The organism is Pseudomonas sp. SH10-3B (assembly GCF_019891415.1).
Taxonomy (GTDB): Bacteria; Pseudomonadota; Gammaproteobacteria; order Pseudomonadales; family Pseudomonadaceae; genus Aquipseudomonas.
The window spans coordinates 1-57,671 of the sequence record NZ_JAFLXD010000027.1; the positions used below are offsets into that span (position 1 = coordinate 1).

Here is a 57,671-nt window from a genome sequence, read left to right on the forward strand (position 1 = left end):
GCTCGACAGCTCCCACATCGACCTGTATTGGGTTGAAGCCCGTGTGCTGCTCGACAAAGTCGGCACTCAACTCGATCACCCGGCGGTATTGCAGGTCGACGGTGATCATGTGGTAGCAGTTGTCGAGCAGGATCTTGGTCACCGGCCCGCCCAGATGCCGCTCCACATAATCGGCGTTCCAGCGACTGGTGATGTCGTCCTCGATGGAGTGCAGCACCAGGGCCGGCACCTTGACCTTGGGCATGCGTTTCCTGACCACGGCGTTCATGCGGTGCAACTCGCGCACGGTGATGCCTTCCATGGTCAACAGACCGGCTTCGCTGCTCTGCCCTTCCTTCATCTGCCGCTCGACGATTGCCCGCAAGCGTTCATTCTTGATGCCATAAGGCGGCTTCTCTTCGAAGCGACAGATGTGCACGCCAAACGGAATTTTCATCAGCAATGGCGTGAGGAACGCCAGTTTGTTGATGCTCCAGCCGTCGTACTTGAGGGTGGTGGAATACATCAGCAGCCCGGCGACTTGCCCGGGATGCTCGGCGGCCACGTACATCGACATCACCGCGCCCATGGACAAGCCACCGACAAACACCTGTTCGTGGCGTTGCCTGACCTGTACGAAGGTCTTGCGCACGCCTTCGTACCAGTCCAGCCAGCCGGTCGCCTGCAGGTCGCTGTTGTCGCCGCAGTGCCCGGCCAAAGTGGGCACGTACACCGTGCAGTTACCCGCCTTGGCCAGGCCCTTGGCGACCTGGCGCAATTCGGTCGGGGTGCCGGTCAGGCCGTGGATCAACAGGATCCCGACCGGACCTTCACCGAGAACGAATCCGGCGGTGCCTTCACCGAGGTCGATCTCAGCTGTGCTCACCGTTTAGTCGCCCGTACCAGCAGTTGCTCAAGCAGCTTCAGGCCCAGCTCGATTTCCGGGTAGCTGATTTCCAGGGACGGTGCCAGGGTGATCACGTTTTTATAGTAGCCGCCCACGTCGAGGATCAGGCCGAGTTTGCGCCCATCCACCACCATGTCGCCTTTCATGCCTTCTTCGACCATGTAGTCCAGGGTCGCCTTGTCCGGCGTGAAGCCATCCGGCCCGCAGATTTCGCAGCGCAGGGCCAGGCCCAGGCCGTCGACGTCGCCGATGATCGGGAAACGTTTCTGCAGGTCTTGCAGGCCTTCCAGGAAGAATTTGCCCTTGGCCATGACCATCGCGCCGTAGTCGACTTCGTTGGTCATCTTGAACATTTCCAGGCCCACCGCCGTGCCCAATGGGTTGGAGGCGAAGGTGGAGTGGGTCGAACCCGGTGGGAAGATCTTCGGGTTGATCAACTCTTCACGGGCCCAGATGCCACCCAGTGGGTTAAGGCCGTTGGTCAGCGCCTTGCCGAACACGATCACGTCCGGTTGCACGTCGAAGTGCTCGATGGACCACAGTTTGCCGGTGCGGTAGAAGCCCATCTGGATTTCGTCGGACACCATCAGGATGCCGTGCTGATCCAGCACATGCTTGAGTTCGCGGTAGAAGTTCATCGGCGGAATCACGTAGCCGCCGGTGCCCTGGATCGGCTCGACGTAGAACGCGGCGTATTCACTCTGGCCGACTTTCGGGTCCCACACACCGTTGTATTCGGTCTCGAACAGACGCGCGAATTGCTGCACGCAGTGGCTGCCGTACTCTTCCTTGGTCATGCCTTTGGGGCCACGGAAGTGGTACGGGAACGGGATGAACTGCGCGCGCTCGCCGAAGTGGCCATAGCGACGACGGTAGCGGTAGCTGGACGTGATCGACGACGCGCCGAGGGTACGGCCGTGGTAGCCGCCTTCGAAGGCGAACATCAGGCTTTTGCCGTTGGTGGCGTTACGCACCACTTTCAGGGAGTCTTCGATCGACTGCGAGCCGCCGACGTTGAAGTGCACACGACCGTCGAGGCCGAATTTTTTCTTGGCGTCGACGGCGATCATTTCCGACAGCTCGATCTTGCCTTTGTGCAGGTACTGGCTGGCGATTTGCGGCAGGGTGTCGATCTGCTGTTTCAGCGCGTTGTTCAGGCGCGGGTTGGCGTAGCCGAAGTTGACCGCCGAGTACCACATTTGCAGGTCGAGGTAGGCCTGGTCTTCGGTGTCCCACACGTAGGAGCCTTCGCAACGGCTGAAAATACGCGGCGGCTCGATGTAGTGGACGGTGTCGCCGTAGGAGCAGTACTTGGCTTCTTTATCCAGAAGGATCTGGTCTTCGGCAGTGGCGATACGGATATCAGACATGGTGGAAGAGTTCCTGATTGTCGGCAGCAGTAAAGGTGGTGGCGTTTGCGGCGATGCCTTGCGGCAGTCGGGCGAGCAATGCAGGCACTTCGGCGAAGGTGTCGAAGCGCGCGTGAGGAATGTTGTTGGCCTCGCAGTACAGGGCGAGGCTGCCTTTGGCGAAGACGAAGTCGGCGGTGGAGGCCACGCACATGTCGGACTTGCCGTCGCCGATCACCAGCACACGCTTGTTGCGCGGGGTGGATTTGCACTTGCAGTTGCCGGACGCCGCGCGGCAGGCATCGCTGGAATACGGGAAGTCGATGCGCCAGCTGTTCTGGTCGACCTGACGCAGGCGGTTGGCGAGGATCGGCAGCAAGGTCACGTAGTTGCGCGACAGAATCCGCGCGATGCCTTGCTCGATGCCGTCGCTGACCACTTCGATGGACGCGCCCAGGCCCATGACGTGATCGACGAAATCCGGGAAGTCCGGGTCGATCTCGACGCTGTCGAAATACGCCAGCAGTTCAGCCGGGGTCGCCTTGATCAGCGCCAGTTGGCGGCTCAGGCATTCGCGGGAACCGATATGCCCATCCAGCCATTCCTGTTCGATGGTTTCCCACTCGGGGCCGGCGAAGCGTTGGAGGACGTTGTCGATGACATCGGTGGGGGTAATGGTCCCGTCGAAGTCACACACGATATGCCAGTGGATCATCTGCGTTTACCTTGAGGAGCGCGCTGTGTGCGCTTGCACAAGGGGTAGAGCAGGGAGTGTGCCAACTGGCTGAAGCCCGGCGGGGCTGGGGGCGCGCGGGGATATGTGTCGCAGGAGCTACAATTTTTGTAGCTTGCTACAAACAAGATGAGTGCTTGCGTGAAGGACGCCCTTCGCGCGTTCATGCGCGCATGTCCAGAAAGGAAATCGCTCCATGCTCAAACTCACTTCTGCTGTATTCGCCGGTTTACTGGGGCTGTGGGGTTATGCCGACACCGCCCTGGCCGCGCCGATCACCGGAGAAGTCGGCGCTGGCCTCAGTTATCAGCCCCATGATCCGACCGGCAGCCGCTACGAAACCCGCCCCGTGCCCTACCTGGACCTGGACTGGGGCACTGTCAGCCTGAGCACCGATGACGGCCTGACCTGGAGCGCCCTCAACACCAACGGTTTGACGGCCGGCCCCTATATCAACTACCTGCAGGGGCGTACCTCCAACGGTGAGCTGCAGGGCCTGCGCAATGTGTCGGACATGGCTGAAGTGGGCGGTTTTATTCAATACGCGCCGGCCGACTTCTGGCGCGTGTATGCCCGGATGGGCCAGGCCGTCGGTGGCGGGCATTCCCAGAGCGGCGCGCTGGGCAAGGTCGGCGGCGAGCTGGGCTACCCACTGGGTGGCGGGGTTATCGGCAGCAGCGGCCTGGCGGCGAATTTTGCCGATGCGCGCCAGACCCAGACCTATTTCGGGGTCGACGCCAATGAATCCGCGGCCTCTGGTATTCGGCCGTATAACGCCAGCGGCGGCTTCCAGAACCTCACGCTGACCCAGAGTTTCGAGTTCCCCCTGGCCTCCAACTGGTCACTGCTGACCAGCGCCAGTTGGGTACACCTGGTGGGTTCGGCGGCCAACAGCAGCATCGTCAAGGAAACCGGCGACGTGAACCAGGGCCAGGTACAGACGGCGATCAGCTACAAGTTCGATTGATCACTTCGGACAACATGTGGGAGGGAGCAAGCCCCCTCCCACATGGGGCCGGATTTCAATTTTCCTCGCCCTCGGCCAGCAGCGCGATTCCGCCGATAATCACCGCAACGCCTACCCAGTGCAGCGGGCTGATATGTTCCCCCAGCCCCAGCCACGAACCGAGCAACACCACCACAAACACCAGCGAACTCAGCGGGAACGCCAGGGATAAACTGCTGCGCCGCAGGATCAGCATCCACACGAAAAACGCGCCGATATAACTGGCGATCGCCGCCAGGATCCCCGGGTTGCGCGCCACCTCGGACAACCACTGCCAATTGAAATCCATCTGCCCCAACTGGTCGCCGGCAACCTTGGTAAACAGCTGCCCGGCACTCTCGGTGCAGATCAGCAAGGCCCACAGCACCACGGTGCCAAGGCGCCCATGCAACCAACCGGTATTCATCGTTTGCGTACTCATGCCTGACTCCCTGCAATCGCTACCAGCATCACACCCAAGGTAATCACCAGGGTGCCCATCCAACGCCGGCGGCTGACGGTTTCGCCCAGTACCACCTTGCCGGCCAGCACCACGCCGCAATAGGCCAGCGCCGCTGCCGGAAACAACAGGCTCAACGGCGCACGAGACAGCGCTTCGAGCCACACGAAAAACTCGATCGCGTAGGCACCGATCCCCGCCCACAGCAGCGGCGCATTAAATACCTGGCCCCAGAACGCATTCAGGCGAAAGCCGCCGTCCAGCTCCGGCAAACGGTCCAGGCCGAGCTTGAAACACAGTTGGCCGATCACATCGAGCACGATGGAAAAGGCCACCAGCAACACCACGGTCAGGGTCACGGGAACAGCTCCTCAAACAGATCGATCAGGGCTTCATTGGTAGCGGCGTTGCGCTGCAAATCCTCCGGGCTCCAGCGCTCCGGTGGCGGCTGGTCGGACTTGGCTTCCCAACGCTTGAACGCATTGCTGAAGGCCGGCGTGGCGAACTCGCCGCACACGTCGATGCCGATAATCCGTTTACCCGCCGCCAACGCCCGCAAGGCTTGCAACAAGTGGGTCAGGCGCATGCCGCCCTGGTCCCAGTTGGTGGCGGCGTCTTCACTGGCCAGCACGTCTTTGTCAATGGTGATCCAGATCGCTTCGGTGGGCAGGCTAGCGATCATCTGTTCGAGAAATGCAGCCCAGTCCAACTCCGCCAGGTTGCGCCAGTGCAGGTGGTTTTCCTGCTGCTGGTGGCCGGCGCCATCGCCGACCCGACCCCAGACTTTCGACGGCGGGTGCTGCCAGGGAAACAACTGCAAGTGCCCACGCTTGAGGGCGCCGAGGTTGCCGCCGCGCAGTTGCGGATTATGCAGGTCATCGCTGCACGGGCCGAGGGTGACGATGCGCTTGATCGCCGGCATCTTCAGCGCGCGGTTGACCCACGAGCCACAGTGACGCTTGGGCGCAAAGCGCACCCAGTCGGGGTGATTGTCGAAGTGGATCAGGCTGATGGGTTCTTTCAGGTCGGCCAGAAACGCCGGGGTCAGGTGGTGATAATCGCCGGAGCCGACGAACAGGATCTCCGGGCGCGCGTCCGTAGGCCGGGGCCGCTGGGCCAGGCGTTCGGAAAAGCGCTTCCAGGTTTTTTCGCTGGACCACAGGCGCAGCTTCGGGCCCAGGTCCAGCAGGTCGATGCGCGTGGCACGGCCACTGGCCAACCGCCGGGCAATCGGTGCCTGACCGGTGAGGCTGTGGTCGAGGTCAAGAATATTCAAGGTGATATTTCCCCTATGGCTTTAGGGGGTCAATGCAAGGGGCGGGCCAGCGCTTACCTCAAGGTCAGTGAGAACCACATGTGGAAGGGGGCTTACTCCCTCCCACATGTGGATCAGTGTTCGACTTTAGTTTTTGGCTTCGCTGATGATCTGGCGAATCGCACCGACAAAGGCTTCGGCCGGCTGGCCACCGCTGACGGCGTACTGGTCGTTGAACACGATGGTCGGCACCGACGTCACCCCACGGGATATCCACAACTGCTCTTGCTCGCGGACTTCGGCGGCGTATTCATCGGAGGCGAGAATCTCGGCGGCGCGCTTTATATCCAGGCCGACACTTTCAGCGATGATCGCCAGGGTGGCGTGATCGGAAGGGTCCTGGCCATCGGTGAAGTAGGCTTTGAACAACGCTTCCTTGAGGTTGTACTGCAAGCCTTCGAGCCCGGCCCAATGCAACAGGCGGTGTGCGTCGAAGGTGTTGTAGATACGGCTTTGGCCGTCGGTGCGAAAGGCAAAGCCCAGCTCGGCGCCCATGTCGCGGATGCGTGCACGGTTGGCCTGGGATTCTTCAGCCGTGGAGCCGTATTTCTCGGTGATGTGTTCGACGATGTTCTGCCCGATGGCGGGCATGTTCGGGTTCAGTTCGAACGGCTGGAAATGGATCTCGGCCTGCACCTCGGTGCCGAGCTGGTCGAGGGCTTCGGTCAGGCCGCGCAGGCCGATGATGCACCAAGGGCAGGACACGTCGCTGACGAAATCGATTTTCAGGGGAGTACTCATGGTAGGCAACCTCGCAGGCTTCAATACGCCGTAAAGGTTGCACGATACACCAATGTCACAGCAGCTTCGAAGGCGCGACCGGATCGATCTGCGCCCAATGGGCGGCATCTTCGCGATGAGCCTGCAGGTACGGCAACACCGCCGTCAGCAGCGGCGCCTTGAACGCTTCCTGGAAACGATGGGCCATGCCGGGAATCAACTTCAATTGGCTGCCCTGGATATGCGCTGCCAGGTGCACGCCGTGCATCACCGGCAGCAACGGATCAGCGGTGCCGTGGACCACCAGCGTCGGTACACGCAGTTGGTTGAGCAGCGGCACACGGCTGGGTTCGGCGAGGATCGCCATGATCTGGCGCTTCACGCCGTCCGGGTTGAAGGCGCGGTCGTAGGACAGCGCCGCCTGGTGCAGCAAGGCCTGGCGATCGTCCTTGACGTTCGGACTGCCCAGCGCCGCGAGCAAGTCTGCCTGCTGCTCCAGCGCCACTTCACGATTCGGCGCGCTGCGGCGCGACAACAATTGCACCAGCGCCGCATTCGGGGCCGGCAAGCCTTCGGCGCCGGAGCTGGTCATGATCAGGGTCAGGCTTTCCACGCGCTGCGGCGCCATCGCCGCCAGGTGCTGGGCAATCATGCCGCCCATGCTCGCACCCAGTACGTGGAACTGCTGGATCTGCAAGGCATCCATCAAGCCCAGGGCGTCATCAGCCATGTCCGTCAGCGTGTACGGCGCCGATACCGGCAGGCCGAGCTTGTAGCGCAGCACTTCAAAGGTCAGGTTGGCGCTCGCCGGCGCCTGGCGCCAGGTGGACAGGCCCACATCGCGGTTGTCATAGCGGATCACCCGGAAACCCTGCTGGCACAGGGCGACGACGACTTCGTCGGGCCAGTGGATCAGTTGCCCGCCCAGGCCCATCACCAGCAGCAAGGCCGGGTCGGACGCACGGCCGATACTCTGGTAGGCGATACTCACCTGGGCCAGGTCGACCGTTTGGGTCGGGACATTGACATCACATCGAGAAGCCGCAAAAGACGGCAGGCCGAACAGTAGAGCGGCCAGTAAAAGCAACACGCGCATGAAAAACACCGAAACGCAGAACCCCAGTAGAGCGCGAGTCTGATGAAGTTTGTTCAAGCGCGCTGCCACAGTTCCATGACAGTTTGATGAAGAGTGCCCGGCGGTCATGGTCGACACGCGTTGCAACATGAGACAAACTCACGCGATCCCGCTTCGTCACAAATTGTCTTCATGGAGAGCCCGTGCTCGAAATCCGTCATCTCAAGACCCTGCACGCCTTGCGCGAAGCCGACAGCCTGGTGGAGGCCGCCGAGCGCCTGCACCTGACACAATCGGCCTTGTCCCATCAGTTCAAGGAGCTGGAAGAACGCCTGGGCATGCCGCTGTTCGTGCGCAAGACCAAACCCGTGCGCTTCACCAGCGCGGGTCTGCGCCTGCTGCAACTGGCCGACGCCACCCTGCCCCTGCTACGCGGCGCCGAGCGCGACATCGCGCGTTTGGCCGGTGGCACCGCCGGGCGCTTGCACATGGCGATCGAGTGCCACAGTTGTTTCCAGTGGCTGATGCCGACCATCGACCAATTCCGCGATGCCTGGCCGGAAGTCGAGCTGGACCTGGCCTCGGGCTTTGCGTTCGCGCCACTGCCGGCCCTGGCCCGTGGCGACCTGGATCTGGTGGTCACGTCCGACCCGCTGGAGCTACCGGGTATCACCTATGTGCCGCTGTTCACCTACGAAGCCATGCTCGCCGTGGCCAACCAGCACGCGCTGGCGAACAAGGCGTACATCGTGCCCGAAGACCTGCTGACCGAAACCCTGATCACCTACCCGGTGGAACGCGACCGCCTGGACATCTTCACCCGCTTCCTGGAACCGGCCGACGTGGAACCGGCCCAGGTGCGCACCTCGGAACTGACGGTGATGATGATGCAACTGGTGGCCAGCGGCCGTGGCGTGTGCGGCATGCCCCATTGGGCACTGCATGAATACAGCTCGCGCGGCTACGTGAAGGCCAAGCGTCTGGGCGAGAAAGGCTTGTTTGCGACGCTGTATGCGGGGATTCGTGCGGACATGCTGGATGCGCCGTATATGCGCGACTTTTTGCTGACGGCCAAGGACACGTCGTTTTCAACCCTGGATGGCGTCAGCGCGGTACGCTGAAACCACACCGTTCCAAATGTGGGAGGAGCAAGTCCTAATGCCGGACAGTTAAGGAGGAACACTGTAACTGTGGCGAGCGGGCTTGCCCGCTCCCACATTAGATCTCAGTGCGCCGTGAGTTCGCGCCACATGTAGATTTTGTCGAAGTAGTCCACGCCCACCCGCACCGCCAGCGGCTCCAGGCCGTACTGGATAAACCCGCAGCGTCGGTACAGCGCAAACGCTGCATCGTTGCCGGCGGTGACGGTCAGTTGGATCACTTTGAGCCGCGGATGTCGGCGCGCTTCATCCAGCGCAGCCTCGACCAATCGCCGGCCCAAGCCTTTGTGCTGGTAAGCCGCGTTCACGTACATGCCGAACAGGGTCACCTTGTGCCGCGCCTTCTCCCGAGGTTCGAAGGCCAGGCCGACGATGCCGGCCAGTTCCCCGTCGACGTAAGCGCCGAGCAAACGGTCCAGCGGGCTCTCCAGGCGCTTTTCCCACCAGCTCAACGGCATGGCTGCACGCTCGGACACACTGGAAGTGAACGCCTGGGGATAAGCGCCATACGCCTCCAGCATCAACGCTCGATAAGCCTCGGCGTCGTTGGCCCCCAGCGCACGGATGCTCATTCGCGTCAGGCCGGCGTGGTCAGTGACGCGCGGTAAAACGGCAGGATCAGGTCACGGGTCAGGGGCGCCAACACCAGGCCGCCATCACCGGCAGGGTCGATCCAGCGCACCTCCTCGATTTCAGCCGCCGGGCTGACCGGAACATCGATCTGCACCTGGAACAATTGCGCGTCCACAGTGAACCCCGGCTCGTTGGCGGCAGGGGCCGAGAAGTGACCGAGGTAGACCGCGTCGCCGGGCTTGATGCGCAGGTTCAGCTCTTCGTACAGCTCGCGGGCCAGGGCCTCGGCGGGCTGCTCACCGGCGTCGATCTTGCCACCGGGTTGCATAAAGGCCTGGGTGCCGCGCTTGCGCACCAGCAGGGTGTGGCCGTCGCTGCCGATCAACAGGGCAGCGGCGATACGGATAGTGCTAGGCATGAACTGAAAACCTTGAATTCAAACAATGAAAATTAATGAAGCACCGCGTCGGTCTCGTCCGGCTCCTTGATAAACACGCTGTACTTGGCGCCTTCCATCGCCTCGAACGCAATCAGCTTGTCCACCAACGGCAGGTTCAGCACCTTACCGGCATTGAGCAGCAACATGCCGTTATCGGCGTTGAGGTTACGCGCCAGGACCATGCCGTCTTCCAGTTCACGGGTGGAGAGCACCTTGACCGTGGGATCACCCAGGGTCACGTCACTGAGAAACGCAGCGCACGCCAGGATGAAGTCCTCGACCAGCTCCGGATCGTAGAGGCGCCCGGCATATTTGCGGATATACAACAGCGCTTCATCGCTGTTCAGATGCCGCTCAAGGATCAGGCCTTTCTGCAATTCGATGAAGTCCACCGCCAGTTTCAGCAGGCGTGAACCGAACGGAATCGCCTCGCCCTTGAGGTGGTCGGGGAAACCACTGCCGTCCCAGCGCTCCTGGTGATGACGAATAATCCGCGCCGCGTCCTTCATCGGCTCCAGGGTCATCAACAGCGATTCGCTCTGGGTCGGATAGCCGCGGTACCGCTCGCGGTCGGTGCTGTGCAGTTTGTCGGCCGGCTCGATCAACATACTGTCGCTCCAGCTCAGCTTGCCGATGTTGTACAACGCGGCGGCCATGGCCATGTCGCGGGCGCTGGCTTCGTCGATGGACTGGGCGGTGCAGTACACGCGCACCAGTTCGATCAGTGCACGGTTGGTCTGTTTGTTCTTGGGCAGGCGCAGGTTGGCCAACAACGAAAACACTTCGGTACCGGTCACGTAGCTGCGCTTGAGCTCCTCGTAGGCCAGGTCGAGCATGTCGGCGGTCTGTTGCAGCTCACTGGTCCGTGCTGCCACGCGTTTTTCCAGGGTGGCATTCAATAGCTTGAGCTGCTCGTTCTGCTGATGGGCCAGGCGTTCCAGGCGCTGAAGCTCCAGGGCCTGCTGCAGGATCAGCTTCAGTTCGTCATCGTTCCAGGGTTTGCCGATGTAGCGGTGGATCGCCCCTTCGTTGATCGCCTTGATGATCGTCGGCAGGTCGGCGTAGCCGGTGAGCAGGATGCGACTGGTGGCGGGATAAAGGCGATGAACCTCGGCCAGCAACTGCGCGCCGTCCATGCCGGGCATGCGCGCATCGCTCATCACCAGGTCGATGGGCTGAGCGGCCATGACCTCCAGGGCCTCGGCGCCGCTGCCCGCGAGCACGATATCGAAGGGTTGGCCGCGCAACAGGCGACGCAAGCTGTTGAGGATCGACTCTTCATCGTCGACCAGCAAAATAGTGGGTTTCGTCGCAAGTAGTTCATCCATGCCTGCTGCGCCTTCACATTGAACTGAATTGAGCTGATTTGAACCCGTGTGCCAAGCCGTCTTCCCTCGCTTAAGGCGCGGGGTTGATTTGACGCCAACTGGCCGCCGAATTCAAGGGACCTCGACTACACTGCCACAGCAGGTCTGCGCCCCGCTCCGCCATGGAATCAAGGAAGGAATGGTTATGCCGTCGAACCTTTTGCAGATGAGACGCGCACTATGAGCCCGAACTCAGAACGGGCCAACCGTCGTATCCTCATCGTCGATGACACCACGTCCATCCACCTGGACTTTCGCAAGATCCTGTGCGCCGACGCCGACGACGAGCCTTCCCTGGATACCCTTGAGCAAACCCTGTTCGGCACAACGACCGTTGCGCGCCAGGCGTTCATGCTGGATTCCGCCTACCAGGGTCAGGAAGCCTTGGACCTGGTGAATCGGGCCCTGGCAGCCAATACCCCCTACGCCATGGCGTTCATCGACATGCGCATGCCGCCTGGCTGGGACGGCCTGCACACCATCGAGCAGTTGTGGAACGTCGATCCCAACCTGCAGATCGCTCTGTGCACCGCCTATTCCGACTATTCGTTTGAAGCGATCGAAGCACGAATAAAGTACAACGACCAGTTGCTGATCCTGAAGAAGCCCTTCGACCACCTGGAAATCCGCCAGATGGCCAGCGCCCTGACCTGGAAATGGCAGCTCGCCCAGGATGCCGCCTTCAAGGTGATCGGGCTGGAACGCACCATTGAGGAACGCGTGCAGGAGTTGCTGAAAGTGTCGCACCTGTTGCAATACGACGCGCTCACGGAGTTGCCCAACAGCACGTTGCTGGGCGACCGCCTGACCCAGGCCATTGCCCTGGGCCGGCGCCATGACACGCAACTGGCGGTGATGTTTATCGGCCTCGACCGCTTCAAGCGCATCAACAACGCCCTGGGTTATCCGGTGGGGGATGAGGTGCTCCAGCAGGTCAGCCAAAGCCTGGTGGCAGCCGTACGGGAGTCGGACTCGGTGTTTCGCTATGTCTCGGACGAGTTTGTGATCCTGCTCAATGATGTCCAGCACCCCCTGCAAACCCAGCACATCGCCCAGAAGGTACTCAAGGCCATCAGCGTCACACGCCATATCGCGGGACACGACCTGAGCGTCACCGCCAGCCTGGGCATCAGCATCTATCCGAATGACAGCAGCACCGCCGTGGAGCTGATCAAGCACGCCGAAACCGCCATGCACACCACCAAGGAGCGTGGCCCGGACGACCTGAGCTTCTACACCGAAGACATGAACCTGCGCGCCCAGCACCAGCAGAACCTGGAAAGCGCGATCCGCCAGGCCCTGGAACACAATGAGTTTGCGCTGCACTACCAGCCCAAGCTGGACCTTAAAACCGGGCGAATCACCGGCGCGGAGGCGCTGATCCGCTGGTTTCAACCGCGCTCGGGCTGGGTCCACCCGGCTGATTTCATTCCCGTGGCGGAAGACAGCGGGCTGATCGTCCCCGTGACCCAATGGGTGCTGCGCCACGCCTGCGAACAGGCACAGGCCTGGCGAACCATGGGCCTGGCGCCGCTGCGCATCTCGGTGAACATCTCCGCCATCGACTTCCGCCAACGGGAGTTTGTCGACAATCTGGCTGCCATCCTGAAGCAGACCGGCCTGCCGCCCAACCTGCTGGAGCTGGAGATCACCGAAAGCGTGCTGATGCAGAATGTCGACGATACGGTCGATATTCTGAACCGGATCAAGGCCATGGGCGTGCGCCTGGCCCTGGATGATTTCGGCACCGGCTACTCCAGCCTCAGCTACCTGCGACGCTTTCCTATCGATGTGCTGAAGATCGATCAATCATTCGTGCGCGGGCTGCACGAAAATAGCCAGGACGCGCAGCTGATCAGCGCTATCATCGGCATGGGCAGGAGCCTGGAGCTGAACATCATCGCCGAAGGGGTGGAGACCGTCGAACAGCTGAACTTCCTGAGGTCCCAGCAGTGTGAAGAGGGCCAGGGTTTTCTGTTCAGCAAGGCGGTACCTGCGAAGGATTTCGCCCAGTTACTGCAGCTGGGTAGCCTCACGCTGATGCCCGATCAATAGCCCTATGCTTGCAAGGAGTGCTCGCTTGAGCGACGTCTCAACCTACTGTTTCGGCCTCATCCTGACGTTGGGGTTGAGCCTGGGGATGACCGTAACGGCCGCGCCGCTGGACGAAGCGCTCAAACCGTTGCCACCGGTACCGCAACTCGACCCGGCCAAGGTCGAGCTGGGGCGCAAACTGTTCAATGAGCCGCGCCTGTCGGTCAACAACACGCTGTCCTGTGCCAGCTGCCATCACCTCGAATCCGGGGGCGCCGACAATAAACCGTTCTCCATCGGTTTCGACGGCAAGCCCGTAGAGATCAACACCCCTTCGATGTTCAACGCCAGCCTGAATTTCAAACAGTTCTGGAACGGCCGGGTGGACACCCTGGAGGCACAGGTCGAGCAAGTGGTCATCAGCCCGGTGGAAATGGGCAGCGACTGGAAAACCGTAGTGCAGAACCTCTCCGCCCTGCCCGTCTACCAGGCAGCGTTCAAACAGGCCTACCCCGATGGCGTGACCGCAGCCAACGTGCAAAACGCCCTGGCCACCTACGAACGCACGCTGCTGACGCCCAACTCACGGTTTGACCAATACCTGCTGGGCAACACGGAAATCCTCACGATCCAGGAAAAGTACGGCTACCAGCGCTTCAAGGATTACGGCTGCATCGCCTGTCACCAGGGCATCAACATCGGCGGCAACATGTTCCAGAAGTTCGGGGTGATGGGCGACTACTTCAAGGCACGCGGCAACCCCGTCGAGTCGGACCTGGGGCGTTACCTGCTGACCAAGGATGAAGAAGACCTCCACGTGTTCAAGGTGCCCAGCCTGCGCAACGTCGCGGTCACGGCGCCGTATTTTCACGATGCATCGGCCAAGACCCTGGAAGAAGCGGTCGACGTCATGTTCAAGTTCCAACTGGGGCGCAACCCCTCGCAGGAGGATAAAGACCTGATTATCCAGTTTCTCAAGACCTTGACCGGCGAATGGTCGGGCAAGCCTTTATGAGCAGACCGTCATGACCCTCTATCGCCGCCGCACCAGCCTGGCCTTGGGGTTCATCACCCTGTTGCTGGCCTCGACGCTGATCTTTCTGTACGTCAAGTCGTCCAGCAACCAGGCGTCCTCTTACACCCAGTCCAGGGACCTGATCCGGCAGCTACAGCAACTTAACGCCCAGTGGGACAGCGAAGTGCTCAAGGCCAGGATCGCCATTACCCACAATTACGACCCCCTGGTGGCACCCCTGACAGAAATGACCCGGCTGGGGGCAGAGCTGGAATCGCACAACTCGCATCGCAGTCCTGAAGACCTGTCCGGCTGGCAGGCCAGCCAGCAGGCTTATCGAGCCGCCATCCAGGAAAAAGCCCGGCGCATCGACCAGTTCAAGTCCCACAATGCCGTGTTGCGCAATTCCCTGGCCTTCCTGCCGACGGCCGAAGACGATATCCAGGCGCAGTTCAATCAGGTAAACGACGACACAAAACTGCCACTGCAAAGCGTGGCCACCGACACCTACGACTTGCTGCTCAGCAGCCTGGAATTCGCCCAGGTCACCACCGAAGAGCGCGCCGCCGACATCCTCGTCGGCCTCGGCAAGCTGGCCGTCAACAAGGAACTGCTGCCCAGCGAGTTCCGCGCCCCGGTGGAGATCCTGAGCAATCACATCGAACTGATCCTGCGCGAGCAGCCCGTGGTGAACACCTTGCTCGAAGAGATCGCCGCCATCCCGGTGGCCGAACGCCTGGATGACCTGACCACCCACCTCAACCAGGACCAACAGGCCGTCGACCTGGTCGAACAGCAATACCACCGCTACCTGCTGGTGTTCTCGACCCTGCTGGTGGCCCTGCTGCTGTACCTGACGATTCGCCTGCTGCGCAGTTTCGCCGAGATCAACCGCGTCAATCGCGCCCTGCAGGCAGTGAACGAAACCCTGGAACAGCGCGTGGAACGGCGCACCCAACAGCTCAAGGATGCCCAAAGCGAGCTGATGGACAGCGCGCGCCAGGCCGGCATGGCGGAGATCGCCACCAACGTGCTGCACAACGTCGGCAACGTGCTTAACAGCGTGAACATCTCCGCCGACCTGGTCACCCGCAAACTGCGCAGCAGCAAGGCAATGGGCCTGGGCAAAGCCATGCAGCTGATCAACGAGCGCCAGGGCGACCTGGGCACTTTTATCACCGAGGATGAAAAGGGCAAGCTGCTGCCCGGCTACTTGAACCAGTTGGTGGACGCCATTGCCGTCGAGCAACAAGGCCTGATCGAGGAGCTGGGGCAATTGAGCAAAAGCGTGGACCACATCAAGGACATCGTCTCCACCCAACAATCCTATGCGGGGGCAGCCTCACTGAAGGAGCCGGTGCAGATCAGCGCCTTGATGGAGGACGCCCTGCGCATGAACGCGGGGGCACTGAGCCGGCACAACGTCACGGTGGTCAAGCACTATGGGCCGGTACCGGAAGTCCTCGGCGACAAACACCGCTTGCTGCTGATCATGGTCAACCTGATCAGCAACGCCAAGTACGCCATGTCCAACCTCACCGACCGGCCACGGCAGATGACCCTGACGGTCCTGCAGCTGGATGATGACACCCTGCAGATCAGTGTGAAGGACGAAGGTGAAGGCATACCGGCCGAGAACATGACCCGCATATTTACCCACGGCTTTACCACTCGCAAGGAAGGTCACGGTTTCGGCCTGCACAGCTGCGCACTGGCCGCCGTGGAAATGAATGGACAGCTCACCGCCCATAGCGACGGGCCGGGCCAAGGTGCAATATTCACCCTGACAATCCCCCTCACTCCTGCCGGAAGTCCCGTATGAACCAGCCTCCCAACCGGCGCATCCTGTTGATTGATGACACGCCGTCGATTCACGATGACTTCCGCAAGATCCTGATGCCTGCCGTTGAATCCAACCAGGTGCTGGATGACATGGAGTCGGCACTCTTCGGCAATACCGCCAAAGCCCAGGCCAAGGTGTTCGAACTGCACTCGGCCTATGGCGGCGAAGAAGGCCTGCAGTTGCTCATCACCGCCATGGCGCAACAGCAGCCCTATGCCCTGGCGTTTGTCGACATGCGTATGCCCCAAGGCTGGGACGGTGCGAAGACCATAGAAGAACTCTGGAAAGTCGCCCCCGACCTGCAAGTGGTGGTGTGCACCGCGTACTCGGACTATTCCTGGGAAGACCTGCTGGAGCGCCTGCACGGCCATGATCGCTTGCTGATCCTGAAAAAGCCGTTCGACAACATCGAAGTCCAGCAGATGGCCAACACCCTGGCCAATAAATGGGACATGGCCCGCCGCGCCACCCTGCAAACCACCCAGCTGGAACGGCTGGTGGAACAACGCACGCAAGCGCTGCAGCAGGAAATCGAAGAGCGCAAGCACCTGGAAAGCCAACTGGTGCAGTCGGAAAAACTCGCTTCGCTGGGCCAACTCGCCGCAGGCGTGGCCCATGAGATCAACAACCCGGTGGGCTTTATCTCGTCCAACCTCAGTACGCTCGACGGCTACTTCAACCAGTTGCAACAGATGCTGGAGGCTTACCGGCAGGCCGAAGAAACCCTCGCCACGGGTGAACAGCACGAGCAGCTCAAGGCATTGCGTATCCGCCTGGAACTGGACTTTCTACAGGATGACATTCCGATATTGATCCGCGAGTCCAAGGAAGGCATCGGTCGCGTGGCGCAGATCGTCAAGGACCTGAAAAACTTTTCGCGGGTGGACAACGACCAGGCCTGGCAATTCGCAAATCTGCAACAGGGCATCGACTCCACGCTGAACATCGTTGCCAGCGAACTCAAGTACAAGGCCGATGTGGTCAAGCACTACGCGCCGCTGCCAGAGATCGAATGCCTGGCCTCGCAGCTCAACCAGGTGGTGATGAACCTGGTCATCAATGCGGCGCAGGCCATGGGGCCGGAGCGCGGCACCATCACCATCAGCAACGGTGTGGACGGCGAGAACGTATGGCTGGAAGTGGCAGACAACGGCTGCGGCATTGCCCCCGAGTCGGTGCAGAAAATCTTCGATCCGTTTTTCACCACCAAGCCGGTGGGTGAAGGCACGGGGTTGGGGCTATCGCTCTCCTACGGCATCGTCAAGAAACACCGTGGCGATATCTCTGTCAGCAGCGAGTTGGGCAAGGGCACGACGTTCCGCGTGGTACTGCCGATTCGGCAGACGGCGGCGTAGGGCACGCCGCCGACCCATCCGTCCTCCCCCACAACCTGTTATTTCTGACAGTAGACAGACTCTTTTCCCAACTCGACACTCCACACAAGCAACACGGTTGCATGCCGGAGGTGTGCTGAACGTGAGGCCTGGACCCTCATCGTCGAAGGAAAGGACACCATGTCTACGCGCCGCGAGTTCCTCACATACGCTTCACTGGGCGCCTTGCTCACGCCACTGGGCAGGGGCGCCCTGGCGACCGATACAACCGACCCGCCCAGCGCGTTTTCCTTCGAAGACTTGATCGAACAGGCACAAGCCGATGCCTTGAAACCCTACACCTACCCCAGCACCGCATCGGCCACGCTGCTGGCGAGACTCGACTACGCCGCCCACGGCCAGATCCGCTTCAAACCCGAGCGTGCCCTGTTCGCCAAAGGCCCCGGCAAGTTCCCCGTGACCTTCTTTCACTTGGGGTCGTTTTTTCGCACCCCCGTGAGGATGTATGTCCTGGACAACGGCATCGCCCGTGAGATCGTCTACGACCCGGCGTACTTCGATATGCCAGGCGACAGCCCGGCCCATGCCTTGCCCCATAACAGTGGGTTCGCCGGCTTTCGTATCCAGGAAAGCCGCCTGGGCGACCAGGCCAGGTTGGCGTGGCAACAGAACGACTGGGTGGCCTTTCTTGGCGCGTCGTACTTCCGGGCCATCGGCGAGTTGTACCAGTACGGTCTATCCGCACGGGCGATTGCCCTGGAAGTGGCACAAGCCGGCAAGGCCGAAGAATTTCCCGACTTCACCCACATCTGGTTCGAGCCGCCAAAGAACCCACACGCAAACGCCATGACCCTCTACGCGCGGCTCGACGGTCCCAGTATCTGCGGCGCCTACCGCTTCGAGATCCACCGCACACGGGGCGTGGTCATGGACATCGACTGCACGTTTTTCCTGCGCAAGAACGTCAGCCGGCTGGGCATTGCTCCGGTGACCTCGATGTTCTGGTTCAGTGAAACCGCCAAGCGCACCGCCGCCGACTGGCGCCCCGAGGTCCACGACAGTGACGGCCTGGGGCTCTGGACCGGCAACGGAGAACGTATCTGGCGTCCCTTGAACAACCCGCCACGCACTATGGTTTCGGCGTTCAGCGACCACCAACCGAAGGGCTTCGGCCTGCTACAGCGCGACCGCAATTTTGACCACTACCTCGATGGTGTGAATTACCAGCGGCGTCCCAGCCTGTGGGTCGAGCCATTGGGCGATTGGGGCGACGGCAGCGTGCAACTGATGGAAAACGGCACCGACGACGAGATCCACGACAACATCGTCGCGATGTGGGTGCCCTCGGCGCCAGCGGAAGCGGGCAACCGCTATGCGCTGCGTTATCGCCTGCACTGGCTGGCCCAGGAGCCCTACGCTTCGCCATTGGCAGTGTGCGTGGCCACACGCCTGGGCAAGGGCGGCCAACCGGGCCAGCCGCGCCCTGTGGGGGTGCGTAAATTCGTGGTCGAATTCCAAGGCGCCCCCTTGGAAAAACTTGCGCCGGGGATCAAGCCAGAGGCCGTGATCAGTTGCTCCAGAGGCGAGCTCAGCCAGGCCTTTACCGAAGCGGTGCCGGATGGCGTCGCCGGCCATTGGCGAGCACAGTTCGATTTGACCGTCGACGGCAAGGATCCGGTGGAATTGCGCCTTTTCCTGCGCCTTGACGGCCAGCCGCTGTCAGAGACCTGGCTGTATCAGTACCACCCCTTCAATTCGGATTCGACGGCAATCGGTACCCCTTCAACGGCTGACACCGGCAATCGCCCGTGAGGCTCTATAGCAAATTGGCGCTGTGCTACCTGGCGTTCAGTCTCAGCGGCAGCGCTCTCAGCGCCGGCGAGCAAGACCCCGTCGAGCGCTTGTTGCAGCAGATGACGCTCGAAGAAAAAGTTGGCCAACTCAACCAACTCGGCGTCCAGGACACGCCTACCGGCCCGGTCATTGACCAGGGCGAACTGGCGCAACTGCCCATGAACACCGTTGGCTCAGTCCTCGGCGCCTATGGTTTCGAGCGGACTCGCCAGTTGCAGGAACAGGTCGTCACGCATTCGCGCCTGCATATACCGCTGTTGTTTGCGTTCGATGTGATTCACGGCTTTCGTACCGTATTTCCCGTTCCGCTGGCAGAAGCCGCGGCCTGGGACCCTGCCCTGGCACAACGGACCGCTCGCGCGGCGGCCGTTGAAGCGACGGCCAGCGGCGTGCATTGGACCTTCGCCCCCATGGTCGACATTGCCCGCGACCCGCGCTGGGGCCGCGTGGTGGAAGGTACCGGCGAAGATCCGTTCCTGGGCGCGGCGCTGGTCAGCGCCAAAGTGCAGGGGTTCCACGGTGACGGGCCTCCAGACCCCTCCTTTATGCTGGCGACCGCGAAACACTTCGTGACCTACGGCGCGGCCGAAGGCGGGCGCGACTACAACGTCGCCGACGTATCGGAACGCACTGTGCGGGAAGTGTACTTGCCGCCTTTCCAGGCGGCTGTGGCGGCTGGCGTCGACGGGATCATGCCCTCGTTCAACGAACTGGCCGGGACGCCCCTGCACAGCAGCACCGCCCTGTTGACCGGCGTGCTGCGCAATCAATGGAGGTTTCGCGGCCTCATCGTCAGTGACTTCAACGCCATTTGGGAGCTGAGCCAGCACGGCATCGCAGGAGGCCCGGCCGACAGGGCAAGGCTGGCGTTCAACGCCGGCGTGGACATCGACATGGCCAGCCAGACTTACCGCCAATACCTGCCAACGCTGGTGCGCAATGGCCAGGTTTCCCTGGCAGCCGTGGACGCTGCGGTGCGCCGCGTACTCCAGGCCAAGCAGCGCCTGGGGCTGCTTGAAGATCCCTACCGCTACAGCGATGAGGCGCGGCAACGGGCCAATGTGCTGACACCGCAGCACCGGGCACTGGCGCGCGAGGCCGCGCAGAAGTCCATCGTACTGTTGAAAAATACCGACGCCCTGCTGCCGCTGTCCAAGCACCTGCGTAACGTGCTGGTGGTCGGCAGCCTGGCCACGGATGCCGAGGCCACGATCGGCCCATGGGCCTTGGCGGGTCATCCCGAAGATTCGATCACGGTCTTGCAGGGCATACGCCGCGCCGTCGCGCCCGACACTGAGGTGGTTTACCTGCCCGGCGCTTCGCCCATCAGCGACGACACTCAGAACCTCATCGAGGTCCAGCAGGCCGCCCACCTTGCCGAGGTGGTGGTCGCCGTGCTCGGCGAGCGCGCGGATCAGAGCGGCGAAGCCCGCAGTCGCGCGGACCTGGGCTTGCCGGGTGCCCAGGAGGCGCTGTTGCGCGCCCTGCTGGACAGCGGCAAACCCGTGGTCATCGTGCTGATGAATGGCCGCCCGCTGGTGCTCTCACAGACCGTGCGCCAGGCGCCCGCGCTGCTGGAAACCTGGTTCCTGGGCAGTGAGATGGGCAATGCCGTGGCCGATATCCTGTTCGGTGACGTCAACCCCAGCGGCAAACTGCCGATCACGTTCCCTCGCAGCGTGGGTCAGATCCCCCTCTACTACGCGCACAAGAGCACCGGTCGTCCGCCCAGCGGCGATGAAAGGTATGCTTCCGGCTACATCGATGAGCACTGGGCGCCGCTGTATCCCTTCGGCTTCGGCCTGAGCTACACCTCGTTCAGCTACTCCGCGCCGCGGCTCAGCGCGCAGCGGCTGGCGTCCACCCAAGCGTTGGCCGTAACGGTCACCGTCACCAATACCGGAGCGCGCTCAGGCGACGAAATCGTGCAGTTGTACCTGCGCGATGATGTCGCCAGCGTGACCCGCCCGGTTCGCCAATTACGCGGTTTTCGCAAAGTGTATTTGGCACCCGGCGAGGCTCGGGAGCTGACCTTCACCCTTGACCAAGAGGACTTCGCCCTGCTGGACAGCGACTTTTCGCCGGTGGTTGAAGCCGGCACGTTCACCGTCTTCGTCGGGGCAGATTCGACCACCGAAAACCAGGCCCGGTTTGAACTGACCGATAGCCGCGCATTGTCTATTTCGGGCCAGTCTGTCCCATCACGGGGATCACACTGAGTACACCTGCAGGTTGTCTGGCCTTTCGTTACTGGCGCAGAATGCCGGATCGACCTGAGAGTCCGAACCCAAGGAAACCGTATGAGCCTGTCCTTGCTAAGCCGTTACGCCTTCTTTGCCGTGTGCGTCATTTTCACCCTCGCCAGCCTCCCCTTTATCCAACACGAATGGCTGTGGCCCATCACCCTGGTCACCGGCGTGTTGAGCCTGATCGGCATTTTCGACCTGCTGCAAAGCCCCCACGCCGTGCGCCGCAACTACCCGATCCTGGGCAATATCCGTTACCTGGTGGAAGCCATCCGCCCGGAAATCCGCCAGTACCTGCTGGAGTCCGACAGCGACGCCCTGCCCTTCTCGCGCTCACAACGCTCGCTGGTTTACTCGCGCGCCAAGAACGAAACGGCTGACAAACCTTTTGGCACCCTGATCGACGTGTACCAGTCGGGCTTCGAATTTATCGGCCACTCCATGCGCCCCGCGCCGCTGAGCGACCCCAGCGCCTTTCGCGTAATGGTCGGCGGCCCGCAATGCACGCAGCCGTATTCGGCGTCGGTGTTCAATATCTCGGCGATGAGCTTTGGCTCGTTGAGCGCCAACGCGATTCGCGCGCTCAACCAAGGCGCCAAGCTCGGCAATTTCGCCCATGACACCGGCGAAGGCAGCATCAGCCCCTATCACCGCGAAAACGGCGGCGACCTGACCTGGGAACTGGGCAGCGGCTACTTCGGTTGCCGCACCAGCGACGGTCGCTTCGACCCGGAGCGCTTTGCGGTACAGGCGCAAAACCCGCAGGTGCGCATGATCGAAATCAAGATGAGCCAGGGCGCCAAGCCCGGCCACGGCGGGATCCTGCCCAAGCACAAGGTGACTAAGGAAATCGCCGAGACGCGCGGCATCCTGATGGGCGAAGACTGCATCTCGCCGTCGCGTCACAGTGCGTTCTCCACCCCTATCGAGCTGATGCAGTTCATCGCACAACTGCGCGAACTGTCCGGCGGCAAGCCGGTGGGCTTCAAGTTCTGCCTGGGCCACCCGTGGGAGTTCATGGGCATTGCCAAGGCCATGCTCGAAACCGGCATCCTCCCGGACTTTATCGTGGTCGACGGCAAGGAAGGCGGTACCGGCGCCGCGCCCGTGGAGTTCACCGATCATATCGGCGTACCGCTGCGTGAAGGCCTGTTGTTCGTGCACAACACCCTGGTGGGCCTGAACCTGCGCGACAAGATCAAGCTCGGCGCCAGCGGTAAGATCGTCAGCGCCTTCGATATCGCCAGCGTACTGGCCATCGGTGCCGACTGGGCCAACTCGGCGCGCGGCTTCATGTTCGCCATCGGCTGCATCCAGTCCCAAAGCTGCCACACCAACAAATGCCCCACCGGCGTCGCGACCCAGGATCCGCTGCGCCAACGCGCCCTGGTGGTACCGGACAAGGCCCAGCGCGTGTTCAACTTCCACCGCAACACCCTCAAGGCCCTCGCCGAGATGCTCGCGGCAGCAGGCCTGGATCATCCGTCGCAGCTGTCGGCCAAGCACCTGGTGCGGCGCATGTCAGCGACCGAGATCAAGCTGTTCTCGCAGTTGCATGTGTTCTTGAAACCGGGGGAGTTGCTCACCGGTGAAGTGAATGGCGAGTTCTATTCACGCATGTGGCAGATGGCACGCGCGGACAGTTTTGAACCCCACGAAGTCGCCGCCGCTTAAAGGACCCAGCTCATGTTGAAAGTCATCGCTGAAGATTTCATCAAACCCGAATACCTCGACATCGTGCGGCCCTGGTACGCCGAACTGGTGGAAAAAACCCGCCAGGAACCGCTGTGCATTTCGTACGATCTGTTTGTTGATCAGAAAGACCCAGGGCACTTCATTTTCATCGAGCAATGGCCCGATCAGGCTGCGCTCGACACCCATTGCCGGACCGAACACTTCACCCGGCTGGTGCCGCAGATCAACGAGTATCAGGCCAAGCCGTGCAAAGTACTGTTGATGGATGCGTTCTAGCCCACCCTTTCCCCGCTGAACCGGACCACCGACGGCATGGTTGAAACAAGGAGCTTCACATGCCGTTACTGGACTTCGCTGCAATCGCCGGGCAACTGCCTGACAGTTGGAAATCCAAGTGCCTGGGCCGGTGGGTGATCATTGATGGCGAGGTGAAGCGGTATAGCTCCCAACCTCGGGTTAAAAAACCCTTCACGGATTAACACGAGGCTGTTGTTTCATGACGATATAGCCGTCGCCATCTTCCAGATATATGGAGTAAAACAAATTATCGACTATGGGCCGGGCGTCGCGTTTCAGGCGTACGTCGGCCGAATGTTCGTGGCTGGCTCGGACCACATTGGTGATCCCCACCCTGGCCATCGCCTCTGGTAAAAACAAAAAATCAGCGCCCACCAGATACGGTATGACCGGCATGATTGACACAGTTCCGGCAGAGGCCGGCAACCAAAAGTCCTGAGCACTGGCATTAAAGTAAAAGACCTTTACCGAAGCAAGCGTTGCATTAGCGCTGATCGAATAGGCCAAACTACTCATCAGGTCAGTTTCCAGCGTCCTCTTCAAACTCAAAACCCGACCATAACTATAAGAAACGGACACCATTAAAATGACCGGCAGCACCACCAACACCGTTAACTTGCGCTGCACAGCACTTAACCACTGGTAGATCACCAGCACTATAAAAACCAGCAAAGGCCCGGCCCCCAACATTGCCCTTGAGTCATTATTCTCGTAGAAAAAAACCAGCATGATTCCAGGCACAGAAATTATCATCAACGGCACTATCGACACATAAGCCACACTCATCAGGATTTTACTCACCCAGCCTGGTCTTTCACGCATTCCAGAACACCACGCCCAGGCATAACCCAGCCCAAACAGAATCGCCATCACCGCGAAAAACCCTGCATGCCCACCCGTGTACAAAGGGCGAATCCGTTCTTCAGCGCTTTCCAGGCGCTGGAAGATGACAATCGGCCAATTCTCATCCAAAGCAAGGAGCCGCTGCCGTTCCTTGCCCATGAACGGCACGATCGCGAAGAGATAAAAAAGCGCGGCAACGCCTGCTTGAGCTGCCTTTTCAACACCCAACATCACCCACTCGCGGGTTGTTTTTTGATCGTTAATCGCTCTGTACAACTCGATGCAGCACAACCCGAAAAACGCATTGATGAGTGGCTGATAAACACACAGTGCACAGCCAACCAGTAAACTTGCGCCCCACCATTCAACCCACTTTCTTTCAGACTTCAAGGTGATAGCAAACACTATCATCGCCAACCCTACCGTCATCACCGGGCCGTCGTATTTATAAACGAGATCACTCAAAAACAAGGGACTGAAAAACATCGGCAACACCACCGCCGACGAACACACATTCACCTGACTGAAATAATGAAATGCGAGTTTCTCCAGCGCCTTTGCCATGAACAAACCCGCCACCAGCAAGCCCAATGGAAAAGAGTCGGGCGCGCCATTTGACAGGGATAAGAAATGATAAAAACCATCAATTAAAAAACGCCCTTCAGCCCGCCATGACGCATACCCGGACGCGGCCCTGAAACTGTCTTCAACGTAAAAATAGTCAGCCAGAATCAATGGATATACATAGACTAAAACCGCCACCAAAAAGAATATGAAACTTTCTCTTCTCGACCATTCATGCATGCACATGTTCCGGCGCCTCCTCTAAGCCCCCGCTAAACACCGATTTTTTGGCAGGCTTGCTCTACCCGACGCACAACGCCTTTAACCACATAGCGCGGCCGATGTTTGGTTTCCATATAGATACGCCCTACATACTCCCCCAGTATCCCGATCCCAATCAGTTGCACGCCACCCAGGAACAAGATCGCCGTCATTAACGACGGATACCCCGGCACGTCATTGCCAAACAGCACTTTGTCCAACGCCAGGTACCCGGCGTACACCAACGCGATCAGCGAAATCACACTGCCGATATAGCTCCATAAGCGCAGCGGCAACGTGCTGAACGAGGTGATCCCGTCCAACGCCAGGTTCCACAGTTTCCATGCGTTGAATTTGCTTTGGCCCACCGTGCGGGGTGCTCGATCGTATTCGACAATGGCCACGGTAAAGCCGGCCCAGGACAACACGCCCTTCATGAACAACTGCTGTTCGGGCAGCGCCTTGATCACGTCCACCACCTTGCGGTCCATCAGCCGAAAGTCGCCGACGTTTTCTTCGATATGCGTGTAGGAAATACGGTTGAGCAAGTGATAGAACATCGACGCACTGCGGCGCTTGAGGTAGCCGTCGCTGGAGCGGTCACGACGTTTGGCCAGCACCACATCGGCGCCGCCCTGCCATTCATGGATCAAGCGCGGGATCACCTCGACCGGGTCCTGCAGGTCCACATCCATGGGCACCACGGCATCACCCGTCGCGTATTCAAGCCCGGCGAACAGCGCGGCCTCCTTGCCGAAATTGCGCGACAGATTGATCAGCACCATATCGCTGTCCGCCATGGCCAGCGCCCGGGCACGTTCGGCGGTACGGTCGGTGCTGCCATCGTTGATAAGCACGACTTCAATCCTGTGAGTCTGCAAATCCTGCGCCTCACGCACTGCCCGGTAGAACGGCTCGATCGCCTGTTCTTCGTTGAACACCGGCACGATCAGCGAAATCTTCATTGCCCACGCTCACGAAACACCACCCACCTGGACAGCAGGAAACCGCAGACCAGGCTCAACAGCGAAAAGCCCAGCACCGTGACGATGCCCGGCCAGCGCCAACGGTCCGCCAGCCACCCCACTCCCAGGCTCAAACCGCCCATGCATGCCATAAACAACAGATAACGCGTCAGCGAGACAGGCACGACAAAGGTGTAGATCGCGTTGACATAAAACGAGAAAGACGCCGCCACGCCAAAGGCCAGGACGTTGCTCGCGGCCTGGCTGAGGTCCAGCGCGGTCCTGAACACAAAAAACAGCTGCCAGTGGATCAGCGTGTTGGCGACCCCGATCACTGTGTAGCTGGAGAACCCCTTCCACAGGTTGGTCATGCCGTCACCCTGTTTCGCCAGCCTCCAGCAAGCCATGGCATCTGTTGTTCGTCTACTGTCAGAATTAACAGGTCGCCGCTGCGCGCAGTTGAGACATTCAGTAATACCCAACCTTTGCAATTGTTTACAAATATCGCCAACCTGCGCCCGCCCGACACGCGGCGTACGACAACGTGCGCGTTCGCCTGTCATTACTAAACTTATTGTTCAAGAGCCCGCTGCCATGCTGAACGGACGCGACCCACGCATCGATTTTTTTCGGGGCCTGGCGTTGATCTTTATTTTCTGGGATCACGTCCCCCACAATCCCCTCGGCCAGATCACCCTGCGCAACGTTGGTTTCAGCGATGCTGCGGAGGTGTTTGTATTTCTCGCCGGCTACGCGGCGGTGCTGGCCTACGGCAAGATCCTGCAACGCGACGGCTACTGGATCGCCTCACTGAAAATCCTGCGCCGCGCCTGGGTGTTGTACGTGGTGCATATCTTTTTGCTGGCGATGCTGATGGGCATCGTGTTCTTCGCCAACAGCCATGTGGAAACCCGCGACCTGGTCGAGGAGATGGGACTGACCCATTTCGTCACCCACCCGCAACAGGCCCTCACCGATGAGCTGCTGCTGCGCTTCAAGCCCAACCTGATGGACCCGTTGCCGCTGTATATCGTGCTGCTCGCGGGCCTGCCGCTGGTATTGCCGTTGCTGCTGCGCAGGACCTGGCTGGTGGTGGTCGGGTCGGCGACGGTGTACCTGCTGGCACCGTGGATGGGCTGGAACCTACGGGCGATTGCCGATGGCGTGTGGTACTTCAACCCGGTGACCTGGCAGTTCCTGTTTATCCTCGGTGGCGCGGCCGCGATCCAGGCCACACGGGCGCGCCCCGCAGACACGCGTGCGCTGGCACGCCAGCCGCTGTTCATGGCGGCGGCGGTGTACACCGTGCTGGCCGGTGTGCTGACGCTCTCCTGGCGCTGGCCCGAAGTGCACGACGCGCTGATGCCCGCCTGGCTCAGCGATTTGATCTATCCCATCAGCAAGACCGACCTGTCGCCACTGCGCCTGCTGCACTTCCTGGCCCTGGCGTACGTCACCGCCAAACTGTTACCCGGCCGCGGCTGGACGCAAAACTGGCTGGCCGAACAAAGTTGCCGCATGGGCCGCTACTCCCTGGAAGTGTTCTGCCTCGGCGTGCTACTGGCCCCCCTGGCGGACATGCTCAACGCCCAAGCCGGTGATGCCTGGCCCATGCAGATTTTCAGTGCCCTGCTGGGGATGGCGTTGATGGCCGGGCTGGCGGCGTGGCTGGAGTTCAACAAACAGCTGGACCTGCGCCAGCGCAGCACTGCGCGGCAGTTAAATAGTTAGCCCCAGCGCCGGCATGCGCGGTGATTCCATCTGCCTTCCACTTATCGTGAAAGGTAGAGCGCATGCCGTCTCATCAATTACTCAACGGCCTGTCCGGCAATTTGCAGTCGAGTACCCGCTGGGCCCAGCAACAGGCGCTGGAGCTGATCCAGCGCAATGTGCTCCAGGCCCTGGATGGCCTGGATGCTGAGGAAAAACAACGTTTCCTGCAGCTGCAACGCCAGGCCCTCGCGGCGCTGACGGCGGTTGACGCCGAGAAAGAACGGGTCGTACGCACCTTCAAGGAAGACGGCCTCGCACAGCTACGCAGCAGGCTCGGCGGGCGCGATCCCGAGCAGTACCGCTTCGATACCACCTACATCGAAAAGGTCCAGCAACCCCTGCCCTGGGACCGGCAGCCAGGTAGCTACGTCAGAGTCCCTCGCCGCTCCGTGCTGGAGTACACCGAAGTCGTCCACGTCAAGAGCATGTCGCTGTGGGAGGCGGCTTGCGTGAATTTCGGCTTTACCTCCTATCTGACGACAGACTCCGGCTACAGCCTGATCGGCGCCAGCCGCGTGGTGGGTTTCAACGGCGACACCAGCCTGAGTGCCCGCGAGTTCGTCGATGTCGCCCGCGAGTTGGACCTGGGCCACAAACTGCAGCAAACCATTCGCGCGACCCTGGGCCAGGACGGCACGCTCAACCGCCTGATGGGTGCAGCGGCCTTGGCCCTTCTGCGGTTCGATGTCCTCGACGCCTGGCGCAACCGCGCGCACAACGGCCTGACCCGCGCCATGTACGACAGCCTCATGGCGTCAATCGAAGGCAGTGGGCCGCCACTGCAGGTCGACAGTTTGAGCCTGACATCGGGTGTCACCCCCATTATCTCGGTGCCCTTCGTACCTTGGGACAACGCCATCCCAGTGCCTTTGCTGTTGATCAGGGTTGCAAGCCTGGGAGTGCTGTCCTATTTCCCTTTCCGCCCCGGCGGTGCGTTGCGCTATCACAGCGATGCGCAATCGGCAGAGGCCGATTTCCGCCAACAGCTTGTGGACAGTCACAGAAAAGACGACCTGGGTTGGTTTTCCCGACAACTGCCGTTAGTGGGGATGTCCGTCTTCAAACCCTTGCTGACCCTGGAAAAGCGCCCGGAAGGCTTGAGTTGGTTGGCGGGAAAACTCTATGACGGTTTTCACAAAGCCTTTCCGGAGCGAACCCTGGATGACATTCGCTTCTCCACCGACCCCTACACCGGCCCCGCCAAAACGCTGCTGCAAACCCTGACCTACCGCCAGTTACAACGTTGTCAGGCCGACATGGACACTCTGGCCAACACCCGCTCCGACACCGACTGGCAAGCACTCAAGGACGCCGCCGCGGCCATCGCCGGCGAAGTCCTGCAACTGCTGCTCACGCCGCTGCCTGGCGGGGTCACTGGGCTCAACCGGCTGATGCAACTGGCGGTGCTGGGCAGTATGACCTACAGCGTCAGCGTGGGCCTCAATGAAGCGGTCAAGGGCGATGCCAGCGGCTTTGCTTCGACCCTCACCGACGTCGCCGACCTGGCCATCAGCGGGCGTTTGATCGGTATCGCGAGCAAGCTCCATCATCAGCGCATGCTTGAATACCTGCAACGCCTGGGCAACCCGCGCAAAGTCACGCGTCCGGACGGTGTTGAGGAACTGTGGAAGCCCGACGCCCGCGCCTATGCCCATCCAAAGCCATACGTACTCGAGGGCAAACGCGCGGACGCCCTGGGCGTATTCAGCGTACACAACAACTACTACGTCAAACTGCGTCATGAGGAACAGACGGTGGTGGCAGAGGTTGTCCACGACCAGGCCACTCAGCGCTATGTGCTCAAGCACAGCCGCAGCCCCTACAACCCCCCGATTGTGTTTGACCCGGCCTTGCAAGCGTGGACCTTCGACCTGCACGACAACCAAGCCCTATCGGATACCCAACTGCTGCAGCGCATGCTGCCCAGCGGTTCGTCGATTATCCTGGAGGCGGACCTGGAGCGGATGCTGCGCAGCACCGCCACCTCCCGCGCAGCCCTGGAGAATGCCTGGCACGGCGAACCGGCGCCCTGGAACCTGATCGAAGGCGTCCGCCGCCTGCAGGCCGACCAAGTCATCGAGCAAGTCATTAATCGCTTTCACGAAGCCGGCTACCTGCCGCCCTATGGCGACAGCGTGGTGCTGTGCCTGCTGACCCAATTGCCCGAATGGCCGGCCGCGGTACTACTAAGCATCAGCGACCCGCAAGGCAGCGTCATCGAAACCTATGGAAAAACCGAAACGCCCGTTCCCTCAGTGACCACCCTCACGATTATCCGCAGCGCAGAGGGCAGCTACCAGGCCGAAGCAGACCGTGGCCAGCCCCACCATCGGGACGACCCGCTGCTGAGCCTGGTGATTGAGCTGCAACCGACCACCTCGCAGTTGGGCCTGACCGAACAACCCGACAGCACCCCCGAACAGCGGATCCTGGCGGTACGTCGCGCCGTCTGCAGCCTGGCCCGTCGCGAACGCATGGCGCTGTTTTCCGCGCTGGTGAACTACGCCGGTTATGAGAAAAGTGAGCAACTACCGCCGCCCAACGTCAGACGCTTCCTCGCGGTCAAGGCCTCGGCGCCTCTGGTGCCGGCCACCGCCTTGCTGAAAAAATTGCGTGACCACAACAGCCCGTTGACGCCGGCCCTGCTCCAGCGGCTGCTGCAACAGCACCCGCTCACCCCGCGCCAACAGCAGGCCTACCTGCGCGAAGGGACATTGCCAACGGCCTTTGCCGAACACTTGGACAACCACCGCACCGCCCTGCGCATCGATGCCGCGATCGACGCGTTGTATCACCCACGGCAGTACAACAACGACACCGATCAATGGGCCAGGGAGTTCGCTTCGGCCTTGATCCGCCAACGCCTCAAGCGCCCTTTCGTCATCACCGAAGTCGTCGCGGGCAACATCGCCAAGCCCTATCGCTCCAGCGGCGCTGATGACCTCACGGTGGAACTGCGCCACTACGGCGAAGGCGTGTATGAGGCCTATGACATGCGCAATGCCGGCACGATTGCGGTGTCACCGGCGGTGGACAGTTTTTACCTGGCCATCGGCTCGGTGCTGCAACCCCACGAGCGACAACAGCTGGGCATGAGCAGCGAAACCGACGCCAGAGGCCTGCGCAACACCCTGGGCAACTACATGAGCCAACAACGCGGCCCGGAAGGTTTTGTGCGACTGGCCGATGGCTCGCTGGCGCAGTACGAACACACCCTGTCCATGCCGGCCAATTTGCGGCCCGACGCTCTCGGCATCACCCGCCTTGACGGCGACCAATACCTGCCGCTGTTCGGCTCCTGGTACCGGATCGTCTACGACAAACAGGTACTCAAGTGGCGGTTCAAACACCCGCAAAAGATCGGCGTCGAAACGCCGACCCTGGAGCACAACGGTGACGGCGCCTGGCGCTTGTCCACTGAGAACCCAATGAGTTGGGACGACCACAGCCTGCTCTATCGACTGGGCGGCGACCACAACGCCTTTACCGAGGACACGGCCAGCACAATTCTCGCCCTGACCGATACCCCGCCCCATGTGCTGCGCCGCGTACACCGCAACGGCCACGCTGCTCCACCCTTGCTGACGGATACCTGCAAGCGCTTGCGCATTGACCAGGAAATCGACCGGTTCATCGAAGCGATGTATGAACTGCCCACCACCTCCTCCGCCCGCCCGGACCTGCAGTTGCTGGTGATCACCAGCCTGCCGGGCTGGCCCGCCAGCCACGTGTTGCAGCTTGTCGACAGCGACAACCGCGTCATCCATCGCTACCACGAACGCCCGCAATCTGATCAGCAGACCGTGGAGATCAGCGTTGCAACGCTCGAAAATCCAAGGCTGCTGGAGGCCCTTCTGCCCCACGATGAGGTGGTCAGGGGCCTGCTGGGACAGTTACCCGAAACGCTGGAACAGCGCCGAATCCAACTGATCACCCGCATCGTTGAGTTCACTGACCGCGAACGCGCGAAAATCCTCGAGTCCCTGTATCGCCAAAGCGAGTCCGAAGGCACCGAGCCGCAGCGTCGCTTCAAGGCCATGCACCCGAACCTGCCCAACAATACGGTCAAGGCGATTCTCGGCCAAGCCACGACACGCGAGCTCAAACAGCTCAATGAGCGCAACCAACTGAGCCTGCGAATTGGCGAACAGGCACGCCTGAGCGCCCACGAATTGCGCCTGAACCGCGCGTTCGAAGGCTTGTACGTGGATGCCTGCGCCAATGCCGACAGCGACCGGATCACCCTGTACCTGCTGCGCATCCTGCCCGGCTGGCCGAGGAACCTGCGCGTCGATATTCGCGAACGGGATAACCAGGGTCGCTTGCTGGAAACCGCCGGGCACCTGGGCGGCGCATCACGCAAGACCGTGGCCAAAACCAACCGTGGTTATCAGGCCTATGATCTGCAGGGCGAGCCGCTGGGCACACCCTCGACCAGATTGCTGCAGGTCATTCTCAGTACCTTGTCGCCTGCCGAGAAAGCCCTTCTTGAGGTCGACACCCAGAGCGGCATCCGCCATCTGCGCAACCAACTGGCCGAGCTGGCCTTCGCCCGTCGTGTGGAAATCAAGCGCCTGCTGGATATCCCCCACTTGCAACCCTGGATGCAACCGGCCATGGGCGTCGACCGCACATTTCTGGTGTACCCGTTCTGGCAGCGTATCTGGCCGTTCCGCGGTCGCCGCCCACCGGACCTGGTGGCCAAGGTCCAGGCGCTTTATCCGCATTTCAACGATGACGATGCGCGCCGTTTTCTCCAGGCCTTGAACATGACTGACCCGGAAAAGCTGATCGAACTGGAGCGCCTCCAGGGCGAGTTCGTGGCCATGGAAAACGCGCTGATGCGCTGGAGCGAAGGGTCGTCTTCAAACGAAGATCTTGTAGCCGACTCCAGGGACACGAGCCGTTGGCGACGTCGCTTTATCACCGCCCGACTGCTCGGGGCCTGGCAACGTATAAGCACCACGTTTTACATAGAAGGGCTGTTCAACCTGCAGTCACTCGAGTTGCAGTTGGACGACGAGAGCTTGCCCCCAGCTTCCTTCATATCGGACCCCCGCGCGTTCAATCACATTGAATACCTGAGGATTTCCGGCAACACGTTCCCGGCCACGGGGCCAGATTTCCTGGCCAAATTCACCCAGCTCAAGGCATTGCGCCTCGATTGTCGGCTAACGGAACTGCCGAGCGCGATCACCGATATGACCTCGCTCACCCACCTTTACCTGGACGACAACGACATTCGGTTGACCGAAGAGGCGGTGGTACGCCTGGCGAGCATGGTCAACCTGCAAAAACTGGATCTGACCGACAACCCGGACCTGACCCTCACACCGGACGTCAGCCAAATGACCCAACTGAGCACCCTGATGCTCGCCAACACCGGCATTACGCAATGGCCGATTGGCGCCAGTGCGCTGCCGGTGCTGACCCAACTGCACCTGCAGACCAACTCGATCACCACGATTCCGGAAGAGGTCTTCACCAACCCCTGGCTGCAAATGGCCAATCGCAACACCTTCCTGCACGAGAACCCGCTGTCGGCCGAGACCCTGGCGCGCATCGAAACGTACCGCCTCGATACCGGTATTTCCCTGGGCGGCCGATTGTATACGCCGGCCCATGCACCGGTGGCGTCGAATGACTTCGACACCTGGCTGTCGGGCGTAGCCCCCACGGACGTGCCAGCGCGCCGACAGCTGTGGGAACAGTTGAAAGCCAATGAAACGGCGAGTGCCGACGATGTGTTCCGGGTGCTGCGCGACCTGCCGCGAACGCTCGCGTACCGCACAGTAGAGTCAAGAATGCGTCTGACGGATCGAGTGTGGGACTTACTGATTGCCATGGGCGAGTCGACGCAATTGCGCAACACGGTGTGCCTCAATACCTACGGCTCAGGCAATTGCGGCGACAGCGTGATCCTGGCCTTTACCAACATGGAACTGCATCACCGCATTCACCAGGCCAAGCAGCAACCCAGGAGTTACCTGGCTGATCGGGCATTGCTGGATCTGGCCAGGCGCTGTTTCTACCTGAATCAGCTGGATCATTTTTCCGATCAGTTCATTCTCGAGCGCGAGCGCGCCCGACTGGAAGTCGACCCCGCCGAAGTCACCGTTTACCTGCGCAGTAAACTGGCGCGCGAATTCAACTTGCCGTTCTATCCACTGGAATTGCTCTACACCGTGGATAGCTATGTGACTGACGAGGTGATCAATCGGGCCCGTGCGACGCTGCGCGCGCTCGGCCAGTCACCTGCCCTGCAGGAGGCCATCCTGACGACCGAGTTCTGGATCGAGTATTTGGCCAGCGCTGAGCCGGAGGCGTTTTTTACCGTCAAGAGCACCATCGCCTATAAGGTCAGTGCGTTGGATCAGGAGTTCCCGAGCCGGGACTCCGATGAATACTGGAACCGACGCCAGTTATTGATCGACGAGGAAACCGACGAGTACAACCGCCTGGTACGACAGTTGACGGAGGGCACGCAACGGACGCTACAGCGCGTCTGAACCACGACGGGCCTGCCTGCGGAAAAACAGGCAGGCCATGTTTCAAGGGATCACGCCGAACGCTGTGAACCCACGCCGACCTGGGTCGGTTGCAGTTTGAACACGTAGAACAACACCGTCAGCAGCACCAGGAACACCGGCCCGACATACAGCGCCACGCGGGTGTCCGGGAAGTACGCCATCAGGCCCACCACCAGCACCAGGAACGCCAGGGCCAGGTACGAACTGAGCGGGTACAGCCACATGCGGTACTTGAGGGCTTTCTGTTCGGCCGGGCTCAGGCTCTTACGAAACTTGAGCTGGGCCAGCAGGATCATGACCCACGTCCAGATCGCGCCGAAGGTGGCGATGGACGTAACCCAGACGAAGACTTTCTCGGGTACCAGGTAATTGAGCAACACTCCCAGCAGCAAGGCAAAGATCGACAACAGCAGCGCTTTGCGCGGTACACCGTTGCGCGATGTGGTACCGAACGCCGCGGGTGCCTGGCCATTCTGCGCCAGGCTGTAGAGCATGCGCCCGGTGCTGAAGATGCCGCCGTTGCAGGATGACAACGCTGCGGTGATCACCACGAAGTTGATGATGCCGGCCGCAGTCTTGATACCCAGGCGCTCGAAGGTCATCACGAACGGGCTGCCCTGGGTGCCGATTTCATTCCACGGGTAGATCGACAGAATCACGAACAACGCGCCCACGTAGAACAGCAAAATGCGCCAGAACACCGAGCCGATTGCACGGGGAATGGTCTTCTGCGGGTTCTTTGCTTCACCGGCGGTGAGGCCGATCATCTCTACACCCAGGTAAGCGAACATCACCATTTGCAGGGACATCAACACACCCTGCACGCCATTGGGCATGAAGCCGCCGTGGGCCCACAGGTTGGAGATACCCAGTGCCACGCCGTCGTTACCAAAGCCGAACGCGATGATGCCGACGCCGCCGATCACCATGGCAATGATGGTGACGATCTTGATCAGCGCGAACCAGAATTCGAACTCACCGAAGGCCTTTACCGCGATCAGGTTGATGGTGCCCATGCTGATCAGGGCCGCCAGGGCCCAGATCCAGCGCGGCGTATCGGGGAACCACACGCCCATGTACACCGCCACGGCGGTGATCTCTGCCACACACGTCACCAGCCACAGGAACCAGTAGTTCCAGCCAGTCAAAAAACCCGCCAACGGGCCGAGGTAATCCTGGGCATAGCGGCTGAACGAGCCGGCCACCGGGTTATGCACGGCCATCTCGCCGAGGGCGCGCATGATCACCAGGATGGCCAGGCCACCGATAATGTAGGAGAGCATGATGGCCGGACCGGCCATTTCGATGGCCTTGGCCGAGCCCAGGAACAGGCCGACACCGATACAGGCGCCGAGCGCCATCAGGCGAATATGCCGTTCGCCCAGTTCGCGTTTGAGCGGGCCGCCCGAAGCGGTCTCGCCATGGGGCAGGTGGTTGCCGACTGGCATAGGGATACAACCTCGTCTTGTTATTGGATATGAGCCTCCGAGTCCGGCACGCCACGGCGGGTGTGCCAGGGCGTGCCGTGTCCGCTTGACCTTTTGGGTCAACCGGTCTGGCCGGGCCAGATCAGGGGGGTGCAGTATAAAAAGCTCAACCCAGTTATTTTCACTCTAGAAACGGCAATATTCAGCGGGAAACCCCGGAAAATTCCGATTGCGCGGTTGGAGTATCGCACGGCAATGGTGCAGCACTTCAAGCCTGGACCTGCCAGTCTGGCGTCCACATCGGTGCTTCGAAGAACAATCTGCGCGCCATGCGCAGGTAGATTTCGCCGCGATGGATCTCCACGGTCTGCCGCACGCGGCCGGTCTGCCCGGCCTGGATACTGGCAAATGCCTGGGCCTGCGCCTGGGCCTGGGACTGCTTACCCATGCGGTGCTGCTCCAGGGTCTTGAGGTGCGCGGCGGTGAAATGATCGTCCGGCCCGGCCTGGCGCTCATAGTGGAAATGCGCGTACCACAACGGCTGGCGGGTATGCACATCCATTACCACATAGGTCTGCAGCCAATCATGGGGGCTGGCGGCCAGGGCAACCCGCTCGCCTTGGCGAAAAATACGCGCTTCATGATGGCTGACCAGCACGTCCACGCCGGACTGGGTGGGTAGGCGCGCCTTGATGGCATTCAAGCGCGCCTGCAGGCCCTGCTCGGATAAGCGGCTGGCCGCAGCGCGCAACTCATCGGCTACGGTCCTGGCCCGCGCCTGTTGCGTGGCGGCCAGGCGACCCGGTTCGCTGTGCTGCAAGTGACGGTGGATGGCGTCGGCACACTGGCGCAACTTGGCGGCGTGCTGATCCAGAAGGTCCTGCAACGACTGCGGTTCATTGGACTTTGGCGCCATTTTGAGCACCTCGGCGATGGCCGGCGCGACCGACGCCTGCAACGCCTCGCCCTGCTCAATCAAACGATTGAGATTAGGCAGCGCAGCGGCGCGCCGGGGAACCAGCTTCTTGACCGGCTCCCACACCCCGTCGGCGGCGTGGGTAAACGAGGCAATCACGGTGTTCTGGGCGTCCACCACCTCAGCCACCTCGACCGGCTGCTCACCGGTGGTCATCTTGACCTGGGCCACATACAGATCCTGGTTGCGCGTGCGGATGATGTTTTTCAGCGCCGGGCGCGGTGCCGGCGCGGCAAGCGGTGCGGGGCTCACAGGGGTCAGGGCCACAGCCAGTTCGCGCTCGACCTCAGCGTGCAATTGGCCACACAGCTGCTGCAACTTATCCAGGTAATCGAGGTGGAATTTGTCCGGCTCCATCGCTCGCCAGAACTCGATGCGGTCATCGGTCTGGGCGTAGACATGGTTGAGGCTATCCAGCAACTCGATACGCAATTGCGCGCTCAGGGGCGCCAACTCATGCAGTTGCGCCTGGGACCGGCTGGCCCAACGTGCACGGTTGATGGTGTCGTCCAGGCTTTGGAAAAAATCCTCGTCCAGCCGCGGCCCCTCGGTCTTAAGCGCCACCGCCCACAACGCCGTGACTTGCAATGACTGCAGATCCAACACCGACGGCGATGCCGCCTGGCCCATCCGCAAGCTCTGGGCGCGGTCCTTGCCGTACTTGGGAACGCCTTCCAGCGCTTGCAGGAAGCTGACTTCCTGGGTGCGCCAGCGGATGGCGTGCTCGTTGCTGTCAGCCAACTGCCGCAGGCCGTCCATCAACGTCTGGTGCGCCTGTTGATTGATATCCCAGCTGCTCTCCTGCTCATTCAACGACTGCACCTGGTCCAGCACCGGAACCAACCGGGTATTGATGGCGATGGTCGTTACGCGGGCCTGCGTCAACAGTTGCTGAAGGTTGAGGATTATCCCTTCGAGCGCCGTCGACAGTTCACGTTCGTAACCCGGCCGGTGCTTGAGTGCCTGCAGGTCCTTGAGGCAATCGAGCTCCAACAGCGCCGCATCCAGCTTATTCTGCAGCTCCTGGGTATAGCGGGTACCCGCCCGGGCGCGCTGCTCGTCGGTGAGATTGGCAACGTCACTGGTCAGCAGGTGGTAAGCCACCACCACGGCCCGATTGGCAGCTTCGCGCCGCTGGCCGTATTGGCGATAATCCTGCTCCAGTTGCTGGCGGCGCGACTCGGTGTTGGTCACCACCGGTGTATCGGCCTGACCACCCAGCAGGCGCAGGCGCAAGTCCACCTCCCAACGGCCAGTGTCCAACAGCTTCAGCCAAGGCCCCATCTCGCGACCATCGGCACTGATCACCCGCACACTGTCATCCGTGACCCTGGCCCGATAGACATGCCCGCGCACCAGCACCTGCCACTGCGGCGGCTGTGCGGCGGCGTTGAACAACACCCCGTCGAGCCGTCCGCCTACCTGCGCACCCGGCAAACGCGCCGGCCAGGGCTGAGCGAACGCCTTAAGGCTGAGGCGTTCGAGCCGGGCCTGCAGAGGCGGCGTCAGGGTGTCACGGGCATTGCTCCAACCACCGGGGGCACGCAACGGGATGTTCAGCGGGCCGCGCGTCAGGGTCGGCGGCGCCAGCCTTGGCGGGCTGGGTGCGAACGCCGGATCGCGCAGATCCAGGGTCGACGGCACCTCGCGGGGCGAAGCCCGATGCGCGAGGATCAGCACCAGGTTGCTCAACAGGTCCATCACGCCCTGGGCCTGGGCGGCCGGGTCGGTGCCGCTGATGGCCTGCACATCACGGTGCACGCTGTCCATCACCTGCACCATCCATCCCGCCAGCGCCACCGGGCCTCGCAGAAACGGCAACAGGCTGTTGAACAGCAACCAGCCACCTTCTTTCAACGTCGCCCAGCGCTGCTCGGCGTTGGACACCGATTGGCGCTCTGCCAGGCTGACCAGCGCCTGCACCGTGGAGGCGAACACCCCAGGCAACGGGTCTTGCGCAATCAACTTTTTGCTCAAGCGAACCGACGCCGGACGCTCGGGCACACTGAACTCATCGCCAGCGAGAAAATGCCGTACATGGGGTTCTTCGAAACCGCCATTGGCATACAGCGCCTGGCGCGTTGGCGGCAGCCAGGCGAGCACCGTGTCCTGCAACGGACCGGCCGCCTTGATCGCCTCGAACAACGCCTGGGCGGACGAAAACTCCTGCAGGCTGGGGCTGAACAGTGGCTGGTAGAGCAGATGTGGCCCGTCGTCGGCATCCCTTGGACCAATCACATACAGATTGAGCACCGTGTCCGGGGAAGACGTGGGCGTGACCTTGAATGCCAGCGGCCATAACGCCGCCTGCGGCGGTTGCATCAGGGCCGCCTGCACCAGGCGATAGCCGGCGTCGGTCAGGCCGTGCTCGCCCTTGAGCTTCATCTGCAACGCCAGCAGCGGCAGTTGCGCCCGCACCTGTCGGGTAAACAGCGCTTCACGGCGTTGCCGCTCGGCCGGGTCGTCCAGCAGTGTTTGCTTGAGCAGCGCCGGGTACGTCTGGCCGATATCCACCTCGCTGACACAGCCCAGCAGCAAGGTTGCCGTGAGCCAGTCGGGTGCGGGACTGCCCTTGAGTTTGATCGCCGAAGGCAAGTGCGGGAAACCGCCGAGGTTCTCCAGGGCCAGGTCCGTCAGTGTCAACGTCAGCGGATGTACATCGCCGGTGGCAAAGCCGCCGGCAGTCATGGCCGCCGTGACGATGTGGTAAGTCAGCTCGATATCCTGCGGCTCGATGCCACTGGCGCGGCGATCCTTGCGCAGGCAGTCCTTCAGGGCCTGGTCGGCAAAGGTCAGGATCGGCGCGATACCGTCAAGAAACGTACCCGCGCCCGCCACCACCAGGGCCTGCAATGCATGGGCGTAGGCCAGGCTGTCGGCCGCCGAGGCATGGATCAGCCACAGTGGCAGTTGGTCCTGCAGGCGCAGTTGATACGGGGTCAGCACCGACTCGAACCAGCGCGAGGGGTCGGTCACATAATCGAGCATGGCTTGAAATTGTGCGGACGAACGCGGTACCGAACGGTCGATGGCCAACACATCCGCGCGTTGGCGTTCGGCATAGCTGGCGGCCAGCGCATCGAACGGATCGCCCCACGGCTCCTGCACAAACCACTCAAGCGCCTGGTCGGCCAGGCGCGCGCTCAGGTAGTCGGGAATCAAGACTTCGATATCGTCCAGGCGCTTGAGCGGGTGCAGGCCGGTCGCGGGGCTGAACAGCCACTGGTCGAGAATCAACAGCGGCAGCATCTCCGGGGTCTGCGCGCTGCCTTGGGGCCTGACATGAACGGTGTGCACCGGCAACGCTGCCGCGTCCAGGGTCCACTGGCGATCAGGGCGACCGGCCCGCAGCGACGCGCGTGGGAACAACCGAGTGAACTGCGCCGCGTCCATGCCCGGCGGCTGCGGGCTGTCGTACAGCAACGCCAGCCAATCATCGGACAGGTAGGCCCAGCGCTTGGTGTTCACCGGCACCACAGCCCGCCACCAGTCCAGCAGTTGTTCAAGCCAGGCATCGAGCAGGTCCGCCCCGAGTTGGTTGACCACCTCTTCAACATCCAGCAGCGGCGGGCCACCGGGCACATGGATTTCCCGTTGATGCACGAACACCTGATGGTAATCCTCTACATAGCGCGTCGGCTGCGCACTGGCCAGGCGCGTCACCACTTCATCGGCGAGGGCGCTGTAGTGGGTCTGGTCGGCCGACATAGGGGTGCCGATGGCGACGTGTTCCGCACGCAGGCCGAGGCTGGGGAAGCGCCGATCCAGCGTGGCTTGCGCCTGCTTGATCGCGGCTTCGCGCAGGGTCGGTGGGGAGGAAAACAGGCTGAGGATTTGCTCGATATGGCTACGCCGCGACGAGGGGGTTGCAGGCATGGGTTGGACTTCCTTGTGACGGACGCTGGATTCGGTCCGGTAAGCCCTGAACGGTAAGGAAGTAGCGCGGCCATCTGCGGTAACCGAGTGCCCCCACGCAGACAAATTCCTCGACGGCGCCAATCAGCGTCTAAGCTCTATTCAAGTCCGATCAATCTGCCGGGATGGGATCAATCGACTATGGGCGCTTTATGGCAAACCGATTCAACCAAGGCTGCGGTTCCCACCGATAGCGCGGATGAACAGCCATTGCCACCACGCCCCCGCAAACGCTTGTACCGGTGGCGCATGGTGTGGCTGCTGCTGGTGATCGCACTGATCGCCGCGGGGTTTGCCGCCCAGCGCGAAATGCGCACCGCGCAGTGGCAAGCCCGCGAACTGAGCCGCCTGGCCGCCACCTTGCGCTACACCCTGGAGCCCGGTGCCAGCGATGCCATCGTGTATCCCGGCGACGGGCCTTTCGACAAACGCCTGGGCTATAGCGACCTCGATCAATTCCTGCCGCGCCTGCTCAAGCGCAATTACCTGATCCAGCGCCAGGTGCGTTTTTCCGCACCGCTCATGAGCTATGTCGAGCGCGGCCTGTTCGTGCCCTATGCGGAGAAGATCCAGGCCGGCTTGTCGATCTACGACTGCCGCGCCGAGCCGTTGTACCAGTTCACCTACCCGCAGCACGCGTACCAGGATTTCAGCGCGATCCCGCCGGTGGTGGTCAACAGCCTGTTGTTCATCGAGAACCGCGAACTGCTCGACCCGGCCCAGCCCCAAGCCAACCCGGCAGTGGACTGGCCGCGCTTCGCCAAGGCGGCCTGGTCACAAGTGGCAAGGCTGTTGCACTTGCCGGGGCAAAGCGCCGGCGGCAGCACCCTGGCCACCCAGCTGGAAAAATACCGCCACTCCCCCGACGGCCTGACGCTGTCCGGTGGCGAAAAACTGCGCCAGATGTTTTCCGCCAGCGTGCGCGCCTATCAGGACGGCCCGCAGACCTTGGCGGCGCGCCAGCAGATCGTACGCGACTACCTCAACAGCGTGCCGTTATCCGCCGTGCCTGGTCACGGTGAAGTGCACGGCATGGCCGAAGGTCTGCGGGTCTGGTACGGCGCCGACTTCAACGCAACCAACGCTTTGCTCGCCGACAGCAGCATGCAAAACCTCGCGCAAAAAGGCCTGGCGCTGCGCGAAGTGTTGTCGTTGATGATTGCCCAGCGCCGGCCGTCCCATTACTTGTCCAAGGGCCAGGCGGAACTGGCGAACCTGACCGACAGCCATATCCGCCTGCTGGAGCAGAACCGTGTACTCGACCCGGCCCTGGCCAAGGCCGCCCTGGCCAGCAAAGTCAGTTACCGCGACTGGCAGCAGCAACCGACGCTGCAACCGATCGAAACCAACAAAGGCATCAGCATGGCCCGCAGCCGCCTGGCCGCCCTGCTCAACCGCCCACTGTACGACCTTGATCGCCTCGACCTGTCCGCCACCAGCACCTTGCAAAATGACCTGCAAACCCAGGCCACCGCCTACCTCAAGCAGCTGGCCGACCCCGTCTTCGCCGGGCAACTCGGCCTGCTCGGTCCGCGCCTGTTGACGCCCGCCAGCACCGCGCAAGTGCGCTACAGCTTCACCCTGTATGAGATGACCGGCGACGGCGCGCGGGTGCGCGTGCAGACCGACAACACCGACCAGCCTTTCGATATCAACGAGAGCAGCAAGCTGGAACTGGGCTCCACCGCCAAGCTGCGCGTGCTCACCACCTACCTGCAAATCATCAGCGAACTGCACGAGCGCTATGCCGGCCAGGCACCGGCTGCGCTGAAAAAAGTCGATGTCGCCGAGCAGGATCGGCTGTCGCGCTGGGCCTTGGATTACCTCGCGCAAACCCCTGACCGGAGCCTGCCGAAGATGCTCGACGCGGCGCTCGACCGGCAGTATTCCGCCAGCCCCGCCGAGAGCTTTTTTACCGGCGGCGGCCTGCATCGCTTCCACAACTTTCGCAACGAAGACAACGGCCGCAGTCCCAGCTTGCGCGACGCCCTGCGCGAGTCGATCAACCTGCCGTTCATTCGCCTGATGCGCGACCTGGTGCGCTACAGCACCTATCACGGTGACAACAACAGTGCCGAACTGCTCAAGGACGATAGCGACCCACGGCGCCAGGAATACCTGGCCCAGTTCGCCGACCGCGAGGGCACCACCTTCCTGTTGCGCTTCTGGAAGAAGTACCGCAACAAGGACACCCAGGCGCGGCTCGACACCTTCCTTGACGGCATGCGCCCTACGGCCATTCGCCTGGCCGCCGTGCACCGTTATCTGCTGCCCCAGGCCAACCAGGAGAGTTTCAACCGTTTTGTCCGGGCGCATCTGAACAGTCAAAAAACCTCGGAAAAACTCACCGACGACCGCCTGGCCAGGCTCTACACCGATTACGGCCCCGGCACCTATGACCTGCCGGACCAAGGCTATATCGCCAAGGTCCACCCGCTGGACCTGTGGCTGCTCGGCTACCTGTTGAACCACCCCGACGCCACCTTCACACAGGCCGTCGCCGCCAGCGAACATGAGCGCCAGGAAGTCTATGGCTGGCTGTTCAAGAGCCGGCACAAGAGCGCGCGGGACAGCCGCATCCGCACCATGCTGGAGGTCGAGGCGTTCCTGGATATTCACCAGCGCTGGCAGGCGGTCGGCTACCCGTTCGACCACCTGGTGCCGTCGCTGGCCACCGCCATCGGCAGTTCCGGCGACCGCCCGGCGGCCCTGGCGGAACTGGTCGGCACGATCCTCAACGACGGCGTGCGTAAGCCGACCCTGCGCATCGACAGCCTGCACTTTGCCGCCGACACGCCGTATGAAACCTGGTTGGTGAACAACCCCGACAAAGGCAAGCGGGTGATGCCCAGCGAAGTCGCCACGGCCTTGCGCGGCGCGTTGTCCCAGGTGGTAGATGCGGGCACGGCGAAACGCGTGTCCGGCAGCTTCAAGCTGGCCGACGGTACACCGCTGGCCATGGGCGGCAAGACCGGGACCGGCGACAACCGTATCGAGGCGATTGGCGCTGGTGGGCGGGTCCTCAGTTCCAAGGCGATCAACCGCACGGCAACCTTTGTGTTCTACATCGGCGAGCGGCATTTCGGCACCCTCACCGCTTTTGTCCCCGGCAGCGGCGCGCAGAATTTCACCTTTACTTCGGCGCTGCCGGTGCAGGTGCTCAAGGGCATGGCGCCAGTGCTGATGCCCTACCTGCAACCGGGCAGCCATACCTTGTGCACCCCCGCCGCAATGGCGGTCACCGAGGGCGGTAGCCGGCTGTTTTCGAGGTGACATTTGTTGAACGGAATGCCCGGTTATCCGGGCTGTTCGAGCCAGTATTCAAACTTATTCTCGGCCCCTGGCCTCAATAGACTGAAGCGCTTTCATGGCTCTTTTCAGGATCTGTTGCATGGCCGTCATTTCCCCTGTCCCGTTCGCCACCGCGTTTCAAGGTCGGCACTACCCGTTGCTCAACAACGCCTTGCCGCCATGGCTCAAAAGCACCTCCCTGGCACGCCTGCACGCTTTACGCGCCGTGGGGCTCAAAGAGCCGGCGCCGTACCCGCACGCCACGCCAGCCCAGCACGCCGGCCTCAAGCAGGCCGTTGCCGACCACTGGCACACCCTCAACACCCTGGACCAGCGCCTGCAGAAGCTCAATGACGTGTATGCCTATGCCGAGCAGGTTCTGGGCAGCGCCTTGCTGGCGGACTACGGTCCGATCGACGTGAGAAACACCTTCCTGCGCGTGTATGTCACAGCCAGCAGCGCCTGGTGGGTACATGATTTCAAGCAAGCCGTGACCAGCCGCACGGTGTCCCTGCTGGACGCGGCGCTGCACAACTTTGCCGCCACCGAACGTTTCGTCGACTATGCCTTCCTGTCCGCCGCCGATACCCGTGGCCAGCAACGCAGCTTGACGTTCAAACACAAGGCCAATGGCACCCCCCTCACCGCCGAGCGCTTCAAACAGCTGTGCCGTGGCCTGGACATCGGCCGCCATTACCGCGAGCACCTGAAGATCGTCATGGGTGTCTACACCCCCACGGTCGCCCGTGACGTGCACCGGCAAGTGGTCGATCAACACAAAGCCGCGTTGAAAGCCGCAACCCACCTGGCGCTGGTCAAGGGCGATATAACCCAGGATGCCTGCGACGCCGTACTGGGGCTGATCAATGGGAATCCCACACTGCGCCTCGACGGCCAAACCCTGGCCGCCCATACCCTGGACATGATGAACAGCCGGCTCACCGGCATTTTGCTGTTCTGCGCGACGCCGCCTTCGGCGGCGCGGGTGATCGCCTATGTGCCGGATGACCCCGAACATCCGCTCAAGCAATACCCGACGCCCATGGCCTTCATGACCGAAATCACCCGCCAGTTGCGGGATGCCGAGCGCTATCAGGTGTTCTTCAGCCGTTTTGTCGACCATGACCAGCGTGGCTATTTTTTCGCCAACCTCAATACCCGCCTCAGCCGGGTGCAGTGGCGCGCAAAAGCCCCGACCGACAGCCAGCCCACCTGGCAGGACACACCACTGGACAACCCTCACCTGCAATTTCATGTGCAACCTATAGCGGCTGACCACCCGAACCGCGCTGGCAACGACGGCGCAGATGACCTGTGGGACTACCGCTACCGTGTGCACCTGAACAAGGTGCTCAACGACGCCCAGGACATCGCCGTTTCTACCCTTCGCGCCGATACCCTTGCGCGCCAGGCCTGGTGGGACAACCTGGGAAAAATCCTCGGCGACCTCTTTAACGCTGCCCTGCAGGTACTCACGCCATTTGTGCCGGGGCTGGGGGAAGTGATGCTCGCCTACACCGCCTACCAGATTACCGACGAGGTGTTCGAAGGCGTGGTCGACTGGGCCCAGGGCCGGGGCGCGGAGGCGGCGGATCATTTGATCGGTGTGGCACAGGACTTTGTCCAGTTCGGCCTGTTCGCCGCCGGTACCACGTTGGCAGCGCCACTGCGCCTGAAACTGTCGGCGTTCGTCGAAGGGCTCAAGCCGGTGCAGAGTGCAGACGGACGTCAACGCCTGTGGAACCCAGACCTTGCACCCTATGTCGACGACCAGAGCACACTCGCCCCCGCGCAGCGGCTGATACACGAAGGCGCGCAGTATCAGGTGCAACACGAGCGCATCGTCCACCCACACCGCCCGCAGGCCTATCGGCCACAGCTGTATCGCCGGGCGAACGGGATTGTCGTGCATGAAGCCGACCAGCCCCAGGCCTGGGACAGCCGCACCTTGATGCGCCGCCTCGGGCCCAGGGTCGAGGCCTTCAGCGATCAGCAACTGGAACGCATACGCCGCACCAGTGGCTGCGATGACGACGTACTACGTGGCGCGTATCTGCAGGACCAGCCACTGCCACCGCTGCTCGCCGACACGCTCAACCGCTTCGAGGCCTACGCCAGCGCGCAGTTGGCCAGTGATCAGATCCGCATGGGCACGCCCCTGGACCCGGCTGCCGCCTGGTTCGAGCAAACCGTTACCGAACTTGAAGGCTGGCCACGGGACAAGGCCCTGGAAGTGTTCCTCAGCCCCAGCCTGAGCGGTGACTCCCACCGCTATGGCAAGCTCGACGCCGCCCCGGCAGACACCCTTAAGATGAGTGTGGCGCAGGTGATGTCCGGGCAGTTGCCGGAGCTCGTGCTGGGGTTCCTCGATGAGGCACAGGCCCGCCTGCTGCTCGGCGCCCAGGTGCCCAAGGCCGGGCGAGTGCAGCACCTGCGCGATCTACTGGCTACCTACGTCACGCGGCAAGCACCCGAGATCGGCCAGTACGCCCACTTTGTGCGTGAGCTGTCCGATGAACCGGGCATCCGCCTGCTGCGCGAACATTTCCCGCAGATGGACTCAAGCGTGGCACAGGTCCTGTTCGATAGCGCAGACGCCGCCGAGCGCAGCCTGATGCTGGACCACCGGCGCCTGCCTCTGCGCTTGAAAAACCTGGCCCGGGAACTGAATTTTGCCGCCGGCACCAGCCACGCCTACGAAGGCTTCTATTTCACCTGGCGCCAGAGCGCCGACAGCGAACGCATGCTGCTCAATACCCTGAAACGACACAGCGACTTCTTTGCCGACCTGCACCTGCAGATTCGCCAGCACACCGCCGACGGTCCATTTCGTTGCGAGGCTGGCCCCGCCAGTGCAGGCACCCGGCGCATCCTGGTGCGCAAAGACCAGCTGGGCTATGAAGTCCGCGACGCCCAACACCGCAAGTTGCATGGCCCCGACACCCTGTACGAAGCCCTGTTGCACGCCGCGCCCGCTGATAGCCGCCAGGCCGTCGGCCTCTCTCCCGGCCAGGGCGAAGGCCTGCGGCACTGGTTGCTGACCACCCTGGAACCGCTGGCCGAGCGCCGCACGGCCCTGGCCCAGACGCCGATCCGCAGCCATGCCGACATCGAGACGCTGACGCTGCTCGGCGCGCCCATGCCGGGACGCACCCCCACGCGGGCCCCCATGAGTGAACACCGACTGATTCTGAACGCCTTGAAAACGGTGTTTACGCACCAGAGCGAAGCGCACATCCAGGCGTTTATGGAGAAAGTCGGCAGCGAGCACCTCAGCGTCCGCGTCAACCAACTGATCGTCGAGCATTACCGCCTGGACGCTGACCTGGCGCACTGGTCGCGCCAAGCCGGCCACTATCCGCCGGACAGGGAGCTTGAGCTGCGCCTGTTCATTCGCGGCAAAATCCTTGAATGCTGGCAGGATCAGATCCGCGCCTATACCGCCCCCTCCGGCACGCGCCTGGACCTCAGCGGCATCACCCTGCCCGATACACTGCCAACGCTGCGCGCCGACTTCAGCCATGTCACCGAGCTGAACCTGATCCAGACTCAGTTCAGCGCTGCCCACAGTGAATACCTGCAACACTTCCCGCAGCTGTCCACCCTGTATCTGGCGGATAACCCGCTGTCTCGCCTGCCGGAAGCAATCCGCGAAATGCGCCACCTGGAAGACCTCGACCTGGCCAGGTGTCCGCTGGATTTACAGGAGGTGGATGTCACCCGCCTGAAAAACCTGCGCTACCTACGGCGCCTGAAGCTCAACAACACCCGCAGCCGCATGGCCCCGGATATCGGGCGCATGCGCGACCTGGTTCACCTGGACCTCAGCCATAGCCCTATCACGCAATGGCCCGATGGGCTGTTCGAGGTGGCGAGGTCCTCACGGTTTTTCCTCAACCTGCAGGGCACCGCCATTACGCACCTGCCCGACGTGGCGCTGGGCAGTGCCGAGGCCCGACTTGTTGCTACGACCTACCTCAATCGCGCAGCACTCGACGCCCTGCAGCGTGAACGTTTCAAGGCCTATCGCGCGTCAGTCGGGCTGGACCCCGAGCGCACCTACGAACCCCGGGGCGACAGCACGCCGTGGCTGGATTACCTGTCGCCGCCAGGGCAGGACGACGCCCGCAACGTCTGGGATGCGCTGGAGCACGAACACGGCTCCCAGGGGTTGTTCGAGGTGATCAAGGCCCTGGAAATGCCGGAGCGGTTCCAGACCGATGAAGACCGGCAGCGCTACAGCGCCAACCACCGCATGTTGACACAGCAGGTCTGGACCCTGTTGCAAGCGGCCGCCGTCGATACGCCGTTGCGCAAGCGGCTGTTTGAGATCGCGAGTTTCCCCAGCAATTGCCCGGATGCCGGCACGCAGATCTTCAACGAGCTGGGGGTCGAGGTGCTGCTCTACCAGATCGAACACCAGGCGCCGACGCCTGAGGTCCATGAGCGACAACTGGTCACCCTGGTCAAAGGGCGCGCGCGCCTGCAACAGCTCAACGATGTGATCCGGGCCGACGTTCAACAGCGCCTGGCGCCGGTGGCCCAGGGTGGCCAGGGCCTGCGGTTTCTCACCGAGGTCATCGACGGCGTGGCCGGCCAGGTGGATGAAGTGGAAATCTACCTGGCCTACCAGACCGCCCTCGCCGAGCGCCTGGACCTGCCGTGGATCGCCGAGCATATGCTCTACCGCAGCACGGCCGAGGTCAGTGACGCACAGATCGACGCGGCGTATGCCAAAGTACTGGAGCTTGGCGAGGGCGACGGCCTGGTCAACCGCATGCTGTTGGACCCCCACTGGAGCGCCTGGCTGCAACGTCGCTATGCCGGCCAATATGCCGAACACCAGCAGTGGCTCAGGACTCAACACGAGCGCCTGTTCGACCTGCTGGAGTTGGGCGAACAGTGGCCGCAGGTGCCCGATACAACGTCGCTGCAAACCCAGGTCGATGCCCTGGCCAGCGAGCTGGGCATGACGGCACTGGACCCCGCCGACCCGGCTGCATTCCAGGCCGCCTGCGAAAAACGCGAGGAAGAACTGGGCGACGTCGCCCAGGCATGGATGCGTGAACGCACCCACGCGGCGCTGATGGCGGCGCACGAGTTACGCAATCGCTCTAACCGCTGATCTCGATGGTCTTCTCGGAGGTGCCTTCCACCAGGAAAAACCGATAGATCCGCCCGGCCTGTTTTTCAAAGCTGAAGACCCGGCCGGGGAAGATATGGTTCTTGGTGGTGGGCGCGCAGGCGGTGCGGTCATTCACCGCACAATCCTTGAACTCATCCACCACCACCACGGTGTTGCCGGCATTGCGCAAGGTGTAGGTGCGGCCGCCGTTCTCGACACGGGTATCGAAGCGACTGTCCGTAGGCCGCACGAAGAACACTGTGCCGTAGCCCGCCATCACTTGCACGCCGCCCGCCAGGGTGTTTTCGTAGGCCTGGCGGTCTTCATCGCTCAGCCCGAACCCGTCGTCTTTCTCGGGCGCCACCGGCAGGTAGCGCACGCGGAAGTAGCGCTCGCGATCCCGCTCGCCGATGAACACCAGGCGTGTGCTCTGCATGCCGTCTGCCGGCACGATGAGGCGCGCCGGGCTGGCGACCAGGCCGTTGCGCACGCTGCCGTCGGATTCGACCCTGAGCGGCACTTCCTCATAGCTGCCGTCCGGTTTATAGAGCATCTCGCTGACGTTGACCTTGACGAAGGCGGTCTGGGTGCCGCCGTTGAAGATGCGTTTGAGGTAGGTACTTTTATCGCCGCGCAAATAGTCGTAGAAGTCACCGACGTTGATGTTCGGCCCGGCGTGGGCATTCAGGGAACACAGCAGCAAACCCAGGGTTGCACATAGAAACTTCATCACCACTCCTCGAAAAACCATCACGGCCGCACCGCATCGAACAGCAACTCGACGCTGCCGTAGTACTCACCTGGGGTAAACCCCTCCGCCGGCTCCACCGCCGAGATATCCAGCAGCACGCGCTTGCCCTGGCTGGCCTCGGCCTGGGGCACTACCAGGGTGTCATCCAGGCCCAGCACCTGGCCGTTGAAGGTCACATTCAAGTCGATGTAGGTGCGCCCGCCATTGAACAGGGTCGGCAGCGCGCCCAACCGTGCGTTGATGCCACCCGCCGAACTCTTCACGTCAAAGTGTTCGCGCACCGGTCGCAGGCGTCCCGGCACCAGGTCCCAGACCATCTGCTGTTCACGTTCCAGGAACCCGGGGTTGATCGGCAGCACATAAAAATCGTGGGTGGGGATGGTCACCGACACGTCAAATACGTGCTCTTCACGGATCGCCAAAGCCTGGGTACTGAGCAACGTGAGCACCATCAACAGCAACGCCGCCGACCTGACTTTGCACCTTCTGCACGTACGGTATGCGCGTGCCTGGGTTATTTCACTGACCATCAGCCTTTGACCTCATAGGGTTTTTTCTCGCTGCCCTCGATCAGGGTAAAGCGATAGGTCCGCCCGGCCTGCCTGGTAAAACCGAAGGCACGACCCGGCAAAATGTGATGCTTGGTCACCGGTCGGCAGTCCTGGCTATCGCCGCTGGCGCAGTCCTTGAACTCATCGACCACCACCACGCTGTTGCCGTCGTTATGCAGCCCGTACTCAATGGGTTGCTCATCGACGCGAGTGGCAAACCGCGTGACCTTGGGCCGCACGAAAAACACCGTGCCAAACCCGGCCAACACCGTGACCCCGGCCGACAGGCGGGTCTTGTAGGCGTCGCGCTCCTCCTGGGACACGGCAAACTCATCGTCCTGCTCCGGCATCACCGGCACGAAACGCACGCGGAAGTAGCGCTCTTTTTCCCGGTCGCCGAGGTACAGCAAGCGCGTGCCCTGCACGCCGTTGGCCGGCACGATAAGGCGTGACGGCGTGGCCATCAGGCCATCGCGGGCACCGGTCTGGGCATCGCTCTGGAGCTCGACTTCCGCGGAACCGCCCTCGCTGTCGTAGAGGATTTCCATCACCGCAACCTTGATAAAGGCCGTGCTGTCACCACTGTTGAACACCCGTTTCAGGTAGGTACTTTTATCGGCGTCCAGGTAGTCATAAAACACCCCGACATTGATATTCGGAGCCGCCGGTACCGACTGCGGCAACCAGCACAGCGCACACAGCGCCAACACATGTTTCATTGCCATAAGCCTCATCTAGAGATCCGAATCCCAAATCACCGAAACCTGGCCCGCGTACGTGCTGCCGCCGCGCTCGACCATCTGGTCGGCGTATTGCTTCTGGACCTCGAAGTGCAAGGTGCCGGGTCGTCGGTTGACATAAAACCCAGGCTGAAACTGCTCGGTACCGGCGCCACTCACCAGCAGCGGCTGACGAATCACGGCGCCCCCGTCTTCACGGTTCAGGCCATGGGGCAGGCTGACGCTGACATCCACCGGCACTTCGTGGCCATCGGTGGTGTTGCGCAGGGCGCAGGTGTCACCGATGACGCGCTCGCAGGCCATCTGCATCTTGAAACGCGATGAAGCGGAGATGTTGAAGGTCTGGTCACGGAACAGCCGAGCGGGCTTGCGGCCCTGGTTCAGCCAGGCTTGCCAGCCACCCTGGGGCACCAGCTCGATTCGGTTGCCACCGGGCGGCACTTCTACCTTCAGGTCATGCTCCACGCTCAAGGTGAAGTTGAGGGTGAGGGCGTTTTTCGAGGGCATCATGATGTCGCCAAAATCGTAATCGCCGCCCGGGCCCATGCTGTAGGTGATGCTGCCGGTGTACAGCCCACTGGACATGCCCAACGGGTTGGGCGTGCGCAGCTCGTAGGCGTACTCCATGGTGTTGACGCTCATCCTGAGCAGATCCTGGGACGGTTTCCGGCTGCAAGGGCCAGCACCTTCAGGCGTCAGCCAGAAGTACGAAGCAGACGCGGTACCTGCTGCAAGGTGGTTGGTACTTTGGCAAGGTGAAGGCGCAGACCGCCATTGCGTTGACCAGCCGACCCCTGGCTGCGCCCACGCCGACACGCCAGGCGGTCGAGGGATCGACCAAAACCCGCCGATGCCGGCGATCCGCACCTGAACGATCTCGGTTTCCTGGGTGGCGGTATGCGTTACGGCCAAATCACGCCAATCGGACGGCACCTTGACCATGAAGCCGTGGCGCTCCTGCTCATGATTGGCAATGATCGGCGCATTGCTGGCAATCCTTAGGGTCTCGTCCCGCAGGCTGAAAATACCCAACGCCTTGCAGCGTGCCGGAATATGCGCGGCACAAATCGAACTGATCGGCGTGGTGTTCTCGAACTTGTTCACCATAGGGTTGCTGGGGTCCGGCCTGAAGCGCGCAGTGATGTCCTCGTCAGCCCAAGCCGCGAAAGAACACAGGAGCATGGCCGTGCCCGTGGTGTGCAAAAGAAAGCTTTTCATAACCTTGGGTTTTCTCGTCATCATGCTCAACCGGCAATCTGTTCAGTGGCGGTGGACTCGGCCAACGTGTCCGGCGTGCAGCGCAGGTCGCCGATCATCAATACGTTGTTTTCACTGCGAGCCTTGGAAGGGTCGAGCCGGAACTGGCAGAGCAACTGGTTATTGCGGCGCACTTCCAGAGTCGGCGAACGGGCGTTCATTTCCAGCGAGAAGAACCCGTCGACCTCGCTCACCCCACGGGTGGCGTGATTGATCACATGCAGGCCCTTGAGCGGTTTGCCCTGGGGGTCGACCAGGCGGCCGAGCACGGTGACGGTTTGCATCACGCTGATCTTGCGGTACTCCACCCCGCCCTTGTTCAGGTGGTAACGCGTGCGTGGCGGCTGGATCGAGGCCGACGGCGCATGGTTGCCTTCGAAGTCGAAACTCACCGAGCTGCCCTTGTAGGCGGTGATCGGGATGAAGTTGCGACCGGGGCGCAAGGCGGTGCTGCCGCCACTCATGTCGTCGGCGCGCAGGGCGATGTCGTCGACATCGGTCTCCACGTCCACGATCAGCCCGGAGCCGTTGCCGTGGTACTGGCTGGTCATCACCATCTTTTGCTGGCCGACGGCAACCGTGCTGTCCAGGTTCAGGCCGCCGCTCAAGTCGTTGTTGAACGAGGAGCGCTGCAGGTAACCGTCGCCGTTGACATACTCGTTTTCAAAACTGGCCATGCCGGACAAACCGATGCCGTAGGTGTCGGTGGTTGTCGTGGCGGACACGCTTTGCAGCAGGTGGTCCTGCAGGTCCTTGCGGTACGTCAGCGAGGCGTTGTTGTCCCGGGTGCCGTCGCGGGAAGTCCGTGTGCCGATGCTGGCGGACCATTGCTCGCCCGGCGCGCCGAGGGCCAGGCTGATGCTCAGGTCGACCCCGCGATTGCGCTGGTCGCCCGTGGCGGCGCTGGCGGGCCGGTCAAACACCGAAAAGCGCCAGTTGGCGTCGTTGCCAAACAGGTGGGTACGTTCGGTCCAGCCCAGGTCCAGGCCGACACCTTCGCTGTTGCCCTCGCTGTAGAACAGCCGGCTATTGATGGATCGCAGGCTACTCAGACGATGGTTGACCGAAATCGACGAGTTGCTGGTCTGGCCGATAAACACGTCGCGCTGACGAATGCGCGTGCCATCGGGCAGGGTTTCGTAGGTGTTTCGGGTGTCGAGCCAACTGCGGGTGTGGTTGAACACCACGCTGCCCAGGCCGTAGTTGTAAAGGCCATTGAAGTCGAGGCCGGTGCCGTACTTTTCTGTCCAGTAGACGTTGGCATACAGGCTGGCCTGGTCGGCAAGGGTCCAGTCGAGCGAGGTGCCGTACTGCATGTTGTCCTTGACCTGACGCCCGGACACACCCAGCACCACACGGGGGTGCGCCAGGTAATTGAGGGAGACGCCGGCAGTCGGGCTGCCGCTGCTCTGCTCGTCGAAGTTGCTCAGCAGCTTACTTTCCTGGCCGGCGAACAGGTTGTAGCGCCAGCGCTCGTCGTGGTTGCGCCAGTTGTTGGGCTTGTACACCAACTCCTGGGTGGTGCTGGTGATCTGGCCGTCTTCCACCAGCCGCACTTCCACCTCATAGATGCCACCAGGCAGGGGCCGAGTGTCGAGGCTGTGCAAGCCGCTGCCGACCGGCTGCGTGTTGATCAGCAGGCCATTGCGATAAATCTCCACCGACGCCTGACGGCTGGCGGTGACGTAGATCGGGTAGACCGCAGGCTTGGCGTTGCTGATCACCAGGCTATCGGAACTGCCGTACATCACACCGACGGCGGTGTCCGGGCTGGCACCGAACGTGCGCAGTTGGCGTGTCAGGCCTTCGGCATTGGGTGTGAAGTACCCCAGGCGCAGGAAGTTGCCTTCCAGCTCACGCTGGGTGTAGAGCGCGTACACCGCGTGGTTGAGGTCATCATCATCGGGGCCGCCAAGGCGCGAGAACTGCATGTTCAGCGTCTGGCTCCACAGGCCCAGGCTACTGCTGGCGTCGACGCCGAAGCGCCCGCCCAGGTCCTGGCCTTCACCGCCGCTGAGGTTCAACTGGTTGCGCACGATCAGGCCGGTGCTGCCGCCGGTGGGCAGGAAGTAATAACGCTGCTCCTGGGTATCACGCTCGGCGTTTTCGGTGAGCAGGGACACCGTGGAGTTTTCCAGGTTGTAGTGCACGGCCATGAGCCCGGAGGGGCAATTGCTGGCGCAGGCACCGAGGGCCACGCCCTGTTTCAGGTAATCGGCCCAGTGGTCGCGCTCTTCGTCCTTGATGACGCTGCCTTCATGGTCGGTAAAGTCGAGCAGGGTCAGGCGGTCGTCACGCGTCAGGACAATCATCGCCTCGGAGACAAACTCCTGGTCCAGTTCAACCCTGACCGCCAGGGGGACATCAAAAAAGTGCTCTTCAAAGTCCGCCGGCAATCCCTTGGCCTGGGAAAGCAAACTACGAGGTGTCGTGCCATCGGCGGTACCTGCCGCCAGCGCGCCCGCACAAAACAACAAGGCAAGCGCTGCCGCGATGGAAGTCATCGGGAACATGAACGGAATACTCTGATTTCGGACTTCAAACGCAAAACCGGTCGACCGACAGCGACTGCCTGTCGACCGGTATCGCTACCCAACAATAAGCCGGTGCTTATCAGGCCTTACTGCGTTACGCGTGGCACGTGGTCGAACACGATGGTGTAGTTGGTGGTGAACAGCCCGGACACACCATCCGCAGGTTTGGCGGCAGCCACGACCAGGTCAGCCTGAGTGCCTGGCGTGGTGCTTGCGTCATCGGCCACTTCCAGTGGCGAGCCGGTCAGGACCACACCGTTGAAGGTGTTGGTCAGTGCGATCGCAGAGGTGCCGTTGGTCAACGAAGCAGGACCGCCTTCGATGTACGCGTGGATCGAACCGTCAGTGTTTTTCAGGTCGTAGGTGGCGCGCAGCGAACTCAGTTCACCGGTGACGGGGTTGTAGTTCATGGTTTCATCGCGACCGAAGTTGGGATCACGTGGCAGTACATGGAACTGCTTGGTAGGAATCGTCGCCTTGATGTTGATGACGCTGCTGGCTTCACCGGCAGCGAAAACGCTGGACGAGCCGATGGCCAAAGCAACGAGTGGCAGGACGAAAGCGGTCTTTTTAAGCATTTGTTAGTACCTGTGGTGACATCAAACGTTAGTTGAGAAAACTGATTTCTCGCGGCGCAGCAACCGAATAAATCGGTCTTGCGAAGCAGGTAAATAGTCCCTCGAAAAAACTTCTAAAGATGCCGGCACTTTCGCGCTAACTCGTAATTAAACACGACAAATCAATAAAGAAAAAAACTATAAAAATCAAAAATATGAGTATTAACTGTCGTCCCTTTATTACATGCCAAAACTCACCGTACTACTTATATATATCACTCATCTGTAGGAGATAAGCCACAAGATAGATATTATCGGGCTATTCCCGGCCATTAGAGCAACTACTCCAATTAACCAGCTTATTGCGTATTCACGAATTTGCCATTTACCACTCGCTATCTGCTGATAAACCCAGACCCTGTTCGGGTGTCACGTGGCCCTTGCGCAGCCGGATTTTCCTGTCGCTACCGTTCGTCAGACGGTTTTGCAACCACAGTAAGATATATCTTAAGTTGTATCTAAATCAGACAGGAGAACACGACAATGAGAGAACCTCATCACCACCGAGACCACGGTGACCACCCCGACGGCTTTGAAAAACGCCCCGGCCGCGAACGCGGTGGCCGTGGTCCGCGCGTCTTTGCACCGGGTGACCTGAAATTGCTGCTGCCGGCGCTGATCGCCGAACAGCCTTGCCACGGCTACGACCTGATCCGCCGCATTGAAACCCTGTTCGACGGTGCCTACAGCCCAAGCCCAGGGGTGATCTACCCGACGTTGACCTTTCTGGAAGAAAGCGAATTGATCGCCGGCGACGCCGAAGGTGGAAAAAAACGCTACACAATCACCGACGCCGGTCGTCTCTTATTAAGCGAGCAGGCGGTGGCCCTCGACGGTATTCGCCTGCGCATGGACGTGAGCAAACGCTCGCTGCGCGGCCACGATCGCCCAGCGGAAATTCACGAGGCCGTGCACAACCTGCGCCATGCCTTGCATTCGCACCACGGGCGCTGGAGCCCGGAAGAAATCGTTCGTGTCGCGGCGCTGCTCAACGGCACCGCCCAAGCCATTGCCGACGGGAAAGCTCAATGAATACCCAAGCCATCCACCGCGTGACCCACGAAATCAAACGCCGCCGTCTCAACGTACTGCGGGTCGTCGATATCACCCCGCGCATGCGCCGCATCACCTTGGGCGGGCCGGAACTGGCGGGGTTTATCAGCCTGGGCAGTGACGATCACATCAAGCTGCTGTTCCCGCAGAACGCCGCCGAACAGGCAGCCCTGGAGAGCCCGACCTTCAGCATCAAGGGTGACGGCCCGCAGCCGGCCATGCGCGACTACACGCCACGCCGTTATGACCTGAGCACCGGGGAGCTGGACATCGACTTCGTGCTGCACGGCGACGGCCCCGCCTCCACCTGGGCCGGCCAGGCCAAGGTCGGCCAGCACCTTTACATCGGCGGGCCACGCGGCTCGATGATCGTGCCGGACATCTTCGACAGCTACCTGCTGATCGGTGACGAAACCGCCCTGCCGGCCATCGGCCGCCGCCTGGAAGAACTGCCAGCCGGGCGCAAAGTATTGGCGGTGATTGAGATCGAAAATGCGGCGGAACGACAAACGCTGAACAGTGCCGCCGATGTGGAGGTGATCTGGGTGGTGCGCAGTCAGGACGACCTGCTCGACAGCGTGAAAAACCTCACGCTGCCGAGTGGCTCGCTGTACTGCTTTGTCGCCACCGAAACCAAGCTGTCGCGCCAGGTCCGCCGGGTGCTGCTGGACACGCATAAGGTCAATGAGGAGTTCCTCAAGGCCGTGGGCTACTGGCGTGCGGACGGCAACGAAGAGGAGTAAGCCTCACGTTACGGGTGTGTCATGGCACCCCCATAACGAGGACTCCGCTGCCGCTGATGGCTCCGGCAGCAGGTAGGGAGCCTGCTCGCCGAACAAGGGAAAACGTCACATCGTCGCCCCCCACGCTGTTGGTAATTTGGGTCAAGAATGAACCATTGACATGAACCGCACTTGCACCACGAACAAGGGCCGTCCCCACGTCCGGGTTGGTCATTCGCAGCAGACGCGTGTCGAACGAAGAGGCGGTGCCTTTGTAAGTGATGGTGATCGGTGTAGTAATCCCGCCGTCCGGGCATGAATAAGTGAGCCGGCGGTTGCTGCGGATGGTCGTGGTCAGCGGATCGGTACCTATTGCTCTTTGGTGCACATTGCCGA

General features: G+C 61.7%; 39 protein-coding genes (1 of these 39 running past the window's edge). 16 read left to right on the plus strand and 23 right to left on the minus strand.

All coding sequences use genetic code 11. The annotated features are described in order from the left end of the window. The 3 genes from J1G35_RS19510 to J1G35_RS19520 all read right to left on the minus strand — a co-directional run. Positions 1 to 865 (minus strand): alpha/beta fold hydrolase (locus J1G35_RS19510; protein ID WP_223015761.1); only part of this gene is annotated, 865 nt, incomplete at its 3' end. Continuing rightward, complete coding sequence (locus tag J1G35_RS19515) at positions 862 to 2,256, minus strand: aminotransferase class III-fold pyridoxal phosphate-dependent enzyme (protein WP_053133503.1); 1,395 nt, start codon at positions 2,254 to 2,256, stop codon at positions 862 to 864. The genes J1G35_RS19510 and J1G35_RS19515, both read right to left, overlap by 4 nt. Then, positions 2,249 to 2,950, minus strand: coding sequence for an MtnX-like HAD-IB family phosphatase (locus J1G35_RS19520; protein WP_223015762.1), 702 nt, complete (start codon positions 2,948 to 2,950; stop codon positions 2,249 to 2,251). The genes J1G35_RS19515 and J1G35_RS19520 overlap by 8 nt, the downstream gene beginning before the upstream one ends. Before the next feature lie 214 nt (positions 2,951 to 3,164). On the opposite strand from J1G35_RS19520, the gene J1G35_RS19525 reads away from it, so the two are divergent. After that, positions 3,165 to 3,935, plus strand: a complete 771-nt coding sequence (locus tag J1G35_RS19525; RefSeq protein WP_053133508.1) for a MipA/OmpV family protein — start codon at positions 3,165 to 3,167, stop codon at positions 3,933 to 3,935. Between the two features lie 55 nt (positions 3,936 to 3,990). On the opposite strand, the gene J1G35_RS19530 is transcribed toward J1G35_RS19525, so the two are convergent. The 5 genes from J1G35_RS19530 to J1G35_RS19550 all read right to left on the minus strand — a co-directional run bounded on the left by J1G35_RS19530 (position 3,991) and on the right by J1G35_RS19550 (position 7,544). Continuing rightward, the gene (locus J1G35_RS19530) at positions 3,991 to 4,395 is read right to left on the minus strand and encodes an EamA family transporter (RefSeq protein WP_053133510.1); all 405 of its coding nucleotides are present in this window, start codon (positions 4,393 to 4,395) and stop codon (positions 3,991 to 3,993) included. Further along, complete coding sequence (locus J1G35_RS19535) at positions 4,392 to 4,772, minus strand: transporter (protein ID WP_053133513.1); 381 nt, start codon at positions 4,770 to 4,772, stop codon at positions 4,392 to 4,394. The genes J1G35_RS19530 and J1G35_RS19535 overlap by 4 nt, the downstream gene beginning before the upstream one ends. Then, positions 4,769 to 5,689, minus strand: a complete 921-nt coding sequence (locus J1G35_RS19540; protein WP_223015763.1) for an arginase family protein — start codon at positions 5,687 to 5,689, stop codon at positions 4,769 to 4,771. Before J1G35_RS19540 ends, J1G35_RS19535 begins: the two co-directional genes overlap by 4 nt. Positions 5,690 to 5,815: 126 nt before the next feature. Further along, a complete protein-coding gene (locus J1G35_RS19545) occupies positions 5,816 to 6,469 on the minus strand; it encodes a DsbA family oxidoreductase (RefSeq protein ID WP_053133520.1) in 654 nt (217 codons plus the stop codon). A 55-nt stretch (positions 6,470 to 6,524) separates the two neighbouring features. Further along, entirely contained in the window at positions 6,525 to 7,544 is a 1,020-nt protein-coding gene (locus tag J1G35_RS19550) for an alpha/beta hydrolase (RefSeq protein ID WP_053133523.1), read from the minus strand. Positions 7,545 to 7,726: 182 nt separating this feature from the next. Between J1G35_RS19550 and metR the strand changes: the two genes are divergently transcribed. After that, positions 7,727 to 8,644 (plus strand): transcriptional regulator MetR, encoded by a 918-nt coding sequence (metR, locus tag J1G35_RS19555; protein ID WP_053133526.1) that lies wholly within the window; start codon positions 7,727 to 7,729, stop codon positions 8,642 to 8,644. 104 nt (positions 8,645 to 8,748) lie between these two features. Here metR and J1G35_RS19560 read toward each other — a convergent pair whose 3' ends face one another. Genes J1G35_RS19560 through J1G35_RS19570 form a run of 3 tightly spaced genes read right to left on the minus strand, consistent with a single transcriptional unit; the run spans position 8,749 to position 11,023 of the window. Next, positions 8,749 to 9,255 (minus strand): GNAT family N-acetyltransferase, encoded by a 507-nt coding sequence (locus J1G35_RS19560; protein ID WP_053133529.1) that lies wholly within the window; start codon positions 9,253 to 9,255, stop codon positions 8,749 to 8,751. A gap of 5 nt (positions 9,256 to 9,260) precedes the next feature. Beyond that, positions 9,261 to 9,674: an NUDIX domain-containing protein gene (locus J1G35_RS19565; protein ID WP_053133532.1), complete on the minus strand. Its 414-nt coding sequence runs from the start codon at positions 9,672 to 9,674 to the stop codon at positions 9,261 to 9,263. Between the two features lie 32 nt (positions 9,675 to 9,706). Then, on the minus strand, positions 9,707 to 11,023 hold the full coding sequence (locus J1G35_RS19570; protein ID WP_053133536.1) for an HD domain-containing phosphohydrolase: 1,317 nt from the start codon (positions 11,021 to 11,023) through the stop codon (positions 9,707 to 9,709). A 219-nt stretch (positions 11,024 to 11,242) separates the two neighbouring features. On the opposite strand from J1G35_RS19570, the gene J1G35_RS19575 reads away from it, so the two are divergent. The 8 genes from J1G35_RS19575 (at position 11,243) to J1G35_RS19610 (ending at position 23,359) form a co-directional block, all read left to right on the plus strand. Then, positions 11,243 to 13,117: a GGDEF and EAL domain-containing protein gene (locus tag J1G35_RS19575; protein WP_223015764.1), complete on the plus strand. Its 1,875-nt coding sequence runs from the start codon at positions 11,243 to 11,245 to the stop codon at positions 13,115 to 13,117. 25 nt (positions 13,118 to 13,142) lie between these two features. Further along, positions 13,143 to 14,111: a cytochrome c peroxidase gene (locus tag J1G35_RS19580; protein ID WP_053133542.1), complete on the plus strand. Its 969-nt coding sequence runs from the start codon at positions 13,143 to 13,145 to the stop codon at positions 14,109 to 14,111. 10 nt (positions 14,112 to 14,121) lie between these two features. Beyond that, a complete protein-coding gene (locus tag J1G35_RS19585; protein WP_223015765.1) occupies positions 14,122 to 15,933 on the plus strand; it encodes a DAHL domain-containing protein in 1,812 nt (603 codons plus the stop codon). Continuing rightward, positions 15,930 to 17,309, plus strand: a complete 1,380-nt coding sequence (locus J1G35_RS19590) for an ATP-binding protein (RefSeq protein ID WP_223015766.1) — start codon at positions 15,930 to 15,932, stop codon at positions 17,307 to 17,309. The genes J1G35_RS19585 and J1G35_RS19590 overlap by 4 nt, the downstream gene beginning before the upstream one ends. Positions 17,310 to 17,468: 159 nt before the next feature. Continuing rightward, on the plus strand, positions 17,469 to 19,100 hold the full coding sequence (locus J1G35_RS19595; protein ID WP_223015767.1) for a glucan biosynthesis protein D: 1,632 nt from the start codon (positions 17,469 to 17,471) through the stop codon (positions 19,098 to 19,100). Then, positions 19,097 to 21,361 carry a beta-glucosidase BglX gene (bglX, locus tag J1G35_RS19600; RefSeq protein WP_347709462.1) on the plus strand — a complete coding sequence of 755 codons (2,265 nt, stop codon included), beginning with the start codon at positions 19,097 to 19,099 and terminating at the stop codon, positions 21,359 to 21,361. The genes J1G35_RS19595 and bglX overlap by 4 nt, the downstream gene beginning before the upstream one ends. A gap of 81 nt (positions 21,362 to 21,442) precedes the next feature. Further along, positions 21,443 to 23,062, plus strand: coding sequence for an FMN-binding glutamate synthase family protein (locus J1G35_RS19605; protein ID WP_223015768.1), 1,620 nt, complete (start codon positions 21,443 to 21,445; stop codon positions 23,060 to 23,062). 12 nt (positions 23,063 to 23,074) lie between these two features. After that, positions 23,075 to 23,359 carry a putative quinol monooxygenase gene (locus tag J1G35_RS19610; RefSeq protein WP_053133560.1) on the plus strand — a complete coding sequence of 95 codons (285 nt, stop codon included), beginning with the start codon at positions 23,075 to 23,077 and terminating at the stop codon, positions 23,357 to 23,359. Between the two features lie 192 nt (positions 23,360 to 23,551). Here the strand turns inward: J1G35_RS19610 and J1G35_RS19615 are convergent, their stop codons facing one another. The 3 genes from J1G35_RS19615 to J1G35_RS19625 are packed head-to-tail and all read right to left on the minus strand — an operon-like array spanning position 23,552 to position 26,384. Then, complete coding sequence (locus tag J1G35_RS19615; RefSeq protein ID WP_223015769.1) at positions 23,552 to 25,027, minus strand: glucosyltransferase domain-containing protein; 1,476 nt, start codon at positions 25,025 to 25,027, stop codon at positions 23,552 to 23,554. A gap of 32 nt (positions 25,028 to 25,059) precedes the next feature. Then, positions 25,060 to 26,013, minus strand: coding sequence for a glycosyltransferase family 2 protein (locus J1G35_RS19620; protein ID WP_223015770.1), 954 nt, complete (start codon positions 26,011 to 26,013; stop codon positions 25,060 to 25,062). Further along, complete coding sequence (locus tag J1G35_RS19625) at positions 26,010 to 26,384, minus strand: GtrA family protein (protein ID WP_053133569.1); 375 nt, start codon at positions 26,382 to 26,384, stop codon at positions 26,010 to 26,012. The genes J1G35_RS19620 and J1G35_RS19625 overlap by 4 nt, the downstream gene beginning before the upstream one ends. Positions 26,385 to 26,607: 223 nt before the next feature. Between J1G35_RS19625 and J1G35_RS19630 the strand changes: the two genes are divergently transcribed. Together J1G35_RS19630 and J1G35_RS19635 are read left to right on the plus strand one after the other, a co-directional pair. Then, positions 26,608 to 27,744: an OpgC domain-containing protein gene (locus tag J1G35_RS19630; protein WP_053133572.1), complete on the plus strand. Its 1,137-nt coding sequence runs from the start codon at positions 26,608 to 26,610 to the stop codon at positions 27,742 to 27,744. A gap of 62 nt (positions 27,745 to 27,806) precedes the next feature. Then, positions 27,807 to 34,295, plus strand: a complete 6,489-nt coding sequence (locus J1G35_RS19635; protein ID WP_223015771.1) for an NEL-type E3 ubiquitin ligase domain-containing protein — start codon at positions 27,807 to 27,809, stop codon at positions 34,293 to 34,295. Between the two features lie 50 nt (positions 34,296 to 34,345). Here the strand turns inward: J1G35_RS19635 and J1G35_RS19640 are convergent, their stop codons facing one another. Both J1G35_RS19640 and J1G35_RS19645 read right to left on the minus strand, forming a co-directional pair. Beyond that, positions 34,346 to 35,764: an amino acid permease gene (locus J1G35_RS19640; RefSeq protein ID WP_053133578.1), complete on the minus strand. Its 1,419-nt coding sequence runs from the start codon at positions 35,762 to 35,764 to the stop codon at positions 34,346 to 34,348. Positions 35,765 to 36,011: 247 nt separating this feature from the next. Continuing rightward, positions 36,012 to 40,595: a hypothetical protein gene (locus J1G35_RS19645; RefSeq protein ID WP_223015772.1), complete on the minus strand. Its 4,584-nt coding sequence runs from the start codon at positions 40,593 to 40,595 to the stop codon at positions 36,012 to 36,014. Positions 40,596 to 40,775: 180 nt separating this feature from the next. Between J1G35_RS19645 and J1G35_RS19650 the strand changes: the two genes are divergently transcribed. Next, entirely contained in the window at positions 40,776 to 43,907 is a 3,132-nt protein-coding gene (locus J1G35_RS19650; RefSeq protein WP_223015773.1) for a transglycosylase domain-containing protein, read from the plus strand. Between the two features lie 118 nt (positions 43,908 to 44,025). Next, positions 44,026 to 49,050, plus strand: a complete 5,025-nt coding sequence (locus J1G35_RS19655) for an NEL-type E3 ubiquitin ligase domain-containing protein (protein ID WP_223015774.1) — start codon at positions 44,026 to 44,028, stop codon at positions 49,048 to 49,050. On the opposite strand, the gene J1G35_RS19660 is transcribed toward J1G35_RS19655, so the two are convergent. The 6 genes from J1G35_RS19660 to J1G35_RS19685 all read right to left on the minus strand — a co-directional run bounded on the left by J1G35_RS19660 (position 49,040) and on the right by J1G35_RS19685 (position 55,461). Continuing rightward, positions 49,040 to 49,780 (minus strand): molecular chaperone, encoded by a 741-nt coding sequence (locus J1G35_RS19660; protein WP_223015775.1) that lies wholly within the window; start codon positions 49,778 to 49,780, stop codon positions 49,040 to 49,042. The two genes, J1G35_RS19655 and J1G35_RS19660, sit on opposite strands and share 11 nt — an antisense overlap. A gap of 20 nt (positions 49,781 to 49,800) precedes the next feature. Further along, positions 49,801 to 50,331 (minus strand): fimbrial protein, encoded by a 531-nt coding sequence (locus J1G35_RS19665; RefSeq protein ID WP_262417339.1) that lies wholly within the window; start codon positions 50,329 to 50,331, stop codon positions 49,801 to 49,803. Beyond that, positions 50,331 to 51,071: a molecular chaperone gene (locus J1G35_RS19670; RefSeq protein WP_223015799.1), complete on the minus strand. Its 741-nt coding sequence runs from the start codon at positions 51,069 to 51,071 to the stop codon at positions 50,331 to 50,333. Before J1G35_RS19670 ends, J1G35_RS19665 begins: the two co-directional genes overlap by 1 nt. A gap of 15 nt (positions 51,072 to 51,086) precedes the next feature. Beyond that, a complete protein-coding gene (locus J1G35_RS19675) occupies positions 51,087 to 52,310 on the minus strand; it encodes a hypothetical protein (protein WP_223015776.1) in 1,224 nt (407 codons plus the stop codon). A gap of 26 nt (positions 52,311 to 52,336) precedes the next feature. After that, positions 52,337 to 54,862 carry a CS1-pili formation C-terminal domain-containing protein gene (locus tag J1G35_RS19680; RefSeq protein ID WP_223015777.1) on the minus strand — a complete coding sequence of 842 codons (2,526 nt, stop codon included), beginning with the start codon at positions 54,860 to 54,862 and terminating at the stop codon, positions 52,337 to 52,339. Positions 54,863 to 54,969: 107 nt separating this feature from the next. Continuing rightward, positions 54,970 to 55,461, minus strand: a complete 492-nt coding sequence (locus J1G35_RS19685) for a CS1 type fimbrial major subunit (RefSeq protein ID WP_053133603.1) — start codon at positions 55,459 to 55,461, stop codon at positions 54,970 to 54,972. Positions 55,462 to 55,983: 522 nt separating this feature from the next. On the opposite strand from J1G35_RS19685, the gene J1G35_RS19690 reads away from it, so the two are divergent. Together J1G35_RS19690 and J1G35_RS19695 are read left to right on the plus strand one after the other, a co-directional pair. Further along, positions 55,984 to 56,532, plus strand: coding sequence for a PadR family transcriptional regulator (locus J1G35_RS19690; RefSeq protein ID WP_223015778.1), 549 nt, complete (start codon positions 55,984 to 55,986; stop codon positions 56,530 to 56,532). Continuing rightward, positions 56,529 to 57,296 carry a siderophore-interacting protein gene (locus tag J1G35_RS19695; protein ID WP_223015779.1) on the plus strand — a complete coding sequence of 256 codons (768 nt, stop codon included), beginning with the start codon at positions 56,529 to 56,531 and terminating at the stop codon, positions 57,294 to 57,296. Before J1G35_RS19690 ends, J1G35_RS19695 begins: the two co-directional genes overlap by 4 nt. A gap of 19 nt (positions 57,297 to 57,315) precedes the next feature. Here the strand turns inward: J1G35_RS19695 and J1G35_RS19700 are convergent, their stop codons facing one another. Then, positions 57,316 to 57,671: the 3' portion of a fimbrial protein gene (locus J1G35_RS19700; protein WP_223015780.1), read on the minus strand. The gene runs 601 nt beyond the window's last position; 356 of the gene's 957 nt are visible here — the last part of the coding sequence; the start codon falls outside the window, past its right edge; its stop codon occupies positions 57,316 to 57,318.

Coding starts and splice junctions, on each gene's coding strand:
- J1G35_RS19640 (WP_053133578.1), bottom strand. CDS start 35,764: ATGCCAGTCGGCAACCACCTGCCCCATGGCGAGACCGCTTCGGGCGGC.
- J1G35_RS19520 (WP_223015762.1), bottom strand. CDS start 2,950: ATGATCCACTGGCATATCGTGTGTGACTTCGACGGGACCATTACCCCC.
- J1G35_RS19525 (WP_053133508.1), top strand. CDS start 3,165: ATGCTCAAACTCACTTCTGCTGTATTCGCCGGTTTACTGGGGCTGTGG.
- J1G35_RS19620 (WP_223015770.1), bottom strand. CDS start 26,013: ATGAAGATTTCGCTGATCGTGCCGGTGTTCAACGAAGAACAGGCGATC.
- J1G35_RS19645 (WP_223015772.1), bottom strand. CDS start 40,595: ATGCCTGCAACCCCCTCGTCGCGGCGTAGCCATATCGAGCAAATCCTC.
- J1G35_RS19685 (WP_053133603.1), bottom strand. CDS start 55,461: ATGCTTAAAAAGACCGCTTTCGTCCTGCCACTCGTTGCTTTGGCCATC.
- J1G35_RS19670 (WP_223015799.1), bottom strand. CDS start 51,071: ATGAAACATGTGTTGGCGCTGTGTGCGCTGTGCTGGTTGCCGCAGTCG.
- J1G35_RS19650 (WP_223015773.1), top strand. CDS start 40,776: ATGGGCGCTTTATGGCAAACCGATTCAACCAAGGCTGCGGTTCCCACC.
- J1G35_RS19680 (WP_223015777.1), bottom strand. CDS start 54,862: ATGTTCCCGATGACTTCCATCGCGGCAGCGCTTGCCTTGTTGTTTTGT.
- J1G35_RS19610 (WP_053133560.1), top strand. CDS start 23,075: ATGTTGAAAGTCATCGCTGAAGATTTCATCAAACCCGAATACCTCGAC.
- J1G35_RS19615 (WP_223015769.1), bottom strand. CDS start 25,027: ATGCATGAATGGTCGAGAAGAGAAAGTTTCATATTCTTTTTGGTGGCG.
- J1G35_RS19585 (WP_223015765.1), top strand. CDS start 14,122: ATGACCCTCTATCGCCGCCGCACCAGCCTGGCCTTGGGGTTCATCACC.
- J1G35_RS19595 (WP_223015767.1), top strand. CDS start 17,469: ATGTCTACGCGCCGCGAGTTCCTCACATACGCTTCACTGGGCGCCTTG.
- J1G35_RS19605 (WP_223015768.1), top strand. CDS start 21,443: ATGAGCCTGTCCTTGCTAAGCCGTTACGCCTTCTTTGCCGTGTGCGTC.
- J1G35_RS19635 (WP_223015771.1), top strand. CDS start 27,807: ATGCCGTCTCATCAATTACTCAACGGCCTGTCCGGCAATTTGCAGTCG.
- J1G35_RS19625 (WP_053133569.1), bottom strand. CDS start 26,384: ATGACCAACCTGTGGAAGGGGTTCTCCAGCTACACAGTGATCGGGGTC.
- J1G35_RS19515 (WP_053133503.1), bottom strand. CDS start 2,256: ATGTCTGATATCCGTATCGCCACTGCCGAAGACCAGATCCTTCTGGAT.
- J1G35_RS19675 (WP_223015776.1), bottom strand. CDS start 52,310: ATGAAAAGCTTTCTTTTGCACACCACGGGCACGGCCATGCTCCTGTGT.
- J1G35_RS19665 (WP_262417339.1), bottom strand. CDS start 50,331: ATGGTCAGTGAAATAACCCAGGCACGCGCATACCGTACGTGCAGAAGG.
- J1G35_RS19695 (WP_223015779.1), top strand. CDS start 56,529: ATGAATACCCAAGCCATCCACCGCGTGACCCACGAAATCAAACGCCGC.
- J1G35_RS19630 (WP_053133572.1), top strand. CDS start 26,608: ATGCTGAACGGACGCGACCCACGCATCGATTTTTTTCGGGGCCTGGCG.
- J1G35_RS19565 (WP_053133532.1), bottom strand. CDS start 9,674: ATGCCTAGCACTATCCGTATCGCCGCTGCCCTGTTGATCGGCAGCGAC.
- J1G35_RS19570 (WP_053133536.1), bottom strand. CDS start 11,023: ATGGATGAACTACTTGCGACGAAACCCACTATTTTGCTGGTCGACGAT.
- J1G35_RS19575 (WP_223015764.1), top strand. CDS start 11,243: ATGAGCCCGAACTCAGAACGGGCCAACCGTCGTATCCTCATCGTCGAT.
- J1G35_RS19530 (WP_053133510.1), bottom strand. CDS start 4,395: ATGAGTACGCAAACGATGAATACCGGTTGGTTGCATGGGCGCCTTGGC.
- J1G35_RS19660 (WP_223015775.1), bottom strand. CDS start 49,780: ATGAAGTTTCTATGTGCAACCCTGGGTTTGCTGCTGTGTTCCCTGAAT.
- J1G35_RS19550 (WP_053133523.1), bottom strand. CDS start 7,544: ATGCGCGTGTTGCTTTTACTGGCCGCTCTACTGTTCGGCCTGCCGTCT.
- J1G35_RS19545 (WP_053133520.1), bottom strand. CDS start 6,469: ATGAGTACTCCCCTGAAAATCGATTTCGTCAGCGACGTGTCCTGCCCT.
- J1G35_RS19690 (WP_223015778.1), top strand. CDS start 55,984: ATGAGAGAACCTCATCACCACCGAGACCACGGTGACCACCCCGACGGC.
- J1G35_RS19560 (WP_053133529.1), bottom strand. CDS start 9,255: ATGAGCATCCGTGCGCTGGGGGCCAACGACGCCGAGGCTTATCGAGCG.
- J1G35_RS19590 (WP_223015766.1), top strand. CDS start 15,930: ATGAACCAGCCTCCCAACCGGCGCATCCTGTTGATTGATGACACGCCG.
- J1G35_RS19655 (WP_223015774.1), top strand. CDS start 44,026: ATGGCCGTCATTTCCCCTGTCCCGTTCGCCACCGCGTTTCAAGGTCGG.